We start from the raw sequence: 57,671 nt of genomic DNA, 5'->3' as shown, positions 1-57,671 counted from the left end.
AAACCGTCAACACATTAAGCACGTTCGAGGTATTGTAGAAGAGAAATCTGATATTAAGTATTGTTCAAAATGTGGTGCTGATATGGTCTTACGTAAAGCCAATAAAGGTAATAATGTAGATAATGAGTTTTGGGGATGTAGTTCATTTCCCAAATGTAGGAATGTACTTAAAAATGAGTCAGAGTTACTTGTAAGTATTGATCTCTAACGTTTACCCATGCTTTCTAATGCACATTTGGGTATAGCAACAGAATCTAGTTTGGTGATTAATTTTTGGTATGTTTTCAACAGAGCAAGCGTGATAACAGCACACGTTTATCAAAAGTTCGTTAATTAATGTTAATCAATGTTTGATATAATTTTAATATAAAGGTAACTTTTATTTTAAAAAAAAGACAGACGGATAATTGCCTTGATAAAAATAGGTCTTTGCCTGTTTAATAAGCTATTAGTCGTTAAATCAACAAGGAGTGTTACTAGATATGAAAAAAATCACAATATTATTTTTATTATTACTTTCTGGATGTTCTGCAAACTATACAACTGAATCATTTGTATACCAAGATGAGCATCCTGAAAAGCAACTCAACATTACAAAAATTCAAGCTGAACTGACTGAATCTAATATATCGGCTGTTGTCTCAGCGGTGAGCTTAACCGCTGAGGATGGTATTACACTTAGAGGCGTTAAGTTAATAAACAAAGATGCTTTAGTTAATATTGTCTTTTTCAGTGCGAATGGCATGAAAATTAGCCTTTCATCGAGAATATTGAATAAATTTTCTATGTTACCTGCGAACGTTATTTGGTTTGACTATCGAGGCATGGGAGTAAGTGATAAAAAAGATATATTGTCTCTTAATAATTTACGAACAGATGCATTAAGAATCTTTGACTTTTCTAAGGGTGAATTTCCAACTAACTTACCTACAGCCATCCATGGATTATCGATGGGGTCTTTAATCGCAAGTTATGTTGCAAATAATAAAGATATAGACGCATTAATTCTAGATGGTGCTATCAATACAGTGCCAGAGTTGGTCGACAATTTAACACCTGCTTGGTCAAAACCATTTTATTCAATATATTTGTCACCTGAATTGACAAAAATAAATAATGTTGATTTTATTAAAGAATATGAGAAACCATTGCTTTTCTTAATTGGTGAAGACGATTCAACTACGCCAGTGCATAACTCGAAAGAGCTTTATGACATATCTCCAAGCTCGGTTAAAGTATTAGCGATCATTCCGGATACAGAGCATGCAGAAACAATGAAAAAAGATAAGGCAATAAAAGTATATCAGGATTTTATTAATAAATTAGTTTGCTGTAAAAACGGCTAGCAAGGCGTTAAAATCAACAAATAATAGCTGGCTGTTGTTCTTGCCTCACACATTCAGCCAACTATTGTTTGCCGCTTAACAAGGCGTTAGCTGCCTCAGGATATTCATGCTCAATACGAATAGAGTTAAATCGGACAATGACACATGTGCGTTCAAGGGAATGGTAAAGTGGAAACCAATTAAATCAATTTGGTTCTTAACTCATGTTGCCGCAACAGTTTTTGTTGCTCCATTTGTCCTGTCAATATCAGCCTTCTCAGTATTCGTCGTACTCACAGTAATAACATTATGTTTTGGACACTCACTTGGAATGCACCGTTTATTAATCCATCGTTCTTACGAGTGTCCTAAATGGATGGAATATTTGTTCGTATACTTAGGGGTGTTAGTTGGTATGTCAGGTCCTATAGGAATGATTATTCAACACGACCTCCGCGATTGGGCTCAAAGACAACCACAGTGCCACGATTATTTATTGCATGGTTCCAAAATATTAAAAGATGGTTGGTGGCAATTAAATTGCGATCTTGAACTTAATAATCCACCTGAGTTCATCATAGAAAAAGAAGTTTCTCTCAATAGGTTTTATCTATTTGTTGAGAAAACATGGATATTCCAACAATTAATTTTAGCTATCCCTCTGTTTCTCATTGGTGGTATTTCTTGGTTAGTTTGGGGAATATCTGTAAGGATTGTAATATCTGTAGGTGGTCATTGGTTAATAGGTTATTTTGCTCACAATAAAGGTGAACGCACATGGAAAGTAGAAGGCGCAGCAGTTCAAGGTCACAATGTTAGAATTGCAGGTCTTCTTTCTATGGGCGAAGCGTGGCACAACAATCATCATGCTTACCCTGGGTCTGCAATGCTAGGTTTGTACAGTGATGAACCTGACCTTGGATGGTGGGTTTTAAATATATTACACAACTTAGGTATTGTAAAAAACATTAAACTGCCTAAGGAGCTTCCGTTTCGTTCAGAGCTTGTCGCTGAGGCGGAAAATCTAGATAGTCGTGTAGAACGAGTTCCAGAAGATTGTAAAATAGCAAAGTTCATTCGAAACGGCACTTAGTTTGTATTTATGCGCTAACGAGTAAACATTATCTGGTGGTGTTGTTTATTGATAAAGAAAAGCTGGAGCAATTCAGAATGACTCATGTACTTGTGCGTTGTCATCGTACACAAAAGGCACGTTAACTTTTTTGGGTTCATCGTGTAAATAGAACCTTTTGTATTTAATATTAGCTGTTATTTAACCAATTATTCTTGTTATACCATAATATTTTTAACATAATATGAAGCATGGAGTTTTAACAGGTTATAAGAATATTCTAAATTTTATATATCGCTATCAAAATTATATTCGCTTCCTTAAATACGTTATTACAAAATATACCGCATGTTTTGCTCTTCTAATTTTTGCACTTACCACCATTTCAATAAGTGCACAACCTTATGTGAAATTAGATAATCTCAATAAAATTAAACTAAATGAACATAATATCTGGTACCAAACGGCGCTTATATTACTAAGATTAAGTTAATACAAAAGGGCATGAAGATACTTGGTTTTTTAAGCTTCATACTAATTATCTCGATTTAGGTACGGCTTATTGGCAACGCAATAGCGGTGAAGTTATAACGTTAGCAAACTTTGGGCAGATTGGTGGTACGAACCCGAAATTAGCTCACTCACAAGCATTTCCCCTTTGATTAGGTCAACATGAAACGGGCACGCTGTAGATTTATATTGAAGCTAAAAAAGTTATTATGGATGGCTTAATTAGTGTATTCTAAAAAATCATTAACAATAATTTAACTGTCTTTATCTCGTCTAACTCCTACCAGAATAGAATTTATTAATTTAAAACCAAATGGTTAGGATATATCCATCACTTTATGCTTGTTGATTAGGCTTTGATTGCGTTCTTTGTTATTTTGGGGGCCTATGTTCTTTTATCTATTTAAAATCAATAAGGTTACAAATATTTATAGGGAACGAGTATAAAATTTGCTATGTTAAGTTATCAAATATATTCATAGCTTCTCAGTTTAAAGAGCCGCACCCCCTTTACTCTTTGTCGTATGAAGTCAGATAAATAAGAAGAGTTTTTTGCAATTATTTAGCACTCACAAGCTTCGTAATATTCAAGCGCAAGAGCAAGCAATAAAAAAACATGCCATTTTAGTTGTTGATGACGAAGTTGCAAACCGCAAAGTTATTACTTCTATTCTTCAATATGAATTTATCGTTTTAGAGGCTAGCAATGGGGTTGAAGCGATTGAGCTTGTTCAAAAACATCCTAATCCCGAAAGCATCAGTATGGTGATCAGTGATCAGCGCATGCCACACATGAGTGGAGTTGAATTGCTAAGTCAGTTAGCTAAAATAATTCCTAAATCTGTGCGAATTATTGTTAGTGGTTATACCGATGTCGAATCTTTCATCGGGTCTATCAATAAAGCCAATATTTATAAATTTATTATTAAACCCTTTGAACGCGCCGATTTTCTATGGACTATAGAACGCGCACTTGAAAACTTTGAGTTACAACAAAAGCATGATACGCATTTATTATCCCTTGAGTACATCGTAGCAGAAAGAACCAAAGAGCTTGCTGATAAAAATATCGAACTTGAACAAGCTTATAAAAAGCTAGAAGACATTAGCTTAACCGATCCGTTAACTCAATTGAAAAATCGTCGCTATTTAGATAAACATATTGATGCTAAGGTCGCCCTGTCTTTAAAAGCATTTCAAAATTGGCAAAAAGATACCACAAACCCCTTGCCTCATAATGAACAACTCACCTTTTTTATGCTCGATTTAGATAATTTTAAATCAGTAAATGATACATATGGTCACGAATATGGAGATGAAGTTCTTAAAAGCATTAAACCCTTACTCGAAACTTTATTTCGTAGTTCCGACATATTTATACGCTTGGGGGGAGAAGAATTTTTAATTGTTGTTAGAGACATAAATCAAACGGATGCACAAATACTAGCAGAGCGATTACGTAAAACCATTAAGCAATATGTATTTGTTGTTAACTCATACACAAACTTTTCTATAACTTGTTCAATAGGTTATGTTCAATACCCTTATATTACCGAACAACCAAATGCGTTAAGTTGGCAACAGGTAGTGAAACTTACAGATAAAGCACTTTACTTAGCTAAAAATAATGGCAGAGATGCATGGGTTGGACTGAGTCATCTAAACAATAATATCAATGAGAATGAAATCACAAAACTGCTAGATCCAGATGAAATATTAACTCAAAATAACACGATTAATTTAGTCAGTAATATCACTTTAACCATCAAGTAATGTAAATCAGCCGTGAGCCTTGTTTAGTTATGCTATTACCTCCATATTTGAACATTTTTTCTATTTATAAACCATCTAATATTCAACGCAGAATATTGGCTTATTTCCTCAACATATTCGTTATTGTTTTTGTCTTGCTTTACTTTTTATTTATTTGTAATTCAATGGCTTATGGGGAAAACCTAAAGCCTCAATTGAAATTCCAAGACCTTCTTATCGATGAAAACATTGTGGCAATGGATTTTATTGAAGATAAACAGGGCATGTTATGGATAGCATCAGATAGCGGGTTTTATAAGTTTGATGGTATTGAGATGCAACATTATATACAGAATAAAAAACAAAATTCAATATTAAGTAATGCAATCAACACCTTATTTTTAGATAGTCAGGGCAATATTTGGTTAGGTTATAAGCATGCTGGACTATCACGTTTTGATCCCGTCACAGAAAAATTTATTCACTTTTCCTTACCTACTGCTAATCATAATAAAGTTGCTTATGAATTTTCGGGGAATGCTATAGAAACTATTGTCGAAGATAAATTTCATAATATTTGGGTTGGTAGTGATGTTGGACTCACTCAAATTACTCCTAAAAAAGAAGGTATTGAAGCAACAACAGATGACTTTGAAATACTATCCTTTACTAATGCACCATTTACTAACAGTGTCGTTAACCGTCTTGTCATTGATAAACAACAAAATCTTTGGGTTGGTAGTGATCTAGGGGTACATTTTGTCAATATTTCACAGCTAAACAGTTCTACTGTGGCTTTGAATAAAATAAATTCACTTTTCAAAGAGTTAAAATTACCTTTAAATAACTCAAAATCGATGAGTGTCGTTAGTTTATTGGCTGATAGTGATCAAACATTATGGATAGGTACTAGTGATCAAGGGGTGTTTAGTTTAAATATTACTCATATGTCAAAAGGATCATTGAATTTAGCAAATGATAACAGTATTACGCCAAGGTTTATTAATTATTCTCTTCGTAATGTCGAAGACATTAAGCAAGATAATAACGGTGATATTTGGTTTGCGACTAAATCTGGATTAGGCTTATTCAGTGCAACGCAGCAAGTTTTTTATTTGTATCAACACAACGCAGAAGATCTGACAAGCTTAGCTACAAATCTTATTTATAACATTTTTATTAATCAACAAGGTATTTTGTATCTATCTATTCCATTTACTATTCAAACAGTTAATACCAATAGTACATGGTTCAAAACCATCCCTATTAATACTGAAAATAAAAACATGTTGCAAAGTAAAGCAGTGGTTACGGCAGATTTTGATAATCAACAAAATTTATGGCTCAGTGGTATTGGTACCGGTTTGTCTAAGGAATTTAAAGATAAAAAGAGTAAAAATAAAAGTAACGAATCAATATTAGTCAATTCAAATAGCTGTGCACCACATTGCTTTATTAATTATCAACTTTTAGATAAAAATGCCGAACCGGACAAAAACAGTATATTTTATTTAGATGAAGGTGGTGTAGTAGGCTTTAAAGAAGATTCACAAGGGCGTATTTGGCTAGGATTATATAATAATGGCGTCTATAAAGTGACTGCTAATAAGCAACATAAAACTCATTATAAATATGATAAAGAAAAGCCAAATAGTTTAAGTAGCAACTGGCGTAATCGCGTTATTATTGAAGATTCAGATCAGCGTATATGGGTAGGTAATCAGGCGGGAATTAATTTATATGATGATCTTAAAGACACTTTTTTTCGTGTTCCTATACTGGATAGTAATGCTCAAACAATACTTTCAGTATATATAAACGCCATTGTTGAAACAAAACATCATTTATTAATAGGTAGCGGCGATGGTCGTTTATTTTATTTAACTGAGACAGGAAACAAGCAAAATAAAGATCAAAAATTAAGTTTTGAAAATATAAAAATACGATTAAAAAATGGTGAAAATAAATATGTCACATCAATTACTTCTATCACAGAAACTCAGGATGGTACTATTTGGCTATCAACCTTGACAACAGGTCTGCTTAAGGGAAGTTTAGTTACCACTAAAAGTGGTGAGTTGATCTTTATTGGTGATATTTATGATCATAGACAAGGATTGAATAACAATAATATTAGCGCTTCTCACGCAGACTTAAATGACAATAACCGCTTGTGGTTACATACCAAATTTGGAATTTCAGTATTTTATATTGACCGTGAACGTTTCTATAATTTCAGCTCTATAGATGGTATATCAAGTGTAAAACAATGGATCAACTGTGCAGATCAAGCTAAAAATGGTGATATATATTATTGTGGCCCAGAAGGTGTTGTATATTTTTCACCAAAAGACATTAAGTTAAATACCCGTATTCCCGAAGTAGTCTTAACTCGATTTTACGTAAATAACAAAGTAGTTGATATTGAGCATGAAGACGAAATCCAGCCATTTAAACAAGATAATAAACATTACAATTTACTGACTAAAAATATTAATTTTACTAATAGTATTACGCTAAATTATCAACAAAGTAACTTTGCTTTTGATTTTTCCTCTCTGGATTATACCGCGCCATTAAAAAATAAATATAAATATATGCTTGAGGGCTTTGATAACGAATGGATAACGACCAATGCAAAACGCAGGCATGCTAATTACAGTAATATTCCCGCGGGCGAATATATATTTAAAGTCAAAGGTAGCAATAATCATGGCTTTTGGAATGAAGGTGGTGCAAAAATTAAAATTATTATCCTACCACCTTGGTATTTGACTTTATGGGCTAAAACCATTTTTATCTTAATTTTTAGTTTACTAATTTTTAGCTTTATACGTTATCGTACTCAACAACAAACAAAAATATTAACACAACGTAGCATTGACCTAGAACTAGCAGTTAATGAACGAACCGCTGAGCTTAAAAACGCGCAAAAAACCATTGCAATTCAAGAGAGAATGTCTTCTCTAGGTACACTCAGCGCAGGCATTTCCCACGAAATTAACAACCCAACCAATTTTGTTTATGGTAGCTGTCAAAATATGGATGTTGACTTAACACGCTTTAAGCAATTTATATATGATTTAGCCGGTGACGATGCCGATGAGGAAGTTCTTTCCGCGTTTGAACACAAATTCATCTCTTTACATGAACATCTCGATATTATTGGTGAAGGTGCGCAGCGGATCAAAAAAATCGTCAGTGGATTAAGTGCATTTTCTCGCTCAGATAAAGACGAAATGGAAGTCATCCCAATTAATCAATGCATAGAGAGCACAGTTGAATTGGTCAAAACCGAATATAAGGATGTTACCCTTTTTGAATTAGTATTTACAAATAATCCTGAAGTATTTTGTTTTCCCTCCAAAATTAATCAGGTGATAATGAATTTATTAATTAATGCTGGTCAAGCCATAAAAGCTAATTCACCAAACAAATGTGATGATTATTTTGGTAATATCCGCATCTGTAGCGCTATTGTTGATAATAATTGTGTACTCAAAATTTATGATAATGGGAGAGGTATTGCAACAGGCCATATAACTAAAATTTTTGAACCATTTTTCACTACTAAAGAAGCAGGCGAAGGCACCGGTCTTGGCTTATCACTCAGTTATGAAATTATTCAACAACATGGAGGAAGTTTGTCGGTAGAAAGCACTGAAAATGTTGGCACTTGTTTCACTTTAGTTTTACCACTTAGCCAGCATAACGATATCGAGTCTGTAAAATCTAGCGGCGCTGTTTTATGATCAAACAAATATGTCAGATGTCTCAGGATGCTTTTCCAGATATTTAACAATATAATTAATGGGATTAGTGACTTGGCATCTAAGATAATAATATATCAATCATAAGGATAGTTGGAAAATCAGGAGGAATTCATGGCATTTGGTGATTAGATAAATCACCGAATATCCCTGGCCGGTAAACACCATGAATGTAAAAGCCATCTTGAACAATAGGCTGACACTTGTTGCCTTCAATATGAAAAAAATGCGTTTTAAGGCGCTATGTGCACCGCTGGTCTTTGATGGCCACATTGTGACGTTATATCATGAAGTGCATTACCTTAAAAATATCAAGAGAGTTGCCTTATCCATAAGCTTAAGGGCAAAATAAAACAAAAACGTCACAAGGAGATATAAGTGAAAAATACAAAATTGACCTACAGTGTTTTTTCTTGCCTACTATTATTAATGTCGTGCTCACTTTTTGCCAAAGACACTATCCCTGAACCTTTAACACCATGGGTGTCTTGGGTATTGAAAGGGTACGAAAACCTATCTTGTCCTTTCATCAATAACACTAACTTTGCTGAGAAGCAGAATCATATTTGTGCTTGGCCAAGTACGCTGGCAGTAAATGTAACAGACAGTTCAGCAACGTTTAAACAATCATGGCAGGTATTAACTAAAAGTATTATCCCTTTACCCGGAAATGATAATAACTGGCCACTTGGTGTAAAGGTTAATAACAAAGACTTTGCTGTATTTAGTTATAAAGGTAAGCCATCTATTGAATTAGTCAAAGGCACTTATGTTATAGCAGGCCAATTTGAATGGTCAAAAATACCGCAAAGTATCGCTATCCCTGAACAATACGCCTTCGTTAAAATGACAATTAATAACCAAGTCATCGCCTTTCCTAAAATAGAAAATAATGAGCTATGGTTACAAAAGTTTGAAACGAGCCAAGAGCAACAAGACTCTCTTGATATAACGGTTGCAAGACGAATTGCAGACGGCGCTTATATAAAGCTTGAAACCTTCATTAGTATCAATGTGTCAGGTCAAATGAGAGAAGTAAAACTCGGCAAGGTACTGCCTGAAGGGTTTGAACTGATTGGCATTGAATCACCTGTTTCCTCATTTTTAGATGGTGACGGTATCTTGCACGCTAAATTGAAACCCGGCAGTTGGGAAATAAAGGTGCTAGCTTATGCACCCGCTACTTTATTAACGTGGCAAAAACCTGAACAATCTCATCATTGGCCAAAAGAAGAAATTTGGGTTTTTGAAGGGCATGAAAACTTGCGACTGGGTAAAGTTGAAGGTGCAAAAATGGTTGATAGTAGTCAAGCAAATATGCCCAATGCTTGGTATGAGCTACCGAGTTATTTAGTTAATAACGACGATTCACTGCGTTATGATATTCAACATAGAGGAAAGCCCTTACATTTAGAAAATCAACTTAACTTGAAACGCACCTTATGGCTTTCATTTGATCATTCAACTTACACCTTTAATGATGATATTAATGGCGCAATGATCAATGATTGGCGTTTAAGTATGAAATCTCCTTATTTATTAGAGTCTGCAGAAGACCAAGATGGCTCAGTATTAATTACTACCAAAGAACCCAATGAAAGGGGCATCGAAAATCGTTATCCACAGGTAAAAATTGAAGCAAGAGGTATTATCAACTCAGCCAAACAACTACCTGTTAGCGGTTGGAATAACGATTTTGAGCGGGTATCATTGAAGCTAAATTTGCCTCCAGGCAATAAATTGTTTGCCGTGTTTGGAGCCGATACCGTGTCAAACAGTTGGTGGTCAAGTTGGTCAATTTGGGCAAGTTTTATTGTTTTATTATCTTCTTTAATGGCGAGTCGATTGATTAATGTCACCGCGGGTATTGCCACTGCGGTAATGCTGCTTTTTATATATCAAGAAATAAACGCGCCTGTGATCGCCATTCTTAATTTACTTTTGGCGATCGTTATTAAAAAGCATCAACCCTTTGAACGCATGAAAGTCTTAGTTAAGGCTTATTGGGGGATCAGTATAACGGTTGCTATTGGCGCGATATTATTATTTTCTGCAACCCAATTACGAACCGTGATACACCCTCAGCTGGAGTCACGCGAATCAAGTGCAGACAGTTATAGAGAGCGTGTAGTTGTACAAAACAAAGAAGCACAGATGAGCAGAAAGCGCAGTGATGTTATCTCCTCAGCAGATCTAATGAGTGCACCTGTTGAAAGAATCATAGTGTCAGGTAGTCAAGTGAAAATGGCTGAATTAATGATGGAGCGTTATCAAGCTGATGTGTTAATGCAAGCTGGCTCTGGTATTCCAAGTTGGCAGTGGAATAGCTATCAAATTAATTGGAATAGTCCTGTTGCTAAAGATCAAACGTTCGAGGTGATTGTTTTATCCAAAACCATCTATAGGTTCATTAAGATACTGGGTATATTGTTGACCTTGATTTGGCTGTTTTTAATATTAAAAGAAGTCATTAGCGAGGCATACACTAAAATTAAACCTCCAGCAGTCTCGAGTTTGTTGGCTTTATTGTTCTTAATGCCGAGTTATATACCTAATGTTGAAGCCGCCGACTTCCCCAGTCAAAAACTCTTAGATGAGCTTAAGGTAAGGCTGACAGAAGCGCCATCGTGCGTGCCTGATTGTGTTGCTATCAATAGATTACAAGTTAGCATTGATGAGAAAGAATTAACCTTGGTGTTATCTGTTCATGCTAATACTGCTACTGCGTTAGCTTTACCTAAGTCTGAATTTTGGCGACCAGAAAATTTATTACTAGGTGAGACTTCAGTTGAAAATAAAATTGAAAGCTTAGTTAACTATAAAGGTTGGATATATATTCCTATTGCCCAAGGATTATCTACCATCACCTTGCGGGGGCAGGTGGCTCCCGTTGATGAATTCCAACTTGAATTTAAAGATAAGCCTAAGCACGTTAATATATCCTCTTCAGTCGCTTGGCAAGTTGTTGGTCGCCAAGCTGACCGGTTAACTGGCAATACCTTGGCCTTTTTAGCTACCAATACCGATAAAAAGGAAAATGAAAATCAGCAAATTTCGACTCGTTATAGTACACAGCCCTTTGTTAAAGTGACCAGAGAACTGACTGTTGACCAATTATGGACGATACGCACTAAGGTTGAACGTATAGCGCCGAATAGCGGTTCAATAAATATTAAGGTTCCTTTAATAGCAGGTGAAAATATTACCAGCGCAGAGGTTATTGTTGAAGATAATCAAGTGGCAGTTACTTTACCCGCAGGAGTTAACTTTTTTACCTGGACTTCTATCGTTGCTCAACAACAAGACCTTCGTTTGCACGCTAAGCCTGAACAGCCGTTAATTGAGCTATGGCGAGTGATTGTTAGTCCTGCGTGGCATGCAAATCTTTCTGGATTACCAATAATTCTAGAAGACCAAGACAATAATGATTATTATCGATACTCTTTCTATCCATATCCCGGAGAAAGCCTCGACCTCACCATTACCCGACCTGTTCCAGTAAAAGGTGAAGTGTTAGCCATTGATTCAGTGAATTACACCATTGAGCAAGGCACACGTACATCAACGCTAAGTTTATCTTTTGATTATCGAAGTACACGCGGTGGTGAGCATATTATTGAATTGCCGCTAAGTTATCAGTTAAAAGAAATTAGAACGGATAACAAACTGATTAATCTTCAATTAGAAGACGATAAACTGGCAATTCCAGTACTACCTGGTAAACATAATGTCCAGATACTGATGCGTGCCAGTGTTGAAGAAGAAATGTTGTTTTCTGCGCCAAAAATAAACTTAAATGCGCCAATAAGTAATATTACCAGTATTATTAATTTGAGTAGTCAGCGCTGGATACTTTCTGCTAAAGGTCCTCTACTGGGGCCAGCGGTACTTTATTGGGGGGAGTTGTTAGCTTTTATTTTATTAGCTTTACTCGTCTCAAGAGTGAATTTTTCACCCTTAAATACAGTGAGCTGGATAATATTAGGCTTTGGCTTAAGTTTAAGTAATTGGGGAGTGTTGATGCTAATGGCGCTGTGGTTTGCTGCTATCACTGCTAGTACTTATCGGCCAAAAAATATTAATCGACTTTCATATAATGCATCGCAGGTTTTATTGTATTTGTTATCGATTGGCGCCATCGTGTCGCTTTTACTTGTGGTTCCGGCCAGCCTGTTGAGTTCGCCTAGTATGGGTATTGAAGGTAATTATTCATACGGTAACCACCTGCAATGGTTTTCAGATAAATCGAGTGGTTTGTTACCCCAAGTATCTGTGGTGAGTATCTCAACCATTTTTTATAAAGGTATTATGTTGGTTTGGGTTATTTGGCTGAGTTTTGCTTTTTTAAGTTGGATAAAATGGGCTTGGAAAGCGCTTGGTCAACAGGGCTATTGGCGAAGTGAACTCAGTAAGCAACTAGACGAAAAATAATAGCTCGTTGCAACAAAACTAGATCTATTTGAAATATTAAATGAAAATTTGATTAGATCTAGTGCTTTCATTGGTAACGGCAATAGGAAGTGTTTATTATGTAACATTTGGCATTTGCCACCCATTATTGATTATTTAACGCGGAACTTACATGAATTTAGAACAAGCTTTATTGGTAATCGCTACTGCACATGGCAACGAACTACCTGTTGAAGCGCTAGAAGCAGTTAAAATGAATTGGTCAGTGTTTTATCCTGATTTAGAGCGACTCATCGATCAATTTATTACCGATGATACTTCGCTTACCGATGAGCAACAGGCGATTTTATTTTTCGGCACCTTATTACTAGCAGAATTAAAATATGTTCCCGCGTTGTCAAAATGTCTGCAGTTATTCTCGCGCAGTGATTCCTTTTTAACTCCACTTGAAGGGGTGTTTGGAGATGCTCTTACTGAATTAACGCCAACCTTATTTTATAATGTGGCAGATGGTAATACACAAGTATTGTCTGATTACATTGTTGATGGTCATCAAGCGATGTACTGCAAAGCTTCTGCTATTGAAGCGGTGTTTGCTCAATACGAAGTGGGTGTCATTGATAAGTCGGAATTAAGTGAACATGTAACTCGCTGGCTAGCAGCCTTTTTGGCTTTACCTAATCCAATCAGTAGTTTTTTAATGAGTGCATTAGCCGATTCTTGTATTGAATATCAACTTGATAATTTCAAACATCAGTTTGTAGAATTATGTGATAAAGACTTATTTGACGAAGACCGCTTTAAAAAATCTGAGGTAAAGGCCTGGCACAGGGGAGATGCACCTAAGCTGATAGAGTCTGGTATTATTCAGGCAGAGTTTAGTGTCGTTGATACGTTAAAGGCATGGATTGATGATGACTCTGAAGATGAGCTAATCGACACACTTCCAAGTGAAGACCATGATATATTTGAGTCGTTAATGGCTGAAGGTGGTTTATTAGCTAATATCCTTTATGACGAAAAAACAATTTTAGAGAACAGCGTACCGGTGAGTTCATTAGCTATGGCTGGACGCAACGATCCATGTCCTTGTGGTAGTGGCAAAAAATATAAAAAGTGTTGCTTACAGTAAAATACAGCGCAATTAAATCCGTACCTACATTAACTCGTCAAACTAGAAAAACCGCTCATTGAAAGATTAGCGGTTTTTTACTTTCTTAAGGGAATTTTCATTAAAATTAATCGCTATATCAGTTATCTTTTTGATGCTTAATTTTATCAGTAAATGACATCAATCTGTCATCATCAATGTAAAAATCAACATTTTATTAACAAATTTCGTTTGACGCGTCTTTGTTGCTTGCACATTTATTTTTTCTCAATACAATCAATAACAATTAAAGTTTATAGTGAAAATAACATGAAAAAATTAATCCTAGCACTTTGTTGTGCTTTGGTAAGCTTGTCTGCAAGTGCCTTAACTACGCTTGAAGATGTTAAGTCTTTTACCTTAGACAACGGTATGACCATCATCGTATTAGAAGACCATTCTATCCCTAATGCCAACATGTATTTATTCTGGAAAGTAGGCTCTAGAAATGAATATCCTGGCATAACAGGGCTTTCACATTTTTTTGAACACATGATGTTTAATGGTGCAAAAAAATACGGCCCTAAACAGTTTGACCGTGTAATGGAAGCTGCTGGCGGAGCTAATAACGCTTACACTTCTGAAAACATTACCGCTTATACTAATTGGTTTCCGGTTAGTGCAATAGAAACAATTTTCAGTTTAGAAGCCGATCGTATTGAAAACCTCGCTATTGATGAGGCTATGGTAGAGAGTGAACGTGGCGTAGTGACCTCTGAAAGGTCAACTCGGTTAGAAAATTCAAGTTTCAGTAAGCTGCATGAAGAAGTAAAAGGCGTCGCTTTTCGAGCACATCCCTACAGTTGGGGGGTTATCGGTCATCAGTCAGACATAGATAATTGGTCGATTGAAGATCTCAAAGCTTACCACAAAACGTATTATGCACCGAACAATGCTGTTGTGGTTATTAGTGGTGATGTCACCTTAGCGCAAGTAAAAAAACTCGCAAATAAACATTTTGCACCGATCAGCGCACAATCAAGCCCAAGAAAAGTACATACCGTTGAGCCTAAGCAACTCGGTGAACGCCGAACTTACGTGCAAAAGGAATCTTCAACCTCTGCCAATGTATTATTTGCTTTTCACGTACCAGAAACTCGCCATGCAGATTATTATCCATTGAAAATGCTTGCCTCTATTTTGGGTGATGGTCAAAGTTCTCGTTTGTCTAGAAGTCTGGTTGATGATAAACAAATAGCAACAAGCGTTTTTACTTATATGCCGGATTCATTTGATCCCAATCTATTCTATGTTTTTGCTACCGCGACCAGTACGGTAAAAGCGAGTGTGCTTGAGCAAGCGATGGTGGCAGAAATTAATAATATTATTGTTAATAGCGTTACTGAGCATGAGCTCACCAAAACCAAAAATATTGCTCAGGTAGATTTTTATCGCACGCTTTCCACAATCAATGGTAAAGCAAATACGTTAGGGACATATGCGTTATTTTTTGATGATTATTCGAAAATGTTTACAGCAATTTCAGACATGAACAAAGTGTCAGTTGAAGACATTAAGCGTGTCGCGAGTACCTATTTAATAAAGTCGAACCGCACGGTTGGCATTTTAGCTGCTGAACAAGACAGCAGCGAAGGAGATTTATAGATGAAACATTCCCTTTTATTTATTTGCAGCTTTATCCTGACATTAAGTCATCCAGTATTCGCTGAATTTACTTTACCCGATTATCAAAAGCTGACATTGAAAAATGGCTTAACCGTTTATTTGATGGAACAACATGAAGTCCCTTTAGTTGATATTAGAGTGGTGACTAAAGCTGGCGCAGTTAATGACGGTGACAATTATGGCTTAGCGAACTTTACGGGTACTGCGCTTGGTTTTGGCAGTAATAAATTATCAAAAAAAGAAATAGAAGATTTATTTGATTTTCATGGTGCTAACTTCAGTAACAGCGTTGGTATGGAGTCCTCTACGTTAAGCTTATCTATTGCCAGTAAAGATATTGATGGATTGTTGCCAGTATTTAGAGATATTTTATTAGCGCCAAGCTTTGAAAATGAAGAATTTATTAAAGAGAAAAAACGTTACCTTGAAAACCTAAAACAAAGTAGGGAGCAACCCGGGCGAATTATCGGCGGTGCATTTAACCACCTATATTTTCAACAACATTTATTAGGAAACCCTGTTGATGGCAATATTTCAACTATCGAAAAGCTTTCTCTTAAACAAATAAAAACTTTTTACCAGGCGTTCTACTCAGCAAATAATAGTGCACTTATAGTTGTTGGCGACTTTAATAGCAAAAGTATGGAAAAAAAGATTAATGATTTATTTTCAGACTGGCAAACTAAAAATATAAGTGCCCCTAATTTAAAGAGCTTTAAAGCTCCTGAAGAATCAAACGTATTGGTTGTTAATAAAAGTGATGCTAACGAAAGTACTTTTATCATAGGTGGTAAAGGGATAGCGTCTAATCATCCTGATATGGTTGCCATAAAAGTGATCAATACTATATTGGGTGGTAGATTTACCTCGTGGTTAAATGACGCATTACGTGTTAATTCGGGTTTAACATATGGTGCGAGAAGTCAATTCAATAGCTACTCAACCGCGGGTACGTTTGTTATATCTACTTTCACTAAAAATGAAACAACCTTTGAAGCCATCGATTTAGCGCTAAAAACCTATGACAGGTTATGGGAGCAGGGTATTGATAAAGAGACCTTAGAATCTGCTAAAGCTTATGTTAAAGGGCAATTCCCTCCAAAATATGAAACAAGCCGCCAACTGGCTGGTTTACTGGCTACTATGTGGGTTCAACAGCTTGATAATACTTTTATTAACGATTTTCAAAAAAATGTTGATGCGTTAAATGTCATCAAAGCAAATGAGATTGTTAAAACTGTTTTTCCAAGAGAAAAATTACAGCTAGTCATTATAGGTAAGGCTGACATCATTGGTGAAAAAGCAAAAAAATACGGTAAGGTAAAAGAAGTTGATATCAATACGGTTAGTTTTTAGATGTGTAATTAAAACGCATAACGCTAAAATTTTTAGCATATAAAATTAAGTGCGCAGTACTATACTGCGCACGTTGTAAACAGAGAGAACCCAACGAGAACAGCAACCATCGCTTTATTCAATAAGCCTCAATTATTGATAAAAAAACACTGATAAATTGATCACACTGGAGTATTATTTTTAATGGAACTACAGATAAATGTTATAGATGCATTCACTGATGAGACGTTTAAAGGCAACCCCGCGGCTGTCATTATAACCTCAGACTGGCTGACTACAGAGCTTATGCAGTCTATTGCTATCGAAAATAACCTTTCAGAAACTGCCTTTGTTAAACAAATTAATAATCAAGCGTATGAAATACGGTGGTTTTCACCGATAACCGAAATTGATTTCTGTGGGCATGCCACGCTAGCTGCTTCATTCGTTATTTTTGCTAAAGATAACACGATTAAAGAAATTAACTTTTTCGCAAAGGCCGTGGGCGATCTGTCAGTTACAAAAACCCCCGATGGCCTTATTCAGATGTGCTTTCCTAATAAAGAGCCTGCTGTCGTAAATGAAATTCCTGAGGCGCTATTAAACGGTTTGTCGATTAATCCCATCGACGTTTTATTAAATGACCAAGCGTATTTTGTTATTTACAAAAATGAAAGTGATGTGCTCGCTGTTATAGCCAATAGTGACGAATTAAAGCAGCTTGCTCCTTATGATGTAGTGGTGACATCAAGATCAACAGAGTTTGATTTTGTCTCTCGTTACTTTTGGCCTGCAAATGGTGGTGATGAAGACCCAGTAACGGGCTCTATTCATACTGGACTAATCCCTTATTGGTCTAAAAAGTTAAACAAAACCGACCTCATAGCTTACCAAGCTTCTAAGCGAGGAGGAAAACTGATGTGCCGCATAGAAGGAGATAAAGTTTATATCTCTGGTAAAGCGGTGCAATACTTAACGGGTACAATTACAGTGTAGTTTTTAGAATCTAGCGTTTTAAAAGAGCAAGGGCGCTTTACGCTATTGTTCAGTGGGAAACCTAAACTTAGACTAACACTCTCATACAAGGGTCTAAAAAGTTAAACAACCCCGACCTCATCGCTTACCAAGCTTCTAAGCGAGGAGGAAAACTGATGTGCCGCATAGAAGGAGATAAAGTTTATATCTCTGGTAAAGCGGTGCAATACTTAACGGGTACAGTTACAGTGTAGCGTTTTAGACAATTAAGGGCGCTTTACGCTATCGCTCAGTGGAAATTAAAAATCACTCTCCCTTTAAGGAATCTCATGTTAAAAACACCGATAAATTTATTGAATAAGTTCACACATTTTTCTGATCAATGGTCACCAAGAGTGGTTGCCCAAATGAATGACTATCAATTTAAATTGGCTAAAATTCAAAATGAATTTACTTGGCACTCGCATTCAGACACCGACGAAGTTTTCCTTGTTATAGAAGGTGCTATGAGTATTGAGTTTAGGGATGGCAAAGTGGACCTTCTTGCGGGTGAAATGTATGTTGTGCCAAAAGGCGTTGAACATAAACCTCATGCAAAAGATGAATGTAAAATAATGCTTATAGAACCTTGTGGTGTCGTTAATACCGGAGATTCACCAGGAGAGCTTACCGCTCAGAATGAACTTTGGGTATAAAGTATATAGCGATACTTTTACTTTGCTAACGGGCATTTTTACGCTCTAGGCTTTTGTAGGTACCGCTCTCTAAACTGTTAGCACAGAACATTGCAACGCTAATAACCTCTAGTGTAATCATCATAGGTTTCACAATGTTACTCATGCGGTATAAAACTTATACTATCAAAGCAAAATGTATTTCCGTTTAATTTTAGCAATGGTGGTGCCGCTAGCTTATACAAGAACAAATATTCCATATAAGTTGTGCTAAACCTAGGTGGATAGATCTTATTCTCTTATTGATACGTATATAGAAAAAAAGGTTGATTTGATAAATATATGTTGATTAATTTAATTGGTTTTAATGTTTCATGGTTTGGCTTGGTTTATTGGGGTAATAATTTTATTCCATTCGCCTTTATGCTTCTACTTGCCCACTTGTTTTTTCAATCTAAGAATTATAAAGAATTGTTGTTAATCTTGTTGGTCAGCGTCATTGGTATTGGTGTTGATTCATTATTACAGCAGCTCAATATTTTTATTTTTATTGAAAAAGCTCATATTCCTTTTTGGCTGATGATGTTGTGGGCTAGTTTTGCCGCCACCATTTGTCATAGCTTACAATTTTTAGCTTCTTCTAAGGTCCTTCAATTAGTGATAGGAGGATTAATATCACCATTAAGTTATATTGCTGGTTATAAATTATCAGCGGTTGATTTTGGTTATTCTATGCTTACAACTTATACCCTTTTAGCGTTGGTATGGGGGACATTGTTTATTTTGTTTTTTTATTTGAAATCAAAAATTATTACCCAAGAGGTAAATCATGCTTAAATTTTATGTTCGATTGATCGTTATCACCATGTTACAACAATTTATTACCGTTCAAGTGTTAGCAACTGATGATATCAAGCCAGACACATTAAATAATATTCTTACAGAGCAGGTTTATATACCTGTTGGTCAAACAACTTTTTCTGTGCTTTTTTGGGACCTGTACAAAAGTAAATTACTGACAACTTCTGGAAAATATCCGATTGAGTTAACGGATGAAAAATTGTTATACCAGATTAACTATTTGACCGACATTTCAAGTAAAGACTTAATTGAACGAACAGTCGAGCAATGGCAGCATTTAGGTGTACCAAGAGAAAACTTTGAAAGCTATCTACCTATGCTTGAAAAAATATGGCCTGATATTAAAGAGGGCGATAGTTTGTCTTTATATGTCAGTAATAATAAGAGTACTTTTTATTTTAATAACGATCTTATTGGTGAAATTGAACAGCAAGAATTTAGTCAACTTTTTCTCGATATATGGTTATCAAAAAATACCAGTGAACCTAAGCTTAGGCTTGAATTATTAGGAATTAACAAAGATGAATAAATATATAAGAACTCTAGCTTTTATTACCACAAGCTTATTTATTTCTAGCTGTTCGGTAGAGTTAGAGGAATACAAACCAGTAGCTAAGCCATTTGATATAAAATCTTACTTTGATGGTAAGGTTATTGCTTGGGGAATAGTTCAAGATTATACCAATGAAGTTAAAAGACGTTTTTGTGTCGAAATTGAAGGAAGTTGGCAAGAAGATCAGGGTGTACTTGCAGAAAAATTTTACTTTGATGACGGTGAAATAAGCTACCGTAATTGGCAATTGACTAAACTATCTGATGGAAGTTATGTCGGCGGTGCAGAAGATGTTGTCGGTGATGCTATTGGCAAGCATCAAGGTTTTGCTTTTCAGTTTCAATATACATTATCGTTAAACCTTGATGGTGACATAATGGAAGTTGCTATGGATGATTGGATGTATCAGTTAGATGAAAATAAGGTCTTTAACAAAACTGCTATGTCTAAATTTGGTGTTCAGGTTGCTGAAATAACATTGTTTTTTGATAAGGAAACAACAAACCAAAGCTGTCAGTCTAATTAAGTTATTGTAGTAGGTCAGTTAAAGCGGCTTCAATTTTATTATGTTTAAAAACGAAACCGCTATTTAATAGTTTTTGTGGTACCACATTTTGTCCATACAGCAACAACTCTGCCATTTCACCAAAGATAAGTTTAAGTAGTGGGGCTGGCGTAGTGAAAAGGCTAGGACGATGAAGTGATTTTGATAAAGCTTTTGAAAATACTTCATTGGTTACCGCATTAGGAGATGTCATGTTTACTGGTCCTGACAAGTTGTCATTATCAATTATATGTAATATTGCAGAGACCATATCGTCAATGTGCACCCAAGACATAACTTGATCGCCCTTACTGATCTTCCCGCCAACACCTAATTTGAACGGTAATAACATTTTAGCTAAGGCACCAGAACTCTTATCTAATACTATCCCGGTACGTAATAGAGCAACCCTAGTATTTGCTGAACAAGCAAGTAACGCTTTTTCTTCCCACTTTGCACAGACTTCATGAGTAAATTCTTGATGAAAATCTTTAAAGGTTTCATCAATGGCTTGACTGTTTTGTCGACCATATATACCAATTGCACTGCCAGAAATAAGCAAACTTGGTGGTTTTTCTGCGATAGAAATTAACTGTGCTATTTCTTCAGTAATATCCCATCTGCTTTGACAAATTCTATTTTTTTGCTCTTGTGACCAACGCTTATCAGCAATAGGCTCGCCGGCTAAATTAATAACAATATCAGTGCTTTCTATGTTGGTAAGTAAAAGTTTATCAATAAACCGGACTTTTTTGTTTATGACTGAACTCGCAGATTTAATATTTCGAGTTAACACCGTAATCGTGTTTTTGTCCGTATTTATAGATTTAATCAATGCTTGGCCAATGAGGCCAGTTCCACCGGTAATAAGATAATTCATAGGTACATCCAATGATTAGAATAACTAAATTAATACGAAGTATTAATCTTATAAGATCATTCAAAAAATTATTTAATATTTTATCAAAATATAGTGATCTTTGTCTTTTTTTTATACGTAATTTGAAATGAAATTAACTTAATAAACGTATAAGGGAAGCCAAGTGAAATATTTTAAAGTATTAACAGTAACCATTATAAGTATGTTTTTTCTACAAGCTTGTAATGATGATAAAGCAACAGAGACACAAAAAGAAAAAATAACCATTGTTGATGCTGCTATTAGTAATGGCAGTTTTACTACATTAGTCGCAGCACTTCAGGCTACAGGACTAGATGCAACACTTGCTGACACCAACAGTTCTTTTACTGTCTTTGCTCCAACAGATGATGCATTTGCTTTATTGGGAGACGACACTATTAATGCCTTACTCGCCGATACCGATACATTATCTAACATACTCACCTACCACGTAATTACAGGGGAGGTCGATGCCACTACGGCAATTAGCTTAGCCGGTACTACGGTTAGTATGGTCAATGGTGACTCAGTTGGTTTATCTCTATCGCCAGATAACGAATTGCTAGTGAACGCTGCAACCGTTATTATCGCTGATATTCAAACAGATAATGGTATTATTCATGTTATTGATGCTGTTTTATTACCACCTTCAGACATCGTACAACCTACAAGTAACATCGTCGAAACAGCGGTAGCAAATGGTAACTTCACGACTTTAGTCGCCGCATTACAAGCAACTGAATTAGATGTAGTACTCGCAGATGCTTCGGCTAATTTCACTGTTTTTGCACCGACAGATGCGGCCTTTGCCCTTATTGGTGAGGCAACCATAAATACACTGCTTGATAATACTGAAGTATTAAGTAGCATATTGCTGCAACATGTTATACCTGAGATTGCGGTAGACTCAGTTACGGCATACTCACTTAATGGCGCTATGGTTGAAACAGCTTCGACGGCATTAATTCCATTAAACATAAATACCAATACAGATATGCTGACTTTTGGTGGTGCAAATATCATCATTAAAGATATATATACGACTAACGGAATCATACACGTTATCGATGCGGTTATCATCGGTGATGTCGAAGTACCTACACCAGCGATGAGCATAGTCGATGTAGCAATTGCAAACGGTAGTTTCACTACTTTAGTTGGTGCTTTACAAGCTACAGGGTTAGATACGGTATTAGCCGATTTAGAAAGTGACTTTACTGTATTTGCACCCTCTGATGCCGCATTTGCAAAATTACCCGCTGACACACTAACAAACCTGTCAACTGAACAGTTGTCCAACATATTATTGTACCATGTCATCCCAGGAAAAGTATTAGCTGATGGCGCGATAACCTTAGCCCAATCTTCGTCTAACACCGCTGAAGCCGCTAATGGCGATAATGTTGCTTTGTCATTTTCTAATTCAACACTTTTTGTTAACGGTGCTAAGGTTAGTACTGCTGATGTAATGGCTGATAATGGCGTTATTCATGTTATTGATAACATAATTATGCCACTAGTAGAAACTGATGCACCAACAAATTCTATTGTTGAGGTAGCTCTTGCTGACCCTGATAATTTTTCTACGTTAGTGACTGCGCTTACCGCAGCTGATTTAGTAGATACTCTTGCAGATGAAACTAAAACATTTACAGTTTTTGCTCCTACAAATTCAGCATTTGAAAAAATTGATAGTGATGTATTGAATGCGCTCTTAGCTGATAAAACAGCATTAACCGAAGTTTTACTTACTCATGTGGTCGGTGAAGTATCTTTGAGTTCTGTTGATGCCTATGCTGCTAATGGTAAAACACTATCAACATTATCTAACACCAAGATATCTGTTGGTATCGATGCTGTAAGCGGCTCGCTGGTCATTGGTGGTGCGAATGTAGTCATAACAGATATTAATACGACTAATGGCGTTATCCATGTTATCGATACCGTAATTCTTGATTAATAGGTCGTATTACATTTTCTAATTAGTTGATATTATGCCCCAGCCTATGGGGCTTTTTTTTGCTTATTATTTACTTTTAAGTGATCGATTATCTGGCCATTAACGTATAACTAAACATGGCGATAACAGTTAATCTTTATCGACACGACATAGTAACTCTGACTAAGACATAGTTTTACCTTTTAATGCATAACCTATTTATATGCATATTTTTATGCCCCAGCCTATGGGGCTTTTTTTTGCTTATTATTTACTTTTAAGTGATCGATTATCTGGCCAATAACGTATAACTAAATATGACGATAACAGTTAATCTTTATCGACATGACATAGTGACTCTGACTCTGACTAAGACATAGTTTTACTCTTTAATGCATAACCTATTTATATGCATATTTTTACGCCCCAGCCTATGGGGCTTTTTTTTGCCTGTTACTTATCTTTATGTGATCGATTGCTTGTTTTTTAACGTATAACAAACAATAACGATAGTAATGAACAATTAATATCTATCGGCTTTGATTCAAGCATAGTGGCCTGACTAAATGTAGTTTACCTTTGATTCATAGGTTACTTATATAGATGTTTTAGCCCCGGCTTAAATGATTTTTTATATAATTGTGATCATTTTTTGTTCATGCACGTATATATTAATAAGATAATAGAAGTAATAAATATATGAAAATAACTACAATCAATCTACCTGTTTTTCCTTTGCCTATATTCCTTCTACCTGAGGGAGTTACCAAATTAAGAATATTTGAACCGCGCTATTTAAAAATGGTGGGTATTGCTTCTAAAAATGGTGGCTTCATTATATGGTCGAAGAATAGCAACAATGATATTTCAAATTCATTGTGGGGAAGCTGGGTCGAAATTATTAATTTTGATCAAGGAGATGACGGAATATTAGAAATTGATGTTAAATGTAAATCATTAGTAGAAATTAATACGTTAACCTTGGATAGCGATAAATTGTATTTTGGTGATGTAAAGCAAATTCAACATTGGTCACAATCTTCAGTCGATACTTCACTCTCTGAGTTGTCAGAGTCTTTAGCAAACGTATTCACGAACAATCCGGACTTAGATGATTTATATCAGCAAAAAGAAATCACTCGTCCAAGCTGGGTTATTGCAAGATGGCTAGAGTTGCTACCAATAGATTTAGACATAAAAGCTACATTTGTTATTGATCATGATTTTCAAGCCGCAAAAGAATTGGTTCAATCTGTTATAGATAAATAAATATATTAATTAGTGATCTTTATTCATTTGTATCCGTATAAGCATCTAAATATAATAAAAGCGGTGATAGAAGTGATGCAAACTAACTTGCTAAGCACAGTGACAAGTGTTAAATCTAGTAACATGACAGAAAAAATTAATCATCCTCAGCTTTGTCAGTGGCTTAACGACGTAGCATGCACAAGAGATAAAAAAGCATTCACCGATTTGTTTCAATTTTTTGCACCTAAAATTCAACGAATTGCCCGGGGTAAATTCCCTAATGAAGCTCAAGCTAGCGAAGTGGTTCAAGAGACCATGAGTAATGTTTGGCGCAAAGCCCATTTATTTGATAAAGACAAAGGAGCTGCTACGACTTGGGTTTATACAGTCATGCGAAATGTCACTTTTGACATGTTACGTAAGATTAAGGGCAACAAAGAAGACAACCTCAGTGATGACATTTGGCCATTAGCAGAAAGCCAAGTGAGTGAAGAAGAATCATTTGATGATCATCTTGAAAATAAAGAGCTTTTATCAGTAATTGAAAAATTACCAGAAGCACAACAGCAAGTTGTTAAAGGTTTCTATTTTATGGAAATGTCTCAAGAACAACTAGCGAACCATCTAAATCTACCTCTAGGTACTATAAAATCTCGTTTGCGTTTAGCTTTAGCGAAACTCAAAGTGCAGTTAGGAGAAAATCATGATTAAACATCACCCGAAATTTGAGTTAATACAGTCGTTTGTTAATGGTGATTTACCCGCTTCTTTGTCTGCAGGTATTTCCATTCACGCTAGTATGTGTCCGACTTGCCAACAGAAAATATCACTGTTGACTGACCAAGTAGCAGAATTGAATTTTGATGAGTCAGCTACAAATATCACTCACAGTGGTGGCGATTTAGTTGCTGAAGGTATTCTAGCGATAAATTTTGATGACATGATTAATAGCATCACAGATTCTGATGCGATTGATGTTATGCAACCGGTTGAAAATAAAATTATCAGTTTTAAAGATAAGTCTTATCAATTACCTAGCGTATTGAATAATATGATGTTGGGAAAAACAGCACATATAGGTAAATTAGCAAGAAAACGTGTACAGCTTGATGAAAATGAAATTCATACTAATTTGTTGCACATGGAGCCAAGCGGCTCTGTTCCACAACATACCCACAAAGGTTTTGAGTTAACGTTATTATTAGAAGGTTCTTTTCATGATGAAAAGGGTGAATATGTAAAGGGTGATTTTATTATGCTTGATGGTGAACATCTTCATAATCCAATTTCAAGCAGTGGCTGCCTTTGTTATACTGTAGCTAATGACGCAATGCATTTTACACAGGGCATTAATAAATTGCTGAATCCAATAGGTTCCTTTATCTATTAGGTAAGCAGATGTTCTAACATTTTTAGGGAAAAATATGATTCACTCAGTCGACAAAGAAGATTTACTTATTGGCATTAGTGCTTGTTTGCTTGGCGAGAAAGTTCGCTTTGATGCCAGTAACAAACCTTCGACTTTTTGTATAAAAGAATTTAGTAATCACGTAACGTATAAATCTTTTTGTCCTGAAGTCGCAATAGGTCTACCTATTCCAAGGCCGACAATTCGTTTAATAAAAAAGGACGATGTCATTCATGTATCTCGTCCTGATGGCAGTGGTGATGTTACACAAGCACTTCAGCTTTACGGTGAAAAAGTCGCCAAAGCTACTAAAGATTTAAGTGGGTATATTTTTTGTGCTAAAAGTCCAAGTTGTGGTATGGAAAGGGTTAAAGTTTACAATCCAGGCGGTCACGCGTTACCATCTGACGGCATAGGTGCGTTTGCTAAAGTTATTATGGAAGCTAACCCACTACTGCCTTGTGAAGAAAATGGCCGCTTAAATGATATGGTGCTTCGTGAAAACTTTGTCGCTCGTGTATTTGCTTACAAGCATTGGCAAAATCTCATTGCTACAGGGCTTACTAAACACAAATTAACAACATTTCACAGCAAATATAAGTACACAGTAATGAGTCATGATTTAATTGCTTACAAAGATTTAGGTCGATTGTTAGCGAGAGCGGATATGCCGCTTGCTGATATGGCTGACGAATATATTTTAGGGCTAATGACTGCACTAAAAATAAAAGCGACTCGTAAAAAACACGCAAATACTCTTGCCCATATTCAAGGATATTTTTCACAGCATCTCAAAGCTAATGAACGACAAGAGCTTTGTGATCAGATAGATGCTTATCGTGAAGGACTTGTGCCATTAGTTGTTCCTTTAACGTTAATCAAGCATTACCTATTACAGTACCCTAAAGATTATTTAACAAATCAATCTTATTTAGCACCTTATCCTGATGCACTAAGGTTAAGATATTCATATTAATGCTTCTCAAATTAATTAAGTCATCGGCTTTACAAAATAGAGTATCAGTCAAAGGCCAGATGTTTATTTTATAAAATGTTGTACTATTTATAAAATAAAGCATCAGTCATTGGCTGTTTACCATTAGCAATGATTATAAAATTTGTTAAACGGGCAAAATTACTTTCAGTCAATGATAAAGGAATAAAATTTGTTACTTTGGTTTCGCAATGATCTTAGAAGTCATGATAATCCCGCATTACAGTATTTTTTAAAAAACAATCAAGATAATGCTCCCCTTAAAGCCATTTTTTTCATCTCTGAACAACAATGGCAGCAGCATGATTGGTCTGCTATAAAGATTGATTTTATAAAACGCCATGCCATAGCACTTCGTGAAGAGCTTCTGTCAGCTGGTATTGAATTAGAATTAGTTGACGCCGCTACTTTTGAAGATCAGGTTTCATACTTACAAGCGCGTTGTGAAAAAGAAAATATCAATGAGATTGTTGCCAACAGTGAAGTCGAATTTAATGAACAAAAACGTGATAAAGCTATTGTTGCACTGGGTATAAAGCTCAGTTTATTTGAAGCTGATGTTATTGTGCCTAAGGGAAAAGTTCTTAATTTATCTAACCAGATGTATAAGGTTTTTACTCCTTTTAAACGTGCCTGGTTGACTTATGTTAAGCAACATAGCTTTGATTATTTAGGTAAAATAGAAACTAGTACCGCTAAAGTACCATCAGCAGATACTCTTTCTGATGCAAGTATATCTTCTGGTTGGCCACTTGTTGGTGACATTGAAAAACATGTACTTCCTACTTTCTTTAATGAAAAAATATCTGATTATCACGATCAAAGAGATATCCCTTCCATTAAGGGCACCTCGGGGTTGTCACCTTATTTAGCTGCTGGTGTCATTAGTCCCAGGTATATATTAAGAACTTTAATTAACGCCTACCCAGACATATTAATCGCTTCAGATAGTCAAGAATTTTCATGGTTAAATGAAATCATATGGCGTGAATTTTATAGAAATTTAATGTTTCATGAACAAAGGCTTTCTAAACACCAGTGCTTTAATGAGAAGTACCAAGGCGTTCATTGGCATTATGATAAAGGTTTGTTTGATGCTTGGTGTCAGGGTAAAACAGGATATCCGCTAGTAGATGCCGCCATGAGACAACTCAATCAAACGGGTTGGATGCATAATCGACTTCGTATGGTTGTCGCAAGTTTCTTGACTAAGCATCTATTAATCGACTGGCGTCTTGGTGAAAAGTATTTTATGAGTCAGCTAATCGATGGTGATTTAGCCTCTAATAATGGTGGCTGGCAATGGGCAGCAAGTACCGGTTGTGATGCACAGCCATACTTTAGAATTTTCAACCCGATAAGACAAAGTGAACGTTTTGATCCAAAAGGCATTTTCATCCGTAAGTATTTACCAGAGTTGGGAAGTGTTCCAGATAAAAATATTCACTTTCCGCATTTGTTTATAGAAAAAAACAAAAAAAATATTTACTGGCCACCAGTTGTTGACCATAAAGAAGCTAGGTTAAAAGCTCTCGCTTTCTATAAGGTATAACTGGCTTACTTATAATTTTAGCTAATCAAACTTTCTATGATTAGCTAATGCCATTACGGTAACAGCAATGCAAAATAATGCCCCACAGGATACATCTACCACTTCGCCGTTTTGGTTAAATAATTTTGTTAACGTTTATCAAACTCTTTCTACCGACAATCTAGATCTTCTGTCAAAGATTTATCATCGTGATGTTATTTTTATTGACCCCATCCATGAGCTTAAAGGCTTTGATAATTTATTTGAATATTTTCAAAATTTATATCAAAATCTATCGACTTGTGATTTTGTTATTACTAATATTATTGCTGAAAAAGATCAAGCTGCTATTTATTGGACGATGTCATATCAACACCCCAAGTTGAATAAAGGTAAACTTATCACTGTAATAGGCCACTCCCATATTAAAGGTTATGAAGATAAAGTCATTTACCACCGAGATTACTTAGATCTTGGCTCAATGCTTTATGAACAATTACCTGTTTTAGGTAAGCTAATAAAATTAATTAAGCAAAAGGCGGCAAAGTAATGGCAATTCGTACTGTTTTAATCACAGGCGCCACTTCAGGTATTGGCCACGCTTTATATGAAAAATATTTAGCGCAGGGTGACAATGTTATTGCTTGTGGACGTGATAAAAGTAAATTAGATAAGCTGTGCAGTAAGGCTTTTAAAACATTGGTATTCGATATGACCAAACCTGCCCAGATAGAGTCTGCTGCTGTTGATATCAAAGAAATCGATATCATGATATTAAATGCAGGCGACTGCCGTTACATCGACGATGCTAAGCATTTCGACGGCAAACTATTTAGTGATATTATTGCAACAAATTTATCATCATTAGGTGCTCTTTTAGAATTTTTCTTGCCGCTCACTAACAAAGGTGGGCAGGTGGTATTTGTTAGTTCTAGTGCAACAATCGTCCCTTTTCCAAGAAGTGAAGCATATGGTGCCTCAAAAGCAGGTATGGATTATTTAGCGAATAGTTTACGACTTGATCTGGTGGCTGAAAATATTGGTGTAACATTGGTACATCCTGGGTTTATCAAGACGCCTTTAACAGAAAAAAACACCTTCGATATGCCGTTTCTATTATCTAGTGAAGAAGCCGCTACACGAATTTTTAAAGGTGTTAACCGCCGAGCTAATTATTTGCACTTTCCAAAAAGGCTTACGTTGACCTTAAAGTTATTCTCTTTTTTACCTGCATCTCTTTGGCAATCAATTATTTTAAGGAAATAAAAAGCATGAAGCACATTGCTATTATTGGCTCTGGTATCTCTGGTTTAACCGCGGCTTATTTACTCTCAAAAAAGCACCAAGTAACTGTCTTTGAAAAAAATGACAAAATCGGTGGTCATACCGCCACAGTAGACGTTGAAATCGCCGATGAAACTTTTGCCATAGATACAGGTTTTATTGTTTTTAACAATAAAACTTACCCTAATTACTTGGCTTTATTGTCAGAGATTGGTATTGGTAAACAAGCTACTGAGATGAGTTTTTCTGTTCACAACTGTCAAACAGGACTGGAATACAATGGCCATAACTTAGATACTTTATTTGCGCAAAGAAGAAATATATTTAATCCAAAGTTCTGGTTTCTTGTTAAAGAAATATTACGCTTCAATAAACTTTGTAAAAGTATTTATCAGCACAATGATTATCAGGAAGGGTTAACATTAGGTAAATTTTTAACTGATAATAATTTCAGCGCATTTTTTGCTGAGCATTATATTTTACCCATGGCTGCTGCTATTTGGTCAAGTTCATTAGCGCAAATGGAAGATGTTGAATTTAAGTTTTTTGTACAATTTTTCCATAACCATGGTTTACTTAATATCGCTGACAGGCCTCAATGGTACGTTATACCAAAAGGCTCTAGAAGTTACTTAACGCCATTATGTGCGCCATTTAAAGATAATATAATACTTAATGCTGATATTTCAGGGATTACGCGTAGCAACGACAAAGTTCACTTGCACTTTAACGAGCGCGCTAGTGAGACCTTTGATGAAGTTGTTATTGCCTGTCATTCAGATGAAGCCCTTGCCTTGTTAAATGATGCAACTGATAATGAAAATAGCATCCTATCTGCTATGCCTTACAGTGCCAATTCTGTGATTTTACATACCGATAAAACACTTTTACCTGATCGCGAGAAAGCGTGGGCAAGTTGGAATTACCAGCTCAGTCAAGATCGCTCTAAGGCAGCAAGTGTTACTTACAATATGAATATTTTGCAAGGCATAGAAAGTCAGCATACCTTTTGTGTGACATTAAACCAGAAAGAAGATATTGATCCGAAAAAAATATTAAGAGAATTTACCTATCACCATCCTATTTTTTCTGCTGATTCAATCACCGCTCAAAAAAGCAGATCACTCATTTGTGGTGTCGATCATACGCACTTTGCCGGAGCTTACTGGCATAATGGCTTTCATGAAGATGGTGTTAGAAGTGCTGTAGAAGTGGCTAATAAATTTGAATGTTATATAGCACCTACTGTTAAAGGCTAAAAATGTCTGAATTATTCAACAAAAGCAATATTTATCAAGGTAATATAATTCACCGTCGCTTTAGTCCTAAGGCGCATAGTTTTGATTACTCTTTGTATATGCTCGCGATAGACGTTGATGATGTAGAAAATAATAGTAACAGTATGGGGATTTTTGGTTTTTCGTGGTTTCATCCTTTACGCTTTGTTGAAAAAGATTATGTAAAGGGTGAACTATCCTCTCTTAAGGACCGTATAAAACAGAAAGTTGTTCTATTAGATGGGCACAATGAGATAGCTAAAATTGTCATGCTGGTACAAGTTAGATGTTTTGGTATATATTTTAGCCCAGCTAATTTTTATTTTTGTTATAACGAAAAAAATGAATGTACTCAAATGTTAGCAGAGGTTAGCAATACCCCTTGGAATGAAAGACATTTTTATCTAGTTAATTTACTCAATAAAAAAACAGCTAATACCAGTAAAAAAGAGTTTCAGGTTTCACCCTTTATGGATATGGCAATGACATATTTTTGGCATGTAAAGCCACCGTCATCTGAACACGATAAGCTACTGGTTAAAATTGAAAACAAAACAATTAATGAAGAGACAGGCGAAGTAAGTAAATTATTCGATGCCAGTCTTGTTATGAAAAAGAAGCCATTTACTAAGAAAAGTTTGTTGGCAATCTGGTGTCAACTTCCTTTAATGACAGTAAAAGTTGTTTGGGGCATCTACTGGCAAGCAGTAAGGTTGTTCGTTAAGCGGATACCCTTTATTGGCTATCAAAAATCAAATTAATATATAGATTGTAAAATAAGATGAAGGAGTACCAAATGGAACAAATTGAAGGTGTTAGAACTTTGCAGACAGCGAATTGGATAGATAAGCGTTGTCGTGACATGGTTCATTCTGTCTTTTCGAAGTTATCATATGGCCAATTAGAAGTTGTGGAAGGAACAGAGCATAACATTTTCCCTGAAGCACCAGGAAGCTCGCCGCTCAAAGGAAAGATCAATATACATGATATAAGTGTTTACCGTGATTTTGTTAAAGGTGGCAGTATCGGTGTATCCGAAGCCTTTATCGAAGGAAAATGGAGCAGTCCTAATCTTACTAATGTCATTAGAATTTTTGCTAAAGCACAACAAGAAACTGATAGCCTTGAGTCAAAAAAGTCATGGTTAAACAAGTTTAAGAACAGTATAACTCATTGGCAGAATAGAAATACTCAATTAGGTTCAAAGAAAAATATTCTTGCTCATTATGACCTTGGTAACGAATTATATACGCGTTTTCTTGACCCAGAAATGATGTATTCGTCTGCAATTTATCCGAGCAAAAATGCCACATTAGACGAAGCTCAACTCCATAAACTTGAAACGATTTGTCAGCGTTTATCTTTATGTGAGAGTGATCATTTACTAGAAATTGGAACAGGTTGGGGCGGTTTAGCTATATATGCAGCACAAAATTATGGCTGTAAAGTAACGACAACAACTATTTCTGACGCACAATTTAGTTATGCCCAGTCGCGTATTGAAAAGTTAGGATTACAAGATAAGATCACTTTACTCAAACAAGACTATCGCGATTTAACAGGGTCATTTGATAAAGTCGTTTCAATTGAGATGATTGAAGCCGTTGGCTATGAATTTTTACCTAGCTTCTTTAAACAATGTAATGATTTATTGAAAAATGGCGGTAAATTACTCATACAGTCTATCACTATCGCCGACCAACGTTTTGATTACTATAGAAGTAACGTAGACTTTATTCAGCGTTATATTTTTCCAGGTGGTTTTTTACCTTCGGTAAATGTACTCTCAGATAATATTACCAAACATAGTAGTCTTGTTGTTGAACAGCTTGATGATATTGGTCTAGATTATGCGCAAACACTAGCACATTGGCGTGAAAAGTTTTTAGTTTCTTGGTCTGATCTTACTCAATTTGGTTATGATGAGACATTTAAACGTCTATGGTTATATTACTTTGCTTACTGTGAAGGCGCATTTTTAGAGCGTTCCACTAGTGCTGTTCATATAGTTGCGCGTAAATAATAAAGTGTTGCAGGCTTGCCTTATTTCTTAATCTTAATTGAATGGATTAAGTAAAGTGCGGACAGCTTAATTAATAAGTAACCTATTAAACAAAATAGGCAATAATGCCTATTTTGTTGTTATAACATGCCCCAACCAGTCAAATATTAACCGTAATTTCAATATTTATCCTCACATCAACAGCTATATCGTAATACAAAGGTGTAACGGTGCCAATATTACTGTAAATTAGCCTATTGCTTTTACTTTATTGAATCCTTATGACACCAATTCGCTTGACCCAATACTCACACGGCGCCGGTTGTGGCTGCAAGATCTCCCCATCGGTACTTGATGTAATGCTTAAATCTTCACTGGTATTGCCTGAACACAAAGAACTATTGGTGGGTAATAGCACTAAAGATGATGCAGCCGTTTTTGATATAGGCAATGGCCAAGGCGTTATTTCAACTACCGATTTCTTTATGCCGATAGTTGATGATCCCACTGATTTTGGTAAAATCGCAGCGTGTAATGCCATCAGTGATATTTATGCTATGGGTGGTAAGCCGATAATGGCAATTGCTATTTTAGGTTGGCCAGTCAATATTTTAGCGCCTGAAATTGCCCAACAAGTACTTGATGGCGCTAGAGCTATTTGTGCTGAAGCTGGGATCCCTTTAGCGGGTGGACATTCTATTGATGCACCTGAGCCTATTTTTGGATTAGCCGTTACCGGTTTAATCAATAATGAGCAAATAAAACGTAATAATACCGCAGGTGTTGGCGATCTATTGTATCTCACTAAACCGTTAGGTATTGGCATTATGACTACCGCTGAAAAGCAAGGTAAATTATTAGCTGAACATGCACACCTAGCGCCACAAGAAATGAAAGCTTTAAACATAATCGGTCAAAAATTTGCAGCTCTAGAAACTGTTACGGCAATGACAGATGTCACCGGTTTCGCACTTTTAGGACATCTTTTAGAAATGTGTCAGGGTAGCAATGTTGCTGCTATTGTCGATTTTAAGCAAATACCTTGTATTGACTTTGTTAATGATTACATTGACCAAGGTTGTATACCGGGTGGCTGTGAACGTAACTTTACCAGTTATGGGGAACATGTTGGCCCGTTAACCCCTAAACAAAAAACACTTTTATGTGATCCGCAAACTAGCGGTGGTTTACTGGTTGCTGTTCAGCCATCAGGTAAGCTAGCCTTTGAAGCTTTATGCCGAGAAAATGGTCTGAATCTTCAACCTATTGGTGAACTAGTGGCTGCAACTTCGCCTACAGTGAGTTTATTGTAATGATTATAAACACCGCTGCCACAGAGCGACTAGACAGCAGCGATTTTCGCACTATTATTCGCAATAAAATTCCTTTGATGGATGTTCGCGCTCCTATTGAATTTGAAAAAGGCGCTTTTAACCAATCTGTTAACTTTCCGCTAATGAATAATGATGAACGAGCGGAGGTAGGGCTCTGCTACAAAAAAAAGGGACAAGCGGCCGCCATTAACCTTGGCAATGAACTTGTTTGTGGACAAAGTAAAGATAATCGCTTGGCACAATGGCAAAGTTTTGTTCAGCAAAACCCGCAAGGCTATTTATATTGTTTTCGTGGCGGTTTACGCTCTCAAACGGTACAGCGTTGGCTAAAAGAATCAGGTATTAATTATCCTTTGCTTATCGGGGGTTACAAAGCACTTCGTCAATTTTTACTCAACGAGCTAGAGCAACTTGCTCTACATCCATTAACTATCTTAGCTGGTAATACCGGCAGTGGTAAAACGCCTTTTCTTGCTCATTGTAGCAATAGTCTTGATTTAGAGGGGGTTGCAGGTCATCGCGGCTCAAGTTTTGGTGGTTTTGTTACCGCACAACCCAGCCAGATAGACTTTGAAAATAAATTGGCTGAATTATACATTACCGGTAATTATAGTTTAGATAAACCGTTGATCTTAGAGGATGAAGGGCGATTAATTGGTAGCGTACATTTACCTGAAAGTTTGCGACAAGCAATGACATTAGCGCCAATTGTGGTCATTGAAGAAAGTTTGGACTACCGTCTTGAACATATATTCCAAGAATATATTATAAAGATGACTGCGCAATATCAAACAGCGTATGGCGTAGAGCAAGGTTTTATCGCCTTTAGTGAATATTTAGCACACGGCTTATTTAAAGTACGTAAACGTTTAGGTACAGAAAGATATGCACAACTACAGATACTTCAAACTAAGGCATTCACTGAACAGCAAAAGGGTCTAACGCACTATCATTTAGATTGGTTAAAGCCATTACTTGAAGAATACTATGATCCTATGTATCAATATCAGTTAGGTCTCAAGTCCGAAAGGGTGATCTTTCGAGGTAACAATGCCCAATGTTTAGCCTTTCTAGAGGGTAAGTAACACACCAAACTAGATCAATAATTTCTACAGCCGCAATGAATGATACTAATAACAAATGCTTCGTATTGAGCGTTCTACATTACAGTCATATTGCGGCATATTCCCTCCCTTAAACGAGCAATTCACCTTAAAGTACGATCACTGAAGATATTTGTTAACAGTGGATTGATGTAAGACCCAGCGAAAATTCAAGTACTCTGACGTTAAATTTTTAAAATTTCATTAAAAACAGCCAATTAATCTATCGCTATTTATTAGCCGTGATTAAAAAATAGCGGTTTATTTACACTCGCTCATCAATTTATAACCTAAAATATAGTTCGTATACTAACTATTATTATAAGTTTTAAAGTATATTTATACCCATATATGTAGCTTATTATATTGATTTAAAATGATTTTATAGACTTACCTTCACTCTAGAACGATAACAGTAACTTGATAATTTCATTCAGAACCGTTAGAATTATAATTAATTGAACGTTCAATTAAAAATAATATTCGAGAAGTCAGTGCCTAAAATTGGAATGAAGCCCTTACGTAAACAACAGTTAATTGATGCTACCTTAGATTCCGTCGCACAATTTGGTTTACAAAACACCACAATAATAACGATCAGTCGGATCGCTGGCTTATCGTCAGGTATTATTAGTCATTACTTTGGTGGCAAGCAGCAATTAGTAGAAGCAACCGTTAAACACTTGCTTGAACAATTGAAGTTAGCGCTACTCGAACGTGTTAGAGGTCAACATCTTGAGCCAGCCGATCGACTTATGATGATTATTGAGGCTAATTTCACTCAATTGCAACGTTCTAAACCCGCAACAAAAACTTGGCTTAGTTTCTGGGCGCAATCAATGCATGAACCAGGATTGGCAAGGCTACAAAATATAAACAGCAAGCGCTTGCACAGCAATCTACTTTTTTCTTTTCGTCAATTATTAAATGACGATTTAGCACTCATCGCCACTAAGCAGGCAGCAGCTATGATAGATGGTTTTTGGTTACGTAGTGCATTAAGCCCAAGTCCTGAAGAAGAGTTCAGGCAAGCCGAGCAATTTTGTAAAAAATTTATAGTCGATCTGCTTAAGCAGTATGGAGAAATATCTTGTCATTAGTATGTTATAAAAACTTTATCGATGGTGCCTACATGGCAAATGATAGCGGCGAAACATTTGAAGTAATTAACCCAGCAACAGGGAAAGTTATCTACAAAGTTGAAGTTGCTGACGAAAAAATTAAACAGCAGGCAATTGCAAGCGCGCAACGTGGATTTGCTACTTGGTCTGCAATGAGCGCAATTGAGCGAAGTCGTATTTTACTTAAAGCGGTTGCCTTATTACGTGAACGTAACGATGAGTTGGCTAAAGTAGAAGTACTTGATACAGGTAAGCCATGGCAAGAAGCCTCAGTAGTCGATGTAGCATCAGGTGCAGACTCGATTGAATTCTTTGCTGGGTTAGCGCCAGGTGTTGAAGGTAATCAACAGTCGGTAGATGGCGATTTTTATTACACGCGTCGCGAGCCATTAGGCATTTGCGCAGGTATCGGTGCTTGGAATTACCCACTACAGATAGCTTGTTGGAAAGCAGCACCAGCGCTTGCCTGTGGTAATTCAATGATTTTTAAACCTTCAGAAGAAACACCTTTAGGCGCTTTAAAACTTGCAGAGATATTTACAGAAGCAGGTATTCCTAATGGCGTATTTAATGTTGTTCAAGGGGCCGGTGAGGTAGGTGCGTGGTTGTCTCATCATACAGAAATTGCCAAAGTGTCTTTTACCGGAGAAGTCGGTACCGGTAAAAAAGTGATGGCAGCAGCCGCTACTACACTTAAAGATGTCACCATGGAGCTTGGTGGTAAGTCGCCATTAATTATTTTTGATGATGCTGATGTCGATAATGCGGTTTCTGCAGCGATGTTAGGTAATTTTTATACTCAAGGCGAAGTTTGTACCAATGGTACACGCGTATTCGTTCAAAAATCTATTTATCCCGTTTTTATTGAAAAGTTACTTCAGCGCACTAGCCAAAATATAATTGCCGGTGACCCTATGGTAGAAGAGACTAACTTTGGTGCACTGATTTCTTTAAAGCATTTAAATCTAGTGATGAAATACATCAAGCTTGGCGTTAGTGAAGGGGCAACCTTATTACATGGCGGGAAAACCCTTCAGCCAGACAATGCACCGGGTGGTTATTTTGTCGCTCCTACTATTTTTACCGACTGTACTGATCAAATGACTATTTGCCGCGAAGAAATTTTTGGGCCAGTGATGTCTGTATTAACATTTGATGACGAAGACGAGGTAATAAAACGCGCAAACTCGACTGACTTTGGTTTAGCCGCAGGTGTGTTTACACAAGATATTACTCGTGCTCACCGAGTGACCCATCAAATGGAAGCAGGAATTTGTTGGATAAATAGTTTTGGTGCTTCTCCGGCTCAAATGCCTGTTGGCGGTTATAAGCAATCTGGCGTTGGCCGTGAAAATGGTCTGGTAACACTCGATTATTACACGCAAATAAAAGCGGTGTATGTTGGGTTACAGCCATTAGACAGCCCGTTTTAATAAAGTTAAAGCTTAGTTAGCGTCCTTAAGCCTTGAATAGTTGCCAAAATTAAATGTTGGCAACCAAAGTAATAAAGTTGAGTGTTAAATGAACAGTGATAATTATGATTACATTATAGTCGGTGCCGGCTCTGCTGGTTGTGTATTAGCGAACCGTCTAAGTGAAGACAGCAACAGTAAAGTCTTGTTACTTGAGACTGGCGGCAGTGACAAAAGCATTTTTATTCAAATGCCTACCGCCTTATCTATTCCGATGAATACCAAGAAATATGCATGGCAGTTTGAAACAGAGCCAGAGCCTAATCTTGATGGCCGACGTATGCATTGCCCTCGTGGTAAAGTATTAGGCGGCTCATCTTCAATCAACGGCATGGTGTATGTTCGTGGACACGCGCGTGATTTTGATGAATGGCAGGAAAACGGCGCCCAAAACTGGGATTACGCTCATTGTTTACCGTATTTCAAAAAAGCAGAAACATGGGCATTTGCCGGTGATGAATATCGTGGAAAAAATGGACCACTGGGCGTTAATAATGGCAACCAGATGAAAAACCCATTATATAAGGCCTTTGTTGATGCAGGTGTTGAGGCCGGATATAGTGCAACCAGTGACTATAATGGTACTCAGCAAGAAGGCTTTGGACCAATGCACATGACGGTAAAAAAAGGGGTGCGCAGTTCAACCGCTAACGCCTATTTACGACCAGCAATGGCACGTGCAAATTTAACCGTGATAACTCATGCTTTAGTACATAAAGTATTACTTAATGGCAAAAAAGCAGTTGGCGTACGTTACGAACGCAACGGAAAAACAGTTGACGTTGCTGCTAATAAAGATGTTGTTTTATCAGCAGGTCCTGTTGGCTCGCCCCACATACTGCAACTATCAGGTATTGGTCCTAAAGCTGTCCTTGAGGATGCCGGTATTGAATTGATACATGATTTACCTGGCGTTGGCGAAAACTTGCAAGATCATCTTGAGTTCTACTTCCAATTTAAATGTAAGCAGCCGATCACCTTAAATGGCAAGTTAGATTGGTGGAGTAAATTGCAGATTGGTGTTCGTTGGATCCTAACAAAGAAAGGATTAGGCTCGACTAATCACTTTGAATCTTGTGGATTTATTCGCTCTAAACCAACCGCAGAATGGCCAGATATTCAATATCACTTTTTACCTGCAGCGATGCGTTATGACGGCAAAGAGGCCTTTGCAGGTCATGGTTTTCAGGTGCATGTTGGTCATAATAAACCAAAAAGTAGAGGTTTTATTAAGGCTTTGTCAAGTGATCCTAAAGCACACCCGCAAATACGCTTTAATTACCTTGAGCACGAAGAAGACCGCGAAGGTTTTCGTGCCTGTGTTCGCCTAACCCGAGACATTATCAATCAAAGCGCATTAGATAAATATCGAGGTGAAGAAATACAGCCAGGCATTGGTATCCAAAGTGATGACGAAATTGACACTTTTGTTCGTCAATTTGTTGAAAGTGCTTACCATCCGTCATGTTCATGCAAAATGGGCACAGATGAATTGTCGGTTGTAGATCCCCAAACCCGAGTACATGGTATTGAAGGGTTAAGGGTTGTTGATTCGTCAATATTTCCAACTATTCCTAACGGTAATTTAAATGCACCAACCATAATGGTCGCTGAACGTGCCGCCGACATTATTCGTGGCCGAGAAGTTTTATCGCCATCAAACGCCCCTGTCAGCTTAGTGCAAAATTAATAGCAATTGCGCACTAAAGCCAAATCTAAAAATTAACTAACGTTAATCGTCAGTACGCGGTTAGATCTTAATTTTCGCCATCAAGATATTTTCATGATGGCGACAATTGAAATCTTCAGCTTAAATTTGCCGTGTACTTTTATAAACCTCAAAGAGGAGTACTACTTGTTTATATTAATTAATACCTTACTCAGGAGACAACTATGACTACATGGTTATCAGCTGGGCTGATATTTACCTTCACCGCCATCGCCTTTGTATTATATCGGTGGGGCAATATTCGCTGTGTCGGTGTAACACCGGTTAAAACATTTACCTTTATTGCTATATTGTTTACCTCTGGGCTAGATGTTGGCTTGATCATGTTTCCGTTAACCGAATTTGCCGGATATGCTGATTTAGCAACCAACCCCGAATATGGATTTACTAACCCGTTGGCGATAGAGTTTGGCTACTGGGCATTTCTTATCTGGGGATTTTACTTTCTAACTTGTTTCTATTTTTGTGTGATTGAACCTCGTGTACGTTTTTTTGAAATTCCACTGGTTAAACTGGTAAATAACGTAGTTATTATTGGTACCTGTGCTTTTACCGCCTATTTATTATTAACCAATTTACCTTGGTATATGCCTGAACTTGGCGATGGTGAATCTATTGTTAGTAGCTTCTATTTGATTGTATTTTTAGTCATAGCTGCAGCGGTTTATTCAAGTACTAATATTCGTTACGTAAAAATATTAAGTTTGGCAACTACTTGGTTATTTTTGGCATTGATTGGTCTAATGTGGGGTGGGGCTTTTCTTTCAGAAACCTCAAGTATTGGTGAGTTTGCCAACACTATCGCGATGATTGGCGGTTACTTTGGTAATATCCACGAATTTGCTTTGCCTCTTAATGATTACCATGAATTTTACCTTTATTGGTGGTTTGCTTGGAGCATTATGATTGGCCAGTTTACTTCTCGGTTTGTTGGAGGTCTTCGTACTTATCAAGTATTGGCAGCGATGTTGGTTTTTCCTTCTATTCCAATCGCCATATGGTTCTCAGTACTGTATTACTACAGTGCAAATGGGCTAGAGACCGCTGGTTTCTATAATATCGCGATGGCATTTGTTGGCATAACCTTCGTTATTAACTCACTTGATTCATTGATCCGTCTCTATACTGATAATTTGAACTTGAGTGTTGCAAGGCTGGGCAGAGTGAAATATTTCTTCGGCAACTTAATTGCTCTTAGTTTACTTACCCTGTTATTTAAATTAGATTTCTTGCAAATCCAATGGGTTGGCGCTGTCGTTATTGGACTCTTTTTTACTTGCTTTGGTTATATCCTGTTTAACAAGTTTAAAGCCGTTAGCGAAATTGAGCGTTCACCGAAAGAAAATAAAATTGATTTTACTAAAATCGAATTAGTCGAATAGCACCGACCATTTTGTATTTGAATACTAAATAAAAAGAGAAACTAAATGAATAAAAGTATTATAGCTATAGCCGCAAGTTGCCTATTAACATTATCTTCAACCGCACTAGCTGATGTGTCTGCAACAGTTAACATAGCCTCTGATTATACCTTTAACGGTGTTAGCCAAACAGGCAACGATCCAGCATTACAAGCGAGTTTGGATTATGCAGATGATAGCGGCTTTTATGCTGGAACTTGGGCGTCAAACGTTGACTTTGGTCGCTATGAAGACACTAACATTGAGTGGGATGCCTATGTTGGTCAATATTTTCAACTTAACGAAAAAATAGGACTAGATGCAGGTATTGCTTACTATACGTACCACGGCGATAACGTGTCAGATACATACAACTATCCTGAAGCTTATGCAAAATTTGGCTACAGTTCATCGATGGGTAATAGTGAAGTAAACTTTTGGTATAGCTGGGATTATTTTGGTCTTGATGTTAATCATTATATTGCTATGGTTGCTCATACGTTTGAAGTTAAACCGGGTCATAATATTAAGGTAAGTTTTGATCGTTCAATATCAGCGAATAAAGATAAATGGTCGTGGAACGCTAAAGATGCTTACAACCATTACCGCGTTGAATATATGACCCATTGGAACGGCTTTGATGTTGATCTTGCTCTTGAAGATACAAATATGAACATTGATTTGGCTGATACCCGTGTCGTGTTATCTGTATCTCATACCTTCAGCTTATAATTGTATTGGATTAAGTAACGTTTATTGTAGGTAGTTCAACGAGCTATCGACTTATTATCCAAGCCTCAGTGGTTATCACTGAGGCTTTTTTTAGTGTTATGGATAAACAGCAACGGTAGTTTTTAGGCTTGGTTATACCCGGTCACCATGACTTTATTAGCTAATTTACCCCTTTAAAAGACGAATACCTGACTAATTAAAAGATTTACTCTTCCTGAAATTGCGCTATCCCTGTATTATCACCCGATAAAATTTACGTTAATTAATGTTTAAAACATTCAGTGATATAAAGAGCGATCATGACTAAACCACATAAGCCCCAAAGCAATGCTATGCTTAAAAGAGCCCACGAAAATATGCCGTTAGGGGTTGCAGACAGCTACCGTTATTGGGGTGAAGAAAACACCGTATTTTTAAGCAGCATGAAAGGCTGTACCATCACCGATTGTGATCAACAAACGTTTGTTGATTTTCGTTTAGCCTATGGCCCAATTATTCTCGGCTATCGTGACGAACGCGTAGACAATGAAGTGATTAACGCGATCACTAGCGTTGGCACCATTTCGGGTTTCTCTACCGGTCTTGATTCTGATGTGGTTGAATTGGTGAAGTCACTTTGCCCTAATATCGATAAAATGCGCTTTGCTAATTCAGGTACCGAAGCGGTTATTGGCGCAGTGCGCACCGCTCGTGGATTTACAAAACGTAATAAAATAGTCGTGGTTGAAGGTGGCTTTCATGGACTGCATGATGAAGTGATGTGGAAATCTGATGTAGATAACTGGGAAGTCACTGATGAAAACGCGCCTGAAATTATACCTTTTGGCGCAGGTATCCCACAAAGTACGCGTGAACATCAAGTAAGTGTACCGCTTAACGATTTTAAAGCTATCGATACTGTTTTCGCTGAACATGGTCATGATATTGCGGCTATATTGATTGAACCTATCATGGGTAACTGTGGCTCGATTGCCTCAACGCAAGCCTATATGCAAAAGTTGCGTGACACTTGTGATACCAATGGTTCTTTGCTAATTATGGACGAAGTCAAAACGGGTTTTCGTGTTGCCAAGGGCGGAGCACAAGCCTTATATGGTATCTATGCTGATTTAACCACGTATGCAAAAGCTATGGGCAACGGTTACCCGATTGCTGCTTTTGGTGGTAAAGCTAATGTTATGGATGCTATATCATTTGCAAAAGACGGGGTAACTCACGGCGGCACTTATACCGCTAATATGGTGGCACTGAGCGCAGCTAAAGCGACATTAACCGTGCTTAAAGAAACCGATGCACTTGAAACGATTGCGACAGTAGGTCAAAAAATTCAAGCGTTACTCTCAAGAGTATTTACAAAATTTGATATTGAACATTGTTTTGCAGGACCCGATGCAATGTTTGGCGTACATTTTGGTAGTGAAGTACCACAAAATTATCGTGATTGGAAAAAAACGAACAGTGATCTTTATACGCAATTCGCGCTTAACTTAATCGACAATGGCGTTATGTTAGAGCCGGATTCACGTGAACCTTGGTTTATTTGTGAAGCCCACCAAACTGTCGATCTTAAGTGGTTAGAGCAAGTTGCTGAGCAATCAATGAGCGCCGCGATTAACGCGCAGTAACTAGAAGTTTTTTTTCAATTTGTAGACCTAACTTATTATTTAGGTAGCCTAGTAGTAAAAATTTATCGCTATTGATCCGACGTCAATTAGCGATAAATGGACTAAATTTTCATTGCTTAATGCCATGTTAAGCAGTGAAACCTAAAATGGATGTTAATCCTCAATGTTATGCTTTTTATAAAGTAATTTAATAAGTAACAACTATATCAATAACTTAAAGGTAACGCGTTACTTTTGGTTGTGCGTATTTATATTGGCTTAGCCATGGAGTGGTTAAATATCTAACGATGTTAGTTAAAGCACAAGCACTTTAAAAACATATACGGCTAAGGTACAAAAGCCCTGACTACTAATCAATAGATTCAAAGGATATGAGTAATACTATGAGCATAAAATTCAGCCCACTTTCTAAATATGACGTTAATTATAGAAATGTTATTGAGCTTTATAAAGAGGCTTTTACGACAGTAAGGCGTGTTCCTTCTTGGTTGCTTCGCTTCATATTGAGAAAAGGGAAGGACGGCTTTAGCGTTCTTTATGAAAATAATAACTGGATTGGTTTAATCTATCTTACCGAGTATAAAGATACTGTTTTTGTTCATTTCTTTGCTATAGCAGAGGATCAGCGTTCGTCTGGTTATGGGAGTAGGGTATTAGGCGCATTGAAAGAGAAGCATGAAAACAGAGTTGTATTAAATATTGAAGAACTTCAAGTACAACAACAAAACTATCCACAACGAGTTAAACGAAAAGCATTCTATTTAAACAATGGCTTTAGTTCTTCTGGTTACCTAGTTAAAGAGCCAGGGGAGGTACTTGAAATGCTAATACATGGTGGCAGTATCTCCAAAGAAGAGATAGAAGCGATCTATAAAAATCTCTTTGGGGGTATTTTGGGTTCACTTTACCGACCTAAAATAATACCCATTAATGAATAATGTCAACCGTGTATCAAAACAGTCAGTCTCAATGAGGATAAAATGGCTAGATTAAAAAAGTAACATCGAGAAATACAGCAAGAGAACTGCACTTTTGGTGAGTACCTTTTCTTTGCAGCGGCAATTATAGGTTTACTGTTACTGTTGCGTTTTTCACAGCCACTTATTAAACCTATACATAACAAACCTACTAATAAGTAGCATTCATTAATTGTAGCGCTTGACTCCATCTCATTGCATTTTACTAATGAGCGGGTTATTGCTGTTATTATGCAATTAAGATTTCACTCTCCAACAATAAGAAAAACAAAAATGACAAGTAGAAAAATACATAGACTTATAGGTTTAATCCTCATATTACCAATGTTTGGTTGGACAATTACCGGTGTCATATTTTTTATAAAACCCGGCTACAAAGGGGCTTATGAACAATTATCATTAAAAACTTATCCCCTAGAAACACAGTTATTAGTTGATCCAAAAGAAAATTGGAGTGAAGTTAAACTCATCAAAACTATTTTAGGACATCATTTATTGGTTAAATCGCAAGGAAAAACGGAACATTTAGACCCTATTACGCTTCAAGTTAAAGGGTTGCCAACTAAGTTAGAATACAAACGCCTTATTGATGATGCACTTTCAGAAAATAAAGAACGTTATGGCGACATTATTTCTATTGATGGAACAAATGCAAAAACTAGCACAGGTGTTGAAATAAATCTTGATTGGGTAAGCTTAAGGTTAAGCCAGAAGGGCGATGATACTAAGTTAATCAACAGACTTTATAAAATTCATTACCTTCAATGGACACCATTTAAAAATGTAAATTTAGTTTTTGGCGTTTTAGGTTTATTACTATTAGCAACCCTAACCACCTTTGGTATACGGCTTTACATTAAAAATAGAGAGTAATTGCTTAGTGGAGGTATCGGTATTAACCGATACCATACCCAGTTTTCGCACCAAACCTAGATAGGGATATAAAAGACTCTTATAGTGAACTACGAGGCACTAAAGTACCGAGTTTTTCGAGGATACTGATAAAAAAGAGAAACCTATAACTTAGGAATAGAACCATGTAAAAGCTAATGTTTTTTTGTTACCCTTATAGCCGATGTCATAGAATTTCAAACAATAAATAGTTAAATGTTTGTGTTCTATATTTTTAACCAATAATTATTTGCCTGTTGAACAGGTATTAATCGCACAGGAGTTTTGATGAAGTATTTTGCATATGGTTCAAACATGTCCCTTATAAGACTTCAACAAAGGGTGCCAAGTGCCCAAAAAATTGACACAGTAAGTCTTAAAAATCATCAGTTGCGTTTTAATATGAGTGGCAAAGATGGATCAGGTAAATGCGACTCTTTTTATACGAATAATAGTGATGACGTGGTCGTAGGCGCTCTTTTTGAGATAGATGAAAATGAGAAACCCATTTTAGATAGAGCAGAAAGTTTAGGGTCTGGGTATAATGAAAAAACAGTATCCGTAATAAATGAACAGGGAAAAACGTTCGAAGCACTAATTTATTGTGCAATTAGAATAGACCCTTCATTAAAACCATATACTTGGTACCTAAATCACGTCATTGTTGGGGCAAAAGAAACAAAGCTATCTACGGATTATCTCGCTATTATCGAATCTGTTGTCTGTATAGAAGATCCAAATAAAGAGAGAGAAACAAAGGAACGGGCAATGTATAGTTCACACACTATTCAAAAAGACTGTGCCTGAGGAATTCAGCGATTTATAAAGGCATAAAATGGCATTTAAGCAAACAATAAGATTATTTGAGTTAGATTGGTTAATAGTCTTAAGTCAGCATTAAAAAGAGGTTAAAGCGTAACACCGTTCAGGACATGGGTTTGGGTAATATATAAAATCAAACTATATGTAAATCTGCAATCCATGTATACCTTGAGGAATTAGGCGAATATTGAAGTGTTTATATTTGATAATCAGTATTGGGTACATACATACCGCCGTTTTTAGCGTTTTTACCTTGTTTTTTTGACTGATATAAATAATTATCGGCACACTTTAAAAGATTATAGAAATTAAAGCCGCTGTTAATATCATGCAATGCAAATCCTGAAGAAACAGTTACTGAGATATTGTTTTTCTCAAAAATAATATCAAGCTTATCTATTGATGCATTTACACGTTCACTTAAATTACCTAACTCTGTTAAGGAAATGTTTTCGCACAATAAAACGAACTCATCGCCTCCCCATCTTACGAGAACGTCACTGCTACGCAATTGATTTGAAAGTGTTGTCGCTATAGCTTTTAAAACTTCATCACCTGCGGCGTGTCCATAGTTATCGTTAATCGGTTTTAAGTTATCACAATCTACCATTACTACACCGACAGACTCTTTGGTAGTGCTATCACGTCGTTCAAATCTAGACTTAAGCCCTGGTAAGTAATCATCTAAGTAATTTCTAACATAGCAACCTGTTAAATTATCGCGCATTGAATAGCTGAGTTTTTCTAGCATCATTTTATTTCTATTTTTCCAAAGTAATAGCATAACGAATGATAAAACACTTATTAGTATTATGATGAAGATAAAGAGTTGGTTATATTTTTCACTTTTTTGTATAGCTATTTGATTTAAAAGTTTTTCGTTTTCAAGAGATGCAAATTTTTTATCTATGGCTATATTTTTATCCATTTCATAGAGCATATCGACAAACGCTTTAGCTTGATTAGAGTTTTGAAATTCAACATAAGCCAAGAGATGAATCAAAGTGTTCTTGTCATCATTTAAACTCTTGTAAATTTCCGCTAGTAAATAGTTGAGTTCAGAAACCTCTGTTTTATGGCCTAATTCTATTGCTATTTTAAGTGACTCCTTTGCATGAGCTAACGCTAGAGTAAAATTTTTCTGGGTAAAATAAAATGAGGCAATACTTTGATTTGTTATTTGGCTAAGACGAACATCTTGATTATTAACCGCTAAAGAAAGTGATTGTAATAGCAATTCTTCAGCTTTGTTAGCTCTTGCCATTCTTGCGTAAGTTAATCCTTCTAGCCGCTCTAAATAACCAATGCTTTCATAAATAGACTTAGCTCTATTAATTAATTTGAGGATATCTTGATTATTGCTATCGGGTTGATTAATTTTAACACCTGATAAATAGAGTATGGTTAAATGTTCGAGCTTATTATCTCCCAGAGAGGCAGCTTTTTCCAAAGACTTATTAAGACGCAACTCTGCTAAATCATATAATTGCAATTCAGCATAAATCAAACCTAAGTTAAGCAGTGCTCTAACTTCCATTTTTTTGCCATTATGCTCAACAGCGAAGGCATTTAGCTGATTAGTATACTCAATGGCTTTAGCATACTGACCTATCAGTAAGTATGCTCGACTTACTTTGTACAGAGCACTGTTGGTATACTTATTATAAGAAGTGTTATTAAATGCTTGAATAGAATCAGCTAAATATTCTTGCCCCTTAGCCTTATTGCCAGCGTTAATATTAAGGACAGCTAAATTTGCAAAAACAGCGGGTTTGAGAAATGTATAGTCTGAGTTGTTAATTTGTGTGAGCAAGGTGGAAATAAAAGCGTTATGTTGATCGCCTTGAAGGTGTATTAGGTTTTGTAATTTTAAATAGTTATTTATTACCTCATTATCATCGTGCTCACTTTCTGCAGAAGCCAAAAAGGGGAACAAAACAACCATAAATAATATTTTAAATACCCATCGATAAGCCAACATGATACCCGTAAAAATTTTTTTTTAAGTTTAACATGGTTCTAAAAAAAACGGCATATAAAAAAGAAAGAGGACCAGTAGGCCTTAGATAAGACTCGACAATGATAAACGTTTCAATACTCTTGCAACAAAAAAACTCTAGTTGTTAATATTTATAGATTACCCGGTTTGTAATTATCAGAATAGCTACATGCCAATGTTGAAGTATATTTGCATTACATCAACAAGCATAAGTAGGGGAAAGCAAACCACTTATTATCTTGTTTCTGATAAGAGTTAATATCATCTAATAATGGTATTTAATGAAAATATTTTTTACCGCAAGCGTTAGACAAAGTTACATATGCACATACTTTAAGATATTGTAGACATAATCAAAGGCTCTAAAAATAAGGCTTTTCATTATTTAATGTAGTTAAAGTTCAGCGAAGCACTTCAGCATCAAGTATTAACGCCTGAGTCAAGCCAGCAAAGATTTCTGGCCTTTATCTTAATGTTAGTAAGACAGTAATATTTGATGGCATTATTCGCGACGTCACATTACGGAGATAATTTGAATAGTCGATGGCAAAAAGATATCTGTTAGATGCCGCCATTAAAAGTTGATAATTATTACAGTTAGAAAAATCGAAGTTGCCCCACCTGATCACACACAAAATTTATAACTTATTTACTATATTTTAAACAATAATTATTTTTACTGTTTTTTTATACAGCTGGTGTTGTTTTCCTTTCTTTTGCCGAAATACCGAAAGATTCGGTGTTGCACCTTTTGAAATATTTAATAATAATAAAATGTTAGTGTTTTTATTATGTTGTAAAGTATGATAATTGTAACTGTAAATAAACAAAGAATGCTAAGTGTTATCTATTGCTTAGTTTTTCGGTCTAATAAGCTGTTTTATTTGTAGTTGTTTTAACTAGTTTGAATGAATACCAATAAACCATTAACTCCTTATTTTAATTGACTTCTTACCTGTTTCTTGTTTTAAATAGCCTACCTGTTTTTTATATAGCGTGACTACACTGTGTCTACATGCAAAATAACCAAGTCTTTTGTAGACAAGCTTGCACTTCCTCAAAAGGGGCAGGTTTTCTACCGAGATTCAGAGCTTAAAGGCTTTGCTGTTCGTGTTACTACGGGCGGTAGTAAAGCGTTTGTATTAGAAAAACGCATCAACCGAAAACTCAAACGAATTACGCTTGGACGTTATCCTGAAATTACGGTCGAAATGGCACGTAAAGAGGCACTTAAATACCTAGGCGAAATTGCAACGGGTATTGACCCAATAGCAAAGCGCCAACAAGCCCAAGCTGAGCAAATGACGCTTTGGCAAGTCTGGCAAGATTACAGAAGAATAAAGTCTTACTTAAAAGATAAAACCTATGTTCAATATGAAATGTATCTGAACGGTGAACTAGAAGACTGGAAAAATAAACGCCTTGTTGATATTACCAAAGACATGATATCAACTCGTCACGGTCGATTACTAAAAAGCCATAGTCCTTCTTATGCTAATACCGCAATGCGAATATTGAGTGCGATTTATAAATTTGCAAATGACCAATATGAAGATAACAATGGTTTAAGCTTATTTCCTCATAATCCTGTTGACCGTCTAGGTCAAATAAAAGCATGGGCGAAAGAGCCTAGGCGCCAAACGGTGATTAAACCCAAACAATTTGAACTTTGGTATAAAGAACTCCAAGAAATGAAGTTTAATACAGGGGCAGAGTCACACCATGTTGTCGCGGATTATCTTCTTTTTCTATTACTGACTGGATTAAGAAAAAATGAAGGGGCAACGCTAACATGGAATAATGTAGACTTGGATGAAGGAACAATTTATATACCTGATACTAAAAACAAAGAGCCTTTAACATTACCTTTATCAGATGTTCTTATTGGTATACTCAATTACAGGTTACGATTCAAAACAAATGAGTATGTCTTTTCATCAAGAAAAGCAAAATATCTAGCGCACCCAGATCAAGCGTTAAAACACTTATGTGAGGCATCAGGCATTAAATTTACGTTTCACGACTTACGCAGAACATTTATTACGGTAGCGGAGTCATTAGATATATCATCGTATGCCATTAAACGGCTCGTTAATCATAAAAACGGCTCAGACGTGACAGAAGGTTACATTATTAACAATCACGACCGTTTAAGAGCGCCTATGCAACGCATAACCGATTTTTTTAAAGAAAACTGCAAAATAAACATGGATGATTATGTATCAAGATAAAATAGAACAAGAAGTAAAAAATGCAATTGCTTTGAATGGAGACTCAGTAAAACGATCAAATATATTTGAAGACACTTCATTAGAACCATTAACGTTTACAGCTTATGACTTTGCTTGTGATGCAACACACTTATCTCGTGATATTTTGTCAAAACGAACGAATGAAGAGGTGATCGTTCTTTCTAAAGCAATTGATTCAATGTTGAAATTAGGGGACGGCTTATTGCACGAGTTATCGCAAAAGCTACTCAACGAAACCACTTCAAGGCAGAGTGTTACGTTATCGAAAGGCAGAGCATTGTATTTATTGTGTGATTATTTTGATTTAAACACAATAGTGATTGAAAACCTTCAGTGGTGTGAAATATTCGCCACTCTTACGTTAATGCATTCGGCTGAAATAAAATTTATCTATGACAATCGCTTTAAAGAAGACGCATTATATTTGCCATTAAAAGAACAGGTCGGTGATGAGCAGTTCGCGATTATGCAACAAGCTATGTTGGATAGGGCTATTAGAGACTTACTTGAAGAAATTATTGATAGTATTGCTCGTGCTGAATGTTTGTTCGATAAAAAACAAAAGTCAGCCATTACAGGAAGTAAAGGAGGTATTTCTAAAGGAAGACGTATAGAACCACTGAAAGAAGAAGTCATTCGGTTGTATTTAGCAAAATACTCTAGCCGTTCGAATCGACATGCCGCTAAATTAATTGAAGCTGATTTAACTCAATCAGATAGCTCGTTATTAGCGTTATCAAGCTCAGAAGAAAAGCAGGTAGAGTTTGGAAAGTGGATTGGTAAGTTCAAAAACGGACAAATTAAATTTCCTATCAACAAATAATCATCAAAAAGTATACTTATACCCCCTAAAAGTATACTTCTACTCCCTATAGGTATACCGCTACCCCCTAGGGGCATTCATACCAGTTAAAACATGATCGAAACTCAACTCGTCCTTTAAAACAACGAGTAAAGAGTCATGAGAATTAAATTATTAAATACTAAAGAAACTGCTGAAATTTTGAGGGTTAGTGAAGCTTTCCTTGAGCGTGACCGATGGGCTGGTGCGCGCATCCCCTTCATCAAAGTAGGTGCGAGAGCCATTCGTTACCGCTTACAAGATATCGAAAGTTATATTGAAAACAATATCTGTTATTCAACCAGTAATGGTGGGGTGGCATGATGAAATTTTCAAACTTCAAGCTAATCGGGTTTTTGCGTATGCAGCACTTAGGACAAAAGTCCGTTGGTGGTGAGCATGCGTAAATTACCTAAAAACACCAAAAGCCAAAAATTTGATTTAGTCATAATTGAATTTATTTCAAGTCGACCGCTTAAGCCGTTAAAGAAAAAGATAACGTTAACGGAATTACGCGAAATGCTTAGATATAAGGGGAAGTCTGATGTCTAAGATATTACCCGAAGATAAACCGTTAACGGAATTTAGTTCCGTTAACGGAAATACGCCTCTTTCTGTAAGGGTGGAAAATTCCGTTAACGTAACGGAAAATGAAAATCTCGTTAACGACGTTCAGGACTCAACTCATGAAGTTGACTACTTAACGATATCGGGGTTTGAGTCATCTAAATTATCAAGTGCATCACTGAGTGCTAATTTACTCGTTGACGAATTTAATGTTGAGGACAAACTTAATAAAACGTTTATCGGTAAACAATTACTGAGCATTCCTTTTAATTGTCGAGTAGTCGCAAAAAACACCTATAACCGTTTACTTAAATTACCCGTAAAGGGAGCCTTTCAAGCCAATACGTATTTAAGAGAATTATGTAATTTTTGTAAATCTATGCCTGTTGATGTTACTTGGTCTGACTCACAGATTGAACTGGTTGGTAAAACCCAAGCAAGTCAATGTCTTCAAATTGTTACTAACATGCATAATTTAGGTGATTCAAAAAAAGCGATGGTTTTTGCCTTAGAAGCTGTATTGGTTGGTTTTTCTATTAAGGCGAGAAAGGGAAAATATATTGATGGTGACATTGCCCGTTATGCTTGTGATAAGTGGTGGAGAAAAAAGCTATCAAAACTGCACAGCGTGTCGGTTGAGCGTGTTTCTCAATATGTTCATTTGGTGTCAAAAAAAAGCCAAATATACGTAACAGACGCTAACTTTCGAAAAGGGCGTGAAAACAAACGACGTAATCAATTATTCATGGCTGAATTGGAATTAGTTAATGAGCGAGGGGATGTTGTTGATTTAACTGAAATGGCAAACAGCACCAATGCAAATCCTGTGAATCGTCGTAATGAACTGATGGCGAGATTACATGGCTTTGAAGTCTACGCAGATAAACATGGTTATGTTGCAGACTTTTTAACAATCACTTGTCCATCACGCATGCACCCCGTTCATAATAGCGGCAGACCTAACGAAAAATTTGATAGTACGAGCCCAAAACAAGCCAATCAATATCTAGGTAGCCAATTTGCAAAGTGTCGTGCACACCTTGCTCGACTCAACGTCGACTATTTTGGTTTTCGAGTCGCAGAGCCGCATCATGATGCCACGCCACATTGGCATATCCTCGTTTTTGTTAAACCTGAGCAACGTCACATATTAAGAGATACGTTCTCTTTTTATGCCTTACAGGTCGATGGTGATGAAGCAGGGGCACAAAAATACCGATTTACTGTTGAGCCTATCCTTAAGTCAAAAGGCTCTGCGGTGGGGTATATCGCGAAATACATTTCTAAAAATATTGATGGTTTTGGTGTTGATAAAGACAACTACGGCAATCCTGCTGATATTGCGGCATTGCGGGTGAGTGAATGGTCAAGTTTGTGGGGAATTCGTCAATTTCAGCAGTTTGGTGGACCACCTGTGAGTTTATGGCGTGAAGCAAGAAGACTGGCGTTAAAAGAAGAGGTTAACATATCCTCTGTTTGGGTTGCTGCGGATAGTGGTAATTGGTGTGAATTCATTGAAGCGTTGGGTGGTGTAAACGTTAAACGTAAAGATTTACCTGTTCAATTAGTGAAAGAGTTTATTGAAACCGAAGGTGAATATTTGGAGCCGATAGGGTATGTGATTAAAGGCTTAAGTTGTGGTGGTGAAGTTTACGTCAGTCGTGAGCACACATGGACAAAACGCCGTAAAGAAAATGAATCTTCTTTGGGGTTAGGCGAAAACGAAGTTTGAGTTAACTTGGAGTTCTGTAAATAACTGTACTTAGAAAATTCAAAGTAATAACATTTATCGTTTTTCATGATGTTTACTAAAGCTTAATCTTTTAGTGTGCGTTTTATATTGAATTATAGCTAAAGCTTATTTTAGGGCTAAAGCCTAAAATAAGATGATTTTGGGCTTTAGCCCTAAATGAACAACCGTTTTTCTTATTGCCTCTATTAACTCGTTAATGATCTGACTTGCATGAGTAATAAGTTATTCATATCTAATTGAAGTCACTAAAAGATGAAAGCCAGACAAAGATAAGGTCAACTTGGTGCGCTTTGTTGACGCTAGTAATTACTCTTTTACTATACATATAGTAATGAATTTGAGTACAAAACACGGATAGTTTAATTTGGGTAGTGATTCTGATTAATGCCAGTGTTATCTTATTGTATATAGGAAATATTATAAGGCTTTAGCTACTTTATGGACAAAGAAAATGCATTTACTATTATTAATCCGGTAGTTGAGCCAACAATAGACAAACTGTACAGGGTTGGGGAGGCTATATCTTCAATTGTTCCAACAGGTACAAGTATATATCAATCAATTTTCACCAACCCTGTTCAGTCAAGAACAAGCTTATGGATGAAAGAAGTAGAGAAAAGAATACGTGTTCTTGATAACAAAGGTGAAATTGATTTATTGGCTATTTCAGAGCGGCCTGAGTTTTCAGCTATTTTTTTAAGGCTGCTTCAAGAAGTTGAAGTATCAAGTCAAGAAGAAAAATTGTCACAGTTGGCTAATTTTGCAATAAATTTAGCTCTTGGAGTTGATGTTGAAGTAGATGAATTATATATATTAACTGAAGTTCTTAAGTCATTAACACCATCTCACATAAAAGCTTTAGATCTATATATGAATCCTGATCGCTATGATGAGCGATTCAGAGAAATACATTCATTTGCTTCATTTACTCATTTAAATTGTGATTCAGCATACGAAGAGTTATCTATTATTTTTCATAAAGACCGAAATGAGCCTGTCATGGCAGTACCTAATAACCCAGCTTACAGCTCACACGGCTATTGGAGCATGATTCATAAAAACTTATCAGGTCACCACTTAATAACTCTTGAAGAGAATACACATTTAGTAAAAATTAAAAGAGAAGGTTACCCAGAAACTAAATTTACAATACTTCTAAACTGCAAGGCAACAGAGGTAGGGGGTAAATTGCTTAGACTTCTATCATCACCATTGGTTAAACGTTAGCTATCAAGCGATACAAAATCTAATCCAAACTAACAAATGCTAATGACCGCAGTGTGCGCATTGCTGACGGTAGCAACTTCATTTACTTAAGGTCAACTGAGAAGCTTAAAGGAGACATAAGGATTTATGCCTGCGATGACATTTTGTGCAAATAGTAGTTTTTCGCTAGCAAATGATACCTACTCCCTAGGTGGGCATCATTACTTCTTCTGATCTCGTTTAATGTTAATTATTATTTTAAATCAATACCTTTCACACTTATATGTATCAACGGGTGTGGTTTAAAAGGTTATGATTACAAGTCTGTAGTGAATATGATGCGCTATTGCGGTGTTTACGTGAATAATTAAAACAATCAGCACTACTTGGTTTTAAGTGAAATTCAATCACCCAATTACCTTTTTTAACTTAAACTGTTATAAATCTATGTTTGGTGAAATTTTCTCTTAAAATTAGTAAGTCGACGGGAGGTGGGTGTCAGTAATTTTTACAGTACTATGCGTGCATATATTTATTTTTCAATTAACCACTTGTAATATAGTGTTTTTTTAGTGCTGGTTTGATTTTTGCACAATCTCATGTAAATCACTATTTAAACTATTACCAACCTAAATTAGTAGGAAGGGATAAGAAAGGGATATAATATGAAATTCAAATTTTTAAAAACTATTTTAGTTGGGTTAATATTTACTACGTTTAGTGCGGTTAATGTTGCAAATGCAGGACTTATTGAATTTGAATTGAATGGTGTTCATAATGCTAACGTTTCAGATGTTTTCAATGGCAGTATAACGTTCGATACTGATGTGGCACCAGACATGGGAGATTTCTCGTTAGTTGGGATAGTAGCATTTGACTTGAGCTTTACAGGTAGTCACAATGTTGATTTTGATCTTTCAGATCTAACAGGTGTTTATTGGTTTCCGATATCAGGAGATCTCCTTAACGGCGGTCTCCCTTGGATTGCAATCGGGGCAGACAACGGGACACAAACATTATCAGCGAGCAATTACACGTACCAAATGACGAGCTTTAATGGAAACTATAATAATGTGTCAGCAAAGAAAGTTGATGTCCCAGAACCAACAACGCTTGCTATTTTCGCATTAGGAATGATTGGTTTAGCATCACGTCGATTGAAGAAAAAATCTTAATTTAATTTCTTTGTAGTAAATTCTAGAAAACATCAATTATCATGATTGGTGTTTTTTTGTTTATGGTGTTTAGTAATTTAGGTTATCTCATCTGTAAATCACCACCAAAATAGGATGTTTAATCCTTTGTTATGCCATTTGAATAAATACGTCTGACGATTACCACTAAATAATTAGCACTACCTGAGTATAATTATTCTCTTTAACCCAAAATAATTCCTGCCGAGCTTCAGCTATATTGGTGTTTTAGTTCGCATTCAGGCTGAACGACTCGCTGGTTAAGTTATTATCAAACACCACCTATTTTTATCTATGTGGGAATGTCAGCTATCAGGAAATGGCTAGCGGAATGTTGTTGTTCAAATATCTCCGCTGTAGATCAAAACATACAAAATTTATCAGTATAAATTCTGAAATGCTAATGTCTCGAATGTGGCATTTAACGACATTTTAGTAATATTGTTTAAGAAATAAATTTATAATTAAAAACGCTACACATGTGCTACAAACGCAATAGTTATCTTATGGTTGGTTCTCTTAACTCATTGATTAAATTTGGTTAAGTTTTTTTTGTGGAAGTGATTAACAGGGCGGTATATTTTTAAGGGGAATTATGATTTACCGAACATGGCAGGACAAGCCAGAATTAGAATTATTGGGAAAACATATATTTCATAAAACAAAAGGGGGTATCCCTTTGATTGGTACATATCCATATGGTGATACTAATATAGGAGAGTACCTTGGAAAAGTTACTGAGGTTAATGGCACAAATAGAATTTATTATTTAAATGGTGAATCCATCAAAAAATATGTATCTATAGTTGGGATTGGTTTTGTATGTGAGAATGATTTTGAGTTAGAGCACATTCAAACCATAAAGGACAAAGCATTAACTAAGTTTAAAAAATCAATGTCTGAAATCAGTCAAGACATGCTAGAGGCAATAAATGATTTTTCTAAATAGATTTGAAATAATGACCACATATTGTCTACATAATTATGTGGTATTCAACTAAGTTGCTGTTAGAATTGGATTTAAATAAGTTAAAGGTCTAATAAGCTGTTAGATGCTATGACTAAACTATTACTAACTCTATTTCTGCTCTGTTCTTGTTCATTAACTAAACCAGTGACTTTTATTGGTTGCGAAGAAAAAAGTTGCGAAGCTCTACTTAAACAAGTTGATTTAGGGTTTACGAGTATGGATACATCAAACACAGAGAAAGTGTTTCTTCTAGAAGGCGAAAAACCAGGATTTATTGCTCAAGAGGGCAACTCATTTAGAATGGGGTTAAAGCAGAGGACCTGTGGGTATAGCTTTGAGCGGGAGTGCACGAAGAGAGGCGTATGTAATTTCTACATTGACACGAGGGTATGGTGCACATTAGATTAAACGCATCTAACAACACGCCCTGAGGTGGACAACTAGTAAAATTTAGCTATTTATTGCAAATTTTAACAGTGGCGATCCTCTTCGGTTTAATGCTTCTAAATATTTTGATTCGTTGTAGGGCATCTTCGTTTT

46 protein-coding genes (1 of these 46 running past the window's edge) are annotated in these 57,671 nt (G+C 36.2%); 44 read left to right on the top strand and 2 right to left on the bottom strand.

The annotated features are described in order from the left end of the window. The 14 genes from H4J57_RS09465 to H4J57_RS09400 form a co-directional block, all read left to right on the top strand. Nucleotides 1-208, top strand: the end of a protein-coding gene (locus H4J57_RS09465; protein ID WP_182242612.1) for an NERD domain-containing protein. It extends 608 nt beyond the left edge of the window; only the last 208 of its 816 coding nucleotides appear in the window; the start codon falls outside the window, past its left edge; the stop codon is at nucleotides 206-208. A gap of 274 nt (nucleotides 209-482) precedes the next feature. After that, complete coding sequence (locus H4J57_RS09460) at nucleotides 483-1,346, top strand: alpha/beta hydrolase (protein ID WP_182242611.1); 864 nt, start codon at nucleotides 483-485, stop codon at nucleotides 1,344-1,346. 394 nt (nucleotides 1,347-1,740) lie between these two features. Next, nucleotides 1,741-2,418: an acyl-CoA desaturase gene (locus tag H4J57_RS09455; RefSeq protein WP_259366832.1), complete on the top strand. Its 678-nt coding sequence runs from the start codon at nucleotides 1,741-1,743 to the stop codon at nucleotides 2,416-2,418. A 1,041-nt stretch (nucleotides 2,419-3,459) separates the two neighbouring features. Continuing rightward, on the top strand, nucleotides 3,460-4,680 hold the full coding sequence (locus H4J57_RS09450; RefSeq protein ID WP_182242609.1) for a diguanylate cyclase: 1,221 nt from the start codon (nucleotides 3,460-3,462) through the stop codon (nucleotides 4,678-4,680). A 194-nt stretch (nucleotides 4,681-4,874) separates the two neighbouring features. Next, nucleotides 4,875-8,411, top strand: a complete 3,537-nt coding sequence (locus H4J57_RS09445) for a sensor histidine kinase (protein WP_182242608.1) — start codon at nucleotides 4,875-4,877, stop codon at nucleotides 8,409-8,411. 396 nt (nucleotides 8,412-8,807) lie between these two features. Further along, nucleotides 8,808-12,860: a hypothetical protein gene (locus H4J57_RS09440; protein WP_310733715.1), complete on the top strand. Its 4,053-nt coding sequence runs from the start codon at nucleotides 8,808-8,810 to the stop codon at nucleotides 12,858-12,860. A gap of 151 nt (nucleotides 12,861-13,011) precedes the next feature. Beyond that, nucleotides 13,012-13,971: a DUF1186 domain-containing protein gene (locus tag H4J57_RS09435; protein WP_182242607.1), complete on the top strand. Its 960-nt coding sequence runs from the start codon at nucleotides 13,012-13,014 to the stop codon at nucleotides 13,969-13,971. A gap of 288 nt (nucleotides 13,972-14,259) precedes the next feature. Then, nucleotides 14,260-15,594 carry a pitrilysin family protein gene (locus H4J57_RS09430; protein ID WP_182242606.1) on the top strand — a complete coding sequence of 445 codons (1,335 nt, stop codon included), beginning with the start codon at nucleotides 14,260-14,262 and terminating at the stop codon, nucleotides 15,592-15,594. Then, a complete protein-coding gene (locus H4J57_RS09425; RefSeq protein ID WP_182242605.1) occupies nucleotides 15,595-16,971 on the top strand; it encodes a pitrilysin family protein in 1,377 nt (458 codons plus the stop codon). 183 nt (nucleotides 16,972-17,154) lie between these two features. Continuing rightward, on the top strand, nucleotides 17,155-17,946 hold the full coding sequence (locus H4J57_RS09420) for a PhzF family phenazine biosynthesis protein (protein ID WP_182242604.1): 792 nt from the start codon (nucleotides 17,155-17,157) through the stop codon (nucleotides 17,944-17,946). A gap of 308 nt (nucleotides 17,947-18,254) precedes the next feature. Continuing rightward, the gene (locus H4J57_RS09415) at nucleotides 18,255-18,620 is read left to right on the top strand and encodes a cupin domain-containing protein (RefSeq protein ID WP_182242603.1); all 366 of its coding nucleotides are present in this window, start codon (nucleotides 18,255-18,257) and stop codon (nucleotides 18,618-18,620) included. A 321-nt stretch (nucleotides 18,621-18,941) separates the two neighbouring features. After that, nucleotides 18,942-19,436, top strand: a complete 495-nt coding sequence (locus H4J57_RS09410) for a DUF2878 domain-containing protein (protein WP_070373616.1) — start codon at nucleotides 18,942-18,944, stop codon at nucleotides 19,434-19,436. Beyond that, nucleotides 19,429-19,989: a chalcone isomerase family protein gene (locus H4J57_RS09405; RefSeq protein WP_182242602.1), complete on the top strand. Its 561-nt coding sequence runs from the start codon at nucleotides 19,429-19,431 to the stop codon at nucleotides 19,987-19,989. Before H4J57_RS09410 ends, H4J57_RS09405 begins: the two co-directional genes overlap by 8 nt. After that, nucleotides 19,982-20,539 carry a DUF3833 domain-containing protein gene (locus tag H4J57_RS09400; RefSeq protein WP_182242601.1) on the top strand — a complete coding sequence of 186 codons (558 nt, stop codon included), beginning with the start codon at nucleotides 19,982-19,984 and terminating at the stop codon, nucleotides 20,537-20,539. Before H4J57_RS09405 ends, H4J57_RS09400 begins: the two co-directional genes overlap by 8 nt. A gap of 1 nt (nucleotide 20,540) precedes the next feature. On the opposite strand, the gene H4J57_RS09395 is transcribed toward H4J57_RS09400, so the two are convergent. Then, complete coding sequence (locus H4J57_RS09395) at nucleotides 20,541-21,437, bottom strand: TIGR01777 family oxidoreductase (protein ID WP_182242600.1); 897 nt, start codon at nucleotides 21,435-21,437, stop codon at nucleotides 20,541-20,543. A 163-nt stretch (nucleotides 21,438-21,600) separates the two neighbouring features. Here H4J57_RS09395 and H4J57_RS09390 point away from each other — a divergent pair, with 163 nt between their 5' ends. From H4J57_RS09390 to H4J57_RS09285, 22 genes are all read left to right on the top strand, one after another. Further along, nucleotides 21,601-23,418 (top strand): fasciclin domain-containing protein, encoded by a 1,818-nt coding sequence (locus H4J57_RS09390; protein WP_310733714.1) that lies wholly within the window; start codon nucleotides 21,601-21,603, stop codon nucleotides 23,416-23,418. A 678-nt stretch (nucleotides 23,419-24,096) separates the two neighbouring features. Then, nucleotides 24,097-24,666: an LON peptidase substrate-binding domain-containing protein gene (locus H4J57_RS09385; RefSeq protein WP_182217286.1), complete on the top strand. Its 570-nt coding sequence runs from the start codon at nucleotides 24,097-24,099 to the stop codon at nucleotides 24,664-24,666. A 123-nt stretch (nucleotides 24,667-24,789) separates the two neighbouring features. Next, a complete protein-coding gene (locus H4J57_RS09380) occupies nucleotides 24,790-25,359 on the top strand; it encodes a sigma-70 family RNA polymerase sigma factor (protein ID WP_404842425.1) in 570 nt (189 codons plus the stop codon). Further along, complete coding sequence (locus H4J57_RS09375) at nucleotides 25,352-26,038, top strand: ChrR family anti-sigma-E factor (protein ID WP_182217285.1); 687 nt, start codon at nucleotides 25,352-25,354, stop codon at nucleotides 26,036-26,038. Before H4J57_RS09380 ends, H4J57_RS09375 begins: the two co-directional genes overlap by 8 nt. Nucleotides 26,039-26,072: 34 nt before the next feature. After that, nucleotides 26,073-27,032, top strand: coding sequence for a DUF523 and DUF1722 domain-containing protein (locus H4J57_RS09370; RefSeq protein ID WP_182217283.1), 960 nt, complete (start codon nucleotides 26,073-26,075; stop codon nucleotides 27,030-27,032). 190 nt (nucleotides 27,033-27,222) lie between these two features. Continuing rightward, entirely contained in the window at nucleotides 27,223-28,602 is a 1,380-nt protein-coding gene (phrB, locus tag H4J57_RS09365) for a deoxyribodipyrimidine photo-lyase (RefSeq protein ID WP_182242599.1), read from the top strand. A 67-nt stretch (nucleotides 28,603-28,669) separates the two neighbouring features. Then, the gene (locus H4J57_RS09360; RefSeq protein ID WP_182217280.1) at nucleotides 28,670-29,131 is read left to right on the top strand and encodes a nuclear transport factor 2 family protein; all 462 of its coding nucleotides are present in this window, start codon (nucleotides 28,670-28,672) and stop codon (nucleotides 29,129-29,131) included. After that, nucleotides 29,131-29,847: an SDR family NAD(P)-dependent oxidoreductase gene (locus H4J57_RS09355; RefSeq protein WP_182217278.1), complete on the top strand. Its 717-nt coding sequence runs from the start codon at nucleotides 29,131-29,133 to the stop codon at nucleotides 29,845-29,847. The genes H4J57_RS09360 and H4J57_RS09355 overlap by 1 nt, the downstream gene beginning before the upstream one ends. 5 nt (nucleotides 29,848-29,852) lie before the next feature. After that, nucleotides 29,853-31,124: an NAD(P)/FAD-dependent oxidoreductase gene (locus H4J57_RS09350; RefSeq protein WP_182217276.1), complete on the top strand. Its 1,272-nt coding sequence runs from the start codon at nucleotides 29,853-29,855 to the stop codon at nucleotides 31,122-31,124. Between the two features lie 2 nt (nucleotides 31,125-31,126). Further along, on the top strand, nucleotides 31,127-31,903 hold the full coding sequence (locus H4J57_RS09345) for a DUF1365 domain-containing protein (RefSeq protein WP_182217275.1): 777 nt from the start codon (nucleotides 31,127-31,129) through the stop codon (nucleotides 31,901-31,903). Nucleotides 31,904-31,938: 35 nt separating this feature from the next. After that, a complete protein-coding gene (locus tag H4J57_RS09340; protein WP_182217273.1) occupies nucleotides 31,939-33,165 on the top strand; it encodes a cyclopropane-fatty-acyl-phospholipid synthase family protein in 1,227 nt (408 codons plus the stop codon). A 260-nt stretch (nucleotides 33,166-33,425) separates the two neighbouring features. Then, nucleotides 33,426-34,457, top strand: coding sequence for a selenide, water dikinase SelD (gene selD / locus H4J57_RS09335; RefSeq protein WP_182217272.1), 1,032 nt, complete (start codon nucleotides 33,426-33,428; stop codon nucleotides 34,455-34,457). Beyond that, nucleotides 34,457-35,563 (top strand): tRNA 2-selenouridine(34) synthase MnmH, encoded by a 1,107-nt coding sequence (mnmH, locus tag H4J57_RS09330; RefSeq protein WP_182242598.1) that lies wholly within the window; start codon nucleotides 34,457-34,459, stop codon nucleotides 35,561-35,563. The genes selD and mnmH overlap by 1 nt, the downstream gene beginning before the upstream one ends. A gap of 512 nt (nucleotides 35,564-36,075) precedes the next feature. Next, the gene (gene betI / locus H4J57_RS09325) at nucleotides 36,076-36,681 is read left to right on the top strand and encodes a transcriptional regulator BetI (RefSeq protein WP_182217268.1); all 606 of its coding nucleotides are present in this window, start codon (nucleotides 36,076-36,078) and stop codon (nucleotides 36,679-36,681) included. Continuing rightward, nucleotides 36,672-38,135, top strand: a complete 1,464-nt coding sequence (betB, locus tag H4J57_RS09320) for a betaine-aldehyde dehydrogenase (RefSeq protein WP_182217266.1) — start codon at nucleotides 36,672-36,674, stop codon at nucleotides 38,133-38,135. The genes betI and betB overlap by 10 nt, the downstream gene beginning before the upstream one ends. 88 nt (nucleotides 38,136-38,223) lie before the next feature. Continuing rightward, nucleotides 38,224-39,864, top strand: a complete 1,641-nt coding sequence (betA, locus tag H4J57_RS09315; RefSeq protein ID WP_182217264.1) for a choline dehydrogenase — start codon at nucleotides 38,224-38,226, stop codon at nucleotides 39,862-39,864. A gap of 203 nt (nucleotides 39,865-40,067) precedes the next feature. After that, entirely contained in the window at nucleotides 40,068-41,285 is a 1,218-nt protein-coding gene (locus H4J57_RS09310; protein WP_182217262.1) for a BCCT family transporter, read from the top strand. Between the two features lie 45 nt (nucleotides 41,286-41,330). Next, entirely contained in the window at nucleotides 41,331-42,035 is a 705-nt protein-coding gene (locus tag H4J57_RS09305) for a TorF family putative porin (RefSeq protein WP_182230981.1), read from the top strand. A gap of 299 nt (nucleotides 42,036-42,334) precedes the next feature. Beyond that, nucleotides 42,335-43,660, top strand: coding sequence for an aspartate aminotransferase family protein (locus tag H4J57_RS09300; RefSeq protein WP_182230980.1), 1,326 nt, complete (start codon nucleotides 42,335-42,337; stop codon nucleotides 43,658-43,660). Nucleotides 43,661-44,043: 383 nt separating this feature from the next. Continuing rightward, nucleotides 44,044-44,598, top strand: coding sequence for a GNAT family N-acetyltransferase (locus H4J57_RS09295; RefSeq protein WP_182230979.1), 555 nt, complete (start codon nucleotides 44,044-44,046; stop codon nucleotides 44,596-44,598). Between the two features lie 312 nt (nucleotides 44,599-44,910). Further along, complete coding sequence (locus H4J57_RS09290) at nucleotides 44,911-45,510, top strand: hypothetical protein (RefSeq protein WP_182230978.1); 600 nt, start codon at nucleotides 44,911-44,913, stop codon at nucleotides 45,508-45,510. A gap of 306 nt (nucleotides 45,511-45,816) precedes the next feature. Beyond that, nucleotides 45,817-46,335 carry a gamma-glutamylcyclotransferase family protein gene (locus H4J57_RS09285; protein WP_182222676.1) on the top strand — a complete coding sequence of 173 codons (519 nt, stop codon included), beginning with the start codon at nucleotides 45,817-45,819 and terminating at the stop codon, nucleotides 46,333-46,335. Nucleotides 46,336-46,546: 211 nt separating this feature from the next. Here the strand turns inward: H4J57_RS09285 and H4J57_RS09280 are convergent, their stop codons facing one another. Beyond that, nucleotides 46,547-47,887, bottom strand: coding sequence for a GGDEF domain-containing protein (locus tag H4J57_RS09280; RefSeq protein ID WP_182242597.1), 1,341 nt, complete (start codon nucleotides 47,885-47,887; stop codon nucleotides 46,547-46,549). Between the two features lie 1,469 nt (nucleotides 47,888-49,356). Between H4J57_RS09280 and H4J57_RS20285 the strand changes: the two genes are divergently transcribed. The 8 genes from H4J57_RS20285 to H4J57_RS09240 all read left to right on the top strand — a co-directional run bounded on the left by H4J57_RS20285 (nucleotide 49,357) and on the right by H4J57_RS09240 (nucleotide 57,110). After that, nucleotides 49,357-50,580 carry a tyrosine-type recombinase/integrase gene (locus H4J57_RS20285; protein ID WP_182242596.1) on the top strand — a complete coding sequence of 408 codons (1,224 nt, stop codon included), beginning with the start codon at nucleotides 49,357-49,359 and terminating at the stop codon, nucleotides 50,578-50,580. Continuing rightward, nucleotides 50,567-51,424 carry a hypothetical protein gene (locus H4J57_RS09270; protein WP_182242595.1) on the top strand — a complete coding sequence of 286 codons (858 nt, stop codon included), beginning with the start codon at nucleotides 50,567-50,569 and terminating at the stop codon, nucleotides 51,422-51,424. Before H4J57_RS20285 ends, H4J57_RS09270 begins: the two co-directional genes overlap by 14 nt. 138 nt (nucleotides 51,425-51,562) lie before the next feature. Beyond that, complete coding sequence (locus H4J57_RS09265) at nucleotides 51,563-51,766, top strand: AlpA family transcriptional regulator (RefSeq protein ID WP_182222121.1); 204 nt, start codon at nucleotides 51,563-51,565, stop codon at nucleotides 51,764-51,766. Between the two features lie 75 nt (nucleotides 51,767-51,841). Then, nucleotides 51,842-51,994 carry a hypothetical protein gene (locus H4J57_RS09260; RefSeq protein WP_182242594.1) on the top strand — a complete coding sequence of 51 codons (153 nt, stop codon included), beginning with the start codon at nucleotides 51,842-51,844 and terminating at the stop codon, nucleotides 51,992-51,994. Then, the gene (locus tag H4J57_RS09255; protein ID WP_182242593.1) at nucleotides 51,987-53,741 is read left to right on the top strand and encodes a replication endonuclease; all 1,755 of its coding nucleotides are present in this window, start codon (nucleotides 51,987-51,989) and stop codon (nucleotides 53,739-53,741) included. Before H4J57_RS09260 ends, H4J57_RS09255 begins: the two co-directional genes overlap by 8 nt. Before the next feature lie 459 nt (nucleotides 53,742-54,200). Next, nucleotides 54,201-54,989, top strand: a complete 789-nt coding sequence (locus tag H4J57_RS09250) for a hypothetical protein (RefSeq protein ID WP_182242592.1) — start codon at nucleotides 54,201-54,203, stop codon at nucleotides 54,987-54,989. Between the two features lie 644 nt (nucleotides 54,990-55,633). After that, nucleotides 55,634-56,143: a PEP-CTERM sorting domain-containing protein gene (locus tag H4J57_RS09245; RefSeq protein ID WP_182242591.1), complete on the top strand. Its 510-nt coding sequence runs from the start codon at nucleotides 55,634-55,636 to the stop codon at nucleotides 56,141-56,143. Nucleotides 56,144-56,756: 613 nt separating this feature from the next. Continuing rightward, nucleotides 56,757-57,110 (top strand): hypothetical protein, encoded by a 354-nt coding sequence (locus tag H4J57_RS09240; protein WP_182242590.1) that lies wholly within the window; start codon nucleotides 56,757-56,759, stop codon nucleotides 57,108-57,110. Nucleotides 57,111-57,671: the final 561 nt, after the last annotated feature.

Origin of the sequence: Colwellia sp. BRX8-7 (assembly GCF_014077275.1) — a bacterium.
Classification (GTDB): domain Bacteria; phylum Pseudomonadota; class Gammaproteobacteria; order Enterobacterales; family Alteromonadaceae; genus Colwellia_A.
The sequence above is the reverse complement of the archived record's forward strand: the minus strand, read 5'-3'. Positions and strand labels throughout refer to the sequence as shown.

Coding starts and splice junctions, on each gene's coding strand:
- H4J57_RS09460 (WP_182242611.1), top strand. CDS start 483: ATGAAAAAAATCACAATATTATTTTTATTATTACTTTCTGGATGTTCT.
- H4J57_RS09455 (WP_259366832.1), top strand. CDS start 1,741: ATGTCAGGTCCTATAGGAATGATTATTCAACACGACCTCCGCGATTGG.
- H4J57_RS09435 (WP_182242607.1), top strand. CDS start 13,012: ATGAATTTAGAACAAGCTTTATTGGTAATCGCTACTGCACATGGCAAC.
- H4J57_RS09430 (WP_182242606.1), top strand. CDS start 14,260: ATGAAAAAATTAATCCTAGCACTTTGTTGTGCTTTGGTAAGCTTGTCT.
- H4J57_RS09425 (WP_182242605.1), top strand. CDS start 15,595: ATGAAACATTCCCTTTTATTTATTTGCAGCTTTATCCTGACATTAAGT.
- H4J57_RS09420 (WP_182242604.1), top strand. CDS start 17,155: ATGGAACTACAGATAAATGTTATAGATGCATTCACTGATGAGACGTTT.
- H4J57_RS09415 (WP_182242603.1), top strand. CDS start 18,255: ATGTTAAAAACACCGATAAATTTATTGAATAAGTTCACACATTTTTCT.
- H4J57_RS09410 (WP_070373616.1), top strand. CDS start 18,942: ATGTTGATTAATTTAATTGGTTTTAATGTTTCATGGTTTGGCTTGGTT.
- H4J57_RS09405 (WP_182242602.1), top strand. CDS start 19,429: ATGCTTAAATTTTATGTTCGATTGATCGTTATCACCATGTTACAACAA.
- H4J57_RS09400 (WP_182242601.1), top strand. CDS start 19,982: ATGAATAAATATATAAGAACTCTAGCTTTTATTACCACAAGCTTATTT.
- H4J57_RS09395 (WP_182242600.1), bottom strand. CDS start 21,437: ATGAATTATCTTATTACCGGTGGAACTGGCCTCATTGGCCAAGCATTG.
- H4J57_RS09385 (WP_182217286.1), top strand. CDS start 24,097: ATGAAAATAACTACAATCAATCTACCTGTTTTTCCTTTGCCTATATTC.
- H4J57_RS09380 (WP_404842425.1), top strand. CDS start 24,790: ATGACAGAAAAAATTAATCATCCTCAGCTTTGTCAGTGGCTTAACGAC.
- H4J57_RS09375 (WP_182217285.1), top strand. CDS start 25,352: ATGATTAAACATCACCCGAAATTTGAGTTAATACAGTCGTTTGTTAAT.
- H4J57_RS09370 (WP_182217283.1), top strand. CDS start 26,073: ATGATTCACTCAGTCGACAAAGAAGATTTACTTATTGGCATTAGTGCT.
- H4J57_RS09360 (WP_182217280.1), top strand. CDS start 28,670: ATGCAAAATAATGCCCCACAGGATACATCTACCACTTCGCCGTTTTGG.
- H4J57_RS09355 (WP_182217278.1), top strand. CDS start 29,131: ATGGCAATTCGTACTGTTTTAATCACAGGCGCCACTTCAGGTATTGGC.
- H4J57_RS09350 (WP_182217276.1), top strand. CDS start 29,853: ATGAAGCACATTGCTATTATTGGCTCTGGTATCTCTGGTTTAACCGCG.
- H4J57_RS09345 (WP_182217275.1), top strand. CDS start 31,127: ATGTCTGAATTATTCAACAAAAGCAATATTTATCAAGGTAATATAATT.
- H4J57_RS09340 (WP_182217273.1), top strand. CDS start 31,939: ATGGAACAAATTGAAGGTGTTAGAACTTTGCAGACAGCGAATTGGATA.
- selD (WP_182217272.1), top strand. CDS start 33,426: ATGACACCAATTCGCTTGACCCAATACTCACACGGCGCCGGTTGTGGC.
- mnmH (WP_182242598.1), top strand. CDS start 34,457: ATGATTATAAACACCGCTGCCACAGAGCGACTAGACAGCAGCGATTTT.
- betA (WP_182217264.1), top strand. CDS start 38,224: ATGAACAGTGATAATTATGATTACATTATAGTCGGTGCCGGCTCTGCT.
- H4J57_RS09310 (WP_182217262.1), top strand. CDS start 40,068: ATGACTACATGGTTATCAGCTGGGCTGATATTTACCTTCACCGCCATC.
- H4J57_RS09305 (WP_182230981.1), top strand. CDS start 41,331: ATGAATAAAAGTATTATAGCTATAGCCGCAAGTTGCCTATTAACATTA.
- H4J57_RS09300 (WP_182230980.1), top strand. CDS start 42,335: ATGACTAAACCACATAAGCCCCAAAGCAATGCTATGCTTAAAAGAGCC.
- H4J57_RS09295 (WP_182230979.1), top strand. CDS start 44,044: ATGAGCATAAAATTCAGCCCACTTTCTAAATATGACGTTAATTATAGA.
- H4J57_RS09290 (WP_182230978.1), top strand. CDS start 44,911: ATGACAAGTAGAAAAATACATAGACTTATAGGTTTAATCCTCATATTA.
- H4J57_RS09285 (WP_182222676.1), top strand. CDS start 45,817: ATGAAGTATTTTGCATATGGTTCAAACATGTCCCTTATAAGACTTCAA.
- H4J57_RS09280 (WP_182242597.1), bottom strand. CDS start 47,887: ATGGAAGTTAGAGCACTGCTTAACTTAGGTTTGATTTATGCTGAATTG.
- H4J57_RS09270 (WP_182242595.1), top strand. CDS start 50,567: ATGTATCAAGATAAAATAGAACAAGAAGTAAAAAATGCAATTGCTTTG.
- H4J57_RS09265 (WP_182222121.1), top strand. CDS start 51,563: ATGAGAATTAAATTATTAAATACTAAAGAAACTGCTGAAATTTTGAGG.
- H4J57_RS09260 (WP_182242594.1), top strand. CDS start 51,842: ATGCGTAAATTACCTAAAAACACCAAAAGCCAAAAATTTGATTTAGTC.
- H4J57_RS09255 (WP_182242593.1), top strand. CDS start 51,987: ATGTCTAAGATATTACCCGAAGATAAACCGTTAACGGAATTTAGTTCC.
- H4J57_RS09250 (WP_182242592.1), top strand. CDS start 54,201: ATGGACAAAGAAAATGCATTTACTATTATTAATCCGGTAGTTGAGCCA.
- H4J57_RS09245 (WP_182242591.1), top strand. CDS start 55,634: ATGAAATTCAAATTTTTAAAAACTATTTTAGTTGGGTTAATATTTACT.
- H4J57_RS09240 (WP_182242590.1), top strand. CDS start 56,757: ATGATTTACCGAACATGGCAGGACAAGCCAGAATTAGAATTATTGGGA.